This is a genomic window from Martinezella lusitana, assembly GCF_900094565.1.
GTDB classification, from domain to species: Bacteria; Pseudomonadota; Alphaproteobacteria; order Rhizobiales; family Rhizobiaceae; genus Rhizobium; species Rhizobium lusitanum.
The window spans coordinates 444,951-502,621 of record NZ_FMAF01000005.1; the positions used below are offsets into that span (position 1 = coordinate 444,951).

Annotated in this window: 47 protein-coding genes and 1 pseudogene (2 of these 48 cut by a window edge); 16 read left to right on the plus strand and 32 right to left on the minus strand. The window is 60.0% G+C overall.

Annotated features, from left to right (window positions below; translation table 11 throughout):
• A protein-coding gene (cckA, locus tag GA0061101_RS14400) for a cell cycle histidine kinase CckA (RefSeq protein ID WP_092573803.1) crosses the window boundary here: on the minus strand, positions 1–2,535 show its 5' portion. It extends 81 nt beyond the left edge of the window; the window shows 2,535 of its 2,616 coding nt (coding positions 1–2,535); the start codon lies at positions 2,533–2,535; its stop codon lies beyond the left edge, outside the window.
• Positions 2,536–2,825: 290 nt separating this feature from the next.
• Between cckA and GA0061101_RS14405 the strand changes: the two genes are divergently transcribed.
• On the plus strand, positions 2,826–3,758 hold the full coding sequence (locus GA0061101_RS14405; RefSeq protein ID WP_092573804.1) for a flagellar biosynthetic protein FliO: 933 nt from the start codon (positions 2,826–2,828) through the stop codon (positions 3,756–3,758).
• Between the two features lie 98 nt (positions 3,759–3,856).
• Here the strand turns inward: GA0061101_RS14405 and dksA are convergent, their stop codons facing one another.
• Positions 3,857–4,276, minus strand: a complete 420-nt coding sequence (gene dksA / locus GA0061101_RS14410) for an RNA polymerase-binding protein DksA (protein WP_034504792.1) — start codon at positions 4,274–4,276, stop codon at positions 3,857–3,859.
• A 289-nt stretch (positions 4,277–4,565) separates the two neighbouring features.
• Here dksA and GA0061101_RS14415 point away from each other — a divergent pair, with 289 nt between their 5' ends.
• The 4 genes from GA0061101_RS14415 (at position 4,566) to GA0061101_RS14430 (ending at position 8,408) form a co-directional block, all read left to right on the plus strand.
• Positions 4,566–5,057 (plus strand): SixA phosphatase family protein, encoded by a 492-nt coding sequence (locus tag GA0061101_RS14415; protein ID WP_047556586.1) that lies wholly within the window; start codon positions 4,566–4,568, stop codon positions 5,055–5,057.
• Positions 5,058–5,182: 125 nt separating this feature from the next.
• Entirely contained in the window at positions 5,183–6,658 is a 1,476-nt protein-coding gene (locus GA0061101_RS14420) for a YcjX family GTP-binding protein (protein ID WP_092573805.1), read from the plus strand.
• A complete protein-coding gene (locus tag GA0061101_RS14425; protein WP_092573806.1) occupies positions 6,655–7,752 on the plus strand; it encodes a YcjF family protein in 1,098 nt (365 codons plus the stop codon). The genes GA0061101_RS14420 and GA0061101_RS14425 overlap by 4 nt, the downstream gene beginning before the upstream one ends.
• 104 nt (positions 7,753–7,856) lie before the next feature.
• Positions 7,857–8,408 (plus strand): hypothetical protein, encoded by a 552-nt coding sequence (locus tag GA0061101_RS14430; RefSeq protein WP_037202395.1) that lies wholly within the window; start codon positions 7,857–7,859, stop codon positions 8,406–8,408.
• A gap of 63 nt (positions 8,409–8,471) precedes the next feature.
• On the opposite strand, the gene folK is transcribed toward GA0061101_RS14430, so the two are convergent.
• The 3 genes from folK to folP form a co-directional block, all read right to left on the minus strand.
• Positions 8,472–8,990 (minus strand): 2-amino-4-hydroxy-6-hydroxymethyldihydropteridine diphosphokinase, encoded by a 519-nt coding sequence (folK, locus tag GA0061101_RS14435; RefSeq protein ID WP_037202396.1) that lies wholly within the window; start codon positions 8,988–8,990, stop codon positions 8,472–8,474.
• On the minus strand, positions 8,983–9,354 hold the full coding sequence (gene folB, locus GA0061101_RS14440) for a dihydroneopterin aldolase (protein ID WP_034504785.1): 372 nt from the start codon (positions 9,352–9,354) through the stop codon (positions 8,983–8,985). Before folB ends, folK begins: the two co-directional genes overlap by 8 nt.
• A 61-nt stretch (positions 9,355–9,415) precedes the next feature.
• Positions 9,416–10,273 (minus strand): dihydropteroate synthase, encoded by an 858-nt coding sequence (gene folP / locus GA0061101_RS14445; protein WP_245297476.1) that lies wholly within the window; start codon positions 10,271–10,273, stop codon positions 9,416–9,418.
• 103 nt (positions 10,274–10,376) lie between these two features.
• On the opposite strand from folP, the gene GA0061101_RS14450 reads away from it, so the two are divergent.
• On the plus strand, positions 10,377–10,997 hold the full coding sequence (locus GA0061101_RS14450; RefSeq protein ID WP_092573808.1) for a DUF922 domain-containing Zn-dependent protease: 621 nt from the start codon (positions 10,377–10,379) through the stop codon (positions 10,995–10,997).
• 457 nt (positions 10,998–11,454) lie between these two features.
• Here GA0061101_RS14450 and GA0061101_RS14455 read toward each other — a convergent pair whose 3' ends face one another.
• Both GA0061101_RS14455 and GA0061101_RS14460 read right to left on the minus strand, forming a co-directional pair.
• Positions 11,455–11,775: a 2Fe-2S iron-sulfur cluster-binding protein gene (locus GA0061101_RS14455; protein WP_037202401.1), complete on the minus strand. Its 321-nt coding sequence runs from the start codon at positions 11,773–11,775 to the stop codon at positions 11,455–11,457.
• A gap of 148 nt (positions 11,776–11,923) precedes the next feature.
• Positions 11,924–12,292: an Hpt domain-containing protein gene (locus GA0061101_RS14460; RefSeq protein ID WP_034504779.1), complete on the minus strand. Its 369-nt coding sequence runs from the start codon at positions 12,290–12,292 to the stop codon at positions 11,924–11,926.
• Positions 12,293–12,784: 492 nt separating this feature from the next.
• On the opposite strand from GA0061101_RS14460, the gene GA0061101_RS14465 reads away from it, so the two are divergent.
• Positions 12,785–19,645, plus strand: coding sequence for an apolipoprotein A-IV repeat region-like domain-containing protein (locus GA0061101_RS14465; RefSeq protein WP_092573809.1), 6,861 nt, complete (start codon positions 12,785–12,787; stop codon positions 19,643–19,645).
• A 134-nt stretch (positions 19,646–19,779) separates the two neighbouring features.
• Here GA0061101_RS14465 and GA0061101_RS14470 read toward each other — a convergent pair whose 3' ends face one another.
• From GA0061101_RS14470 to GA0061101_RS14515, 10 genes are all read right to left on the minus strand, one after another.
• Positions 19,780–20,106 (minus strand): RcnB family protein, encoded by a 327-nt coding sequence (locus tag GA0061101_RS14470; protein ID WP_092573810.1) that lies wholly within the window; start codon positions 20,104–20,106, stop codon positions 19,780–19,782.
• Between the two features lie 143 nt (positions 20,107–20,249).
• Positions 20,250–21,860: a glycoside hydrolase family 43 protein gene (locus GA0061101_RS14475; RefSeq protein ID WP_092573811.1), complete on the minus strand. Its 1,611-nt coding sequence runs from the start codon at positions 21,858–21,860 to the stop codon at positions 20,250–20,252.
• Between the two features lie 135 nt (positions 21,861–21,995).
• Entirely contained in the window at positions 21,996–23,027 is a 1,032-nt protein-coding gene (mgrA, locus tag GA0061101_RS14480; RefSeq protein ID WP_037202408.1) for an L-glyceraldehyde 3-phosphate reductase, read from the minus strand.
• Between the two features lie 66 nt (positions 23,028–23,093).
• Complete coding sequence (locus GA0061101_RS14485; protein ID WP_037202409.1) at positions 23,094–24,227, minus strand: Gfo/Idh/MocA family protein; 1,134 nt, start codon at positions 24,225–24,227, stop codon at positions 23,094–23,096.
• 11 nt (positions 24,228–24,238) lie between these two features.
• Entirely contained in the window at positions 24,239–25,000 is a 762-nt protein-coding gene (locus tag GA0061101_RS14490) for a sugar phosphate isomerase/epimerase family protein (RefSeq protein ID WP_037202411.1), read from the minus strand.
• Positions 25,001–25,076: 76 nt separating this feature from the next.
• On the minus strand, positions 25,077–27,539 hold the full coding sequence (locus GA0061101_RS14495) for a beta-mannosidase (protein WP_037202412.1): 2,463 nt from the start codon (positions 27,537–27,539) through the stop codon (positions 25,077–25,079).
• Positions 27,540–27,596: 57 nt separating this feature from the next.
• The gene (locus tag GA0061101_RS14500; RefSeq protein ID WP_037202413.1) at positions 27,597–28,688 is read right to left on the minus strand and encodes an ABC transporter ATP-binding protein; all 1,092 of its coding nucleotides are present in this window, start codon (positions 28,686–28,688) and stop codon (positions 27,597–27,599) included.
• A 3-nt stretch (positions 28,689–28,691) separates the two neighbouring features.
• On the minus strand, positions 28,692–29,633 hold the full coding sequence (locus tag GA0061101_RS14505) for a carbohydrate ABC transporter permease (protein ID WP_037202415.1): 942 nt from the start codon (positions 29,631–29,633) through the stop codon (positions 28,692–28,694).
• Positions 29,626–30,531: a carbohydrate ABC transporter permease gene (locus GA0061101_RS14510; protein ID WP_037202416.1), complete on the minus strand. Its 906-nt coding sequence runs from the start codon at positions 30,529–30,531 to the stop codon at positions 29,626–29,628. Before GA0061101_RS14510 ends, GA0061101_RS14505 begins: the two co-directional genes overlap by 8 nt.
• Before the next feature lie 211 nt (positions 30,532–30,742).
• A complete protein-coding gene (locus GA0061101_RS14515) occupies positions 30,743–31,978 on the minus strand; it encodes an ABC transporter substrate-binding protein (RefSeq protein WP_037202417.1) in 1,236 nt (411 codons plus the stop codon).
• A 461-nt stretch (positions 31,979–32,439) separates the two neighbouring features.
• Between GA0061101_RS14515 and GA0061101_RS14520 the strand changes: the two genes are divergently transcribed.
• A complete protein-coding gene (locus GA0061101_RS14520; RefSeq protein ID WP_037202418.1) occupies positions 32,440–33,471 on the plus strand; it encodes a LacI family transcriptional regulator in 1,032 nt (343 codons plus the stop codon).
• 60 nt (positions 33,472–33,531) lie between these two features.
• On the opposite strand, the gene gndA is transcribed toward GA0061101_RS14520, so the two are convergent.
• On the minus strand, positions 33,532–34,959 hold the full coding sequence (gene gndA / locus GA0061101_RS14525; RefSeq protein WP_037202419.1) for an NADP-dependent phosphogluconate dehydrogenase: 1,428 nt from the start codon (positions 34,957–34,959) through the stop codon (positions 33,532–33,534).
• A gap of 297 nt (positions 34,960–35,256) precedes the next feature.
• On the opposite strand from gndA, the gene GA0061101_RS14530 reads away from it, so the two are divergent.
• A complete protein-coding gene (locus GA0061101_RS14530) occupies positions 35,257–35,655 on the plus strand; it encodes an SRPBCC family protein (protein ID WP_092573812.1) in 399 nt (132 codons plus the stop codon).
• A gap of 6 nt (positions 35,656–35,661) precedes the next feature.
• Here GA0061101_RS14530 and GA0061101_RS14535 read toward each other — a convergent pair whose 3' ends face one another.
• The 7 genes from GA0061101_RS14535 to GA0061101_RS14565 all read right to left on the minus strand — a co-directional run bounded on the left by GA0061101_RS14535 (position 35,662) and on the right by GA0061101_RS14565 (position 42,954).
• Positions 35,662–36,276: an ABC-type transport auxiliary lipoprotein family protein gene (locus GA0061101_RS14535; protein ID WP_051964402.1), complete on the minus strand. Its 615-nt coding sequence runs from the start codon at positions 36,274–36,276 to the stop codon at positions 35,662–35,664.
• Positions 36,277–36,314: 38 nt separating this feature from the next.
• On the minus strand, positions 36,315–37,685 hold the full coding sequence (locus GA0061101_RS14540) for an MlaD family protein (protein WP_092573813.1): 1,371 nt from the start codon (positions 37,683–37,685) through the stop codon (positions 36,315–36,317).
• Between the two features lie 9 nt (positions 37,686–37,694).
• Positions 37,695–38,558, minus strand: a complete 864-nt coding sequence (locus GA0061101_RS14545) for an ABC transporter ATP-binding protein (RefSeq protein ID WP_037202422.1) — start codon at positions 38,556–38,558, stop codon at positions 37,695–37,697.
• A gap of 12 nt (positions 38,559–38,570) precedes the next feature.
• Positions 38,571–39,731 (minus strand): ABC transporter permease, encoded by a 1,161-nt coding sequence (locus tag GA0061101_RS14550; RefSeq protein WP_037202423.1) that lies wholly within the window; start codon positions 39,729–39,731, stop codon positions 38,571–38,573.
• A gap of 153 nt (positions 39,732–39,884) precedes the next feature.
• Positions 39,885–41,105 (minus strand): MFS transporter, encoded by a 1,221-nt coding sequence (locus GA0061101_RS14555; protein WP_092573814.1) that lies wholly within the window; start codon positions 41,103–41,105, stop codon positions 39,885–39,887.
• A 167-nt stretch (positions 41,106–41,272) separates the two neighbouring features.
• Complete coding sequence (locus GA0061101_RS14560; RefSeq protein WP_037202425.1) at positions 41,273–42,085, minus strand: UDP-2,3-diacylglucosamine diphosphatase; 813 nt, start codon at positions 42,083–42,085, stop codon at positions 41,273–41,275.
• Between the two features lie 113 nt (positions 42,086–42,198).
• On the minus strand, positions 42,199–42,954 hold the full coding sequence (locus GA0061101_RS14565; RefSeq protein WP_167669548.1) for a glycerophosphodiester phosphodiesterase family protein: 756 nt from the start codon (positions 42,952–42,954) through the stop codon (positions 42,199–42,201).
• A gap of 221 nt (positions 42,955–43,175) precedes the next feature.
• On the opposite strand from GA0061101_RS14565, the gene GA0061101_RS14570 reads away from it, so the two are divergent.
• Both GA0061101_RS14570 and GA0061101_RS14575 read left to right on the plus strand, forming a co-directional pair.
• Entirely contained in the window at positions 43,176–45,488 is a 2,313-nt protein-coding gene (locus GA0061101_RS14570; protein ID WP_037202428.1) for an NADP-dependent malic enzyme, read from the plus strand.
• A gap of 149 nt (positions 45,489–45,637) precedes the next feature.
• The gene (locus tag GA0061101_RS14575; RefSeq protein WP_092573817.1) at positions 45,638–46,375 is read left to right on the plus strand and encodes a hypothetical protein; all 738 of its coding nucleotides are present in this window, start codon (positions 45,638–45,640) and stop codon (positions 46,373–46,375) included.
• A 60-nt stretch (positions 46,376–46,435) separates the two neighbouring features.
• Here the strand turns inward: GA0061101_RS14575 and GA0061101_RS14580 are convergent, their stop codons facing one another.
• Both GA0061101_RS14580 and GA0061101_RS14585 read right to left on the minus strand, forming a co-directional pair.
• Positions 46,436–47,263, minus strand: a complete 828-nt coding sequence (locus tag GA0061101_RS14580; protein WP_092573818.1) for a TolB family protein — start codon at positions 47,261–47,263, stop codon at positions 46,436–46,438.
• 28 nt (positions 47,264–47,291) lie between these two features.
• On the minus strand, positions 47,292–48,971 hold the full coding sequence (locus GA0061101_RS14585; RefSeq protein WP_037202848.1) for an NAD+ synthase: 1,680 nt from the start codon (positions 48,969–48,971) through the stop codon (positions 47,292–47,294).
• A 189-nt stretch (positions 48,972–49,160) separates the two neighbouring features.
• Here GA0061101_RS14585 and GA0061101_RS14590 point away from each other — a divergent pair, with 189 nt between their 5' ends.
• The 4 genes from GA0061101_RS14590 to GA0061101_RS40075 all read left to right on the plus strand — a co-directional run bounded on the left by GA0061101_RS14590 (position 49,161) and on the right by GA0061101_RS40075 (position 52,446).
• Positions 49,161–51,089, plus strand: a complete 1,929-nt coding sequence (locus tag GA0061101_RS14590) for an LTA synthase family protein (RefSeq protein ID WP_092573819.1) — start codon at positions 49,161–49,163, stop codon at positions 51,087–51,089.
• A gap of 137 nt (positions 51,090–51,226) precedes the next feature.
• Entirely contained in the window at positions 51,227–51,769 is a 543-nt protein-coding gene (locus tag GA0061101_RS14595; RefSeq protein WP_047556560.1) for a DUF1003 domain-containing protein, read from the plus strand.
• 74 nt (positions 51,770–51,843) lie between these two features.
• Positions 51,844–52,107, plus strand: coding sequence for a CopG family ribbon-helix-helix protein (locus GA0061101_RS14600; protein WP_092573820.1), 264 nt, complete (start codon positions 51,844–51,846; stop codon positions 52,105–52,107).
• A 192-nt stretch (positions 52,108–52,299) separates the two neighbouring features.
• Positions 52,300–52,446, plus strand: coding sequence for a hypothetical protein (locus tag GA0061101_RS40075; protein ID WP_245297477.1), 147 nt, complete (start codon positions 52,300–52,302; stop codon positions 52,444–52,446).
• A gap of 15 nt (positions 52,447–52,461) precedes the next feature.
• Here GA0061101_RS40075 and GA0061101_RS14610 read toward each other — a convergent pair.
• From GA0061101_RS14610 to rpiA, 5 genes and pseudogenes are all read right to left on the minus strand, one after another.
• A pseudogene (locus GA0061101_RS14610) lies at positions 52,462–52,886 on the minus strand (GFA family protein).
• Between the two features lie 156 nt (positions 52,887–53,042).
• A complete protein-coding gene (locus tag GA0061101_RS14620) occupies positions 53,043–54,416 on the minus strand; it encodes a class II 3-deoxy-7-phosphoheptulonate synthase (RefSeq protein ID WP_037202438.1) in 1,374 nt (457 codons plus the stop codon).
• 150 nt (positions 54,417–54,566) lie between these two features.
• Positions 54,567–55,952 carry a glutathione-disulfide reductase gene (gene gor / locus GA0061101_RS14625; RefSeq protein WP_092573821.1) on the minus strand — a complete coding sequence of 462 codons (1,386 nt, stop codon included), beginning with the start codon at positions 55,950–55,952 and terminating at the stop codon, positions 54,567–54,569.
• 183 nt (positions 55,953–56,135) lie between these two features.
• Positions 56,136–56,690 (minus strand): DUF2059 domain-containing protein, encoded by a 555-nt coding sequence (locus tag GA0061101_RS14630; RefSeq protein ID WP_037202441.1) that lies wholly within the window; start codon positions 56,688–56,690, stop codon positions 56,136–56,138.
• Between the two features lie 13 nt (positions 56,691–56,703).
• Positions 56,704–57,405 carry a ribose-5-phosphate isomerase RpiA gene (gene rpiA, locus GA0061101_RS14635; protein ID WP_037202443.1) on the minus strand — a complete coding sequence of 234 codons (702 nt, stop codon included), beginning with the start codon at positions 57,403–57,405 and terminating at the stop codon, positions 56,704–56,706.
• A 197-nt stretch (positions 57,406–57,602) separates the two neighbouring features.
• On the opposite strand from rpiA, the gene GA0061101_RS14640 reads away from it, so the two are divergent.
• Positions 57,603–57,671: the 5' portion of an HAD family hydrolase gene (locus GA0061101_RS14640; protein WP_037202444.1), read on the plus strand. It continues 606 nt past the right edge of the window; only the first 69 of its 675 coding nucleotides appear in the window; the start codon lies at positions 57,603–57,605; its stop codon lies off the right edge, out of view.

Genomic DNA, 57,671 nt, shown 5'->3' on the forward strand with positions numbered 1-57,671 from the left:
GGCCGGCAAATTGCGGGCGAAGGCATCCTCTGCATAGCCCGAGACGAAGATGAACTTCATATCCGGATATTTTTTGCGCAACTCGCGCAGCAGCGTCGGACCGTCCATCTCAGGCATGACGACATCGGACACGACAACATCCACCTGACCATCGAGCTCGTCCAGGATCTCCATTGCTTCGACGCCGGAGCCCGCCTCGTAGACGGTGTAGCCGCGTGTCTCCAGCATGCGCTTGCCGCCACGGCGTACTGCCTCTTCGTCCTCGACCAGCAACACGACGGCAGACTTGCCGGTAAGATCCGCCGGCTCTTCGCTCTGCCCCATCGCCGCAACGCTCTGATCCATTGCCGTGACGCCCCGGCTTTCCGACGCCTTTTCTTCCGTCACGACCGACGGGTCGACCATATGACGCGGCAGGAAGATGCGGAAGGTCGTTCCCTTGCCGACTTCCGATTCCGGATGGATGTAACCGCCGGACTGCTTGATGATGCCATAGACCATCGCAAGACCGAGACCCGTGCCTTTGCCGACTTCCTTCGTTGTGAAGAAGGGCTCGAAAATCTTGTCCATGATTTCCGGCGCAATACCCGTGCCGGTATCGTTGACCTCGACGAGAACCATGTCCTCATGCGGCAGATAGGCGTAATTGAAGGCGCTTACATCCGCCGCCAAAAGATTGCGGGTGCGCAGGGTCAGCGTACCGCCGCCCGGCATGGCGTCGCGCGCATTGACGCAGAGGTTGATGAGCACCTGCTCGAACTGCGACAGATCGGTTTTGACAGGCCAGAGGTCGCGGCCGTAATCGACATCCAGCTTGACATGCGTGCCCGACAAGAGCCTGTCCACCAGCATGCGCAGGTCGCCGATCACATCGGTCAGGTTGAGGATGGTCGGCCGCATGGTCTGTTTGCGGGAGAAGGCAAGCAGCTGCCGGACCAGCACTGCCGCGCGATTGGCGTTGCGCTTGATTTCCATCAGATCCGCAAAGCTGGCGTCGGAAGGCCGCGCCTGCAGCAGCAGATGGTCGGAAGACAGCAGGATCGCCGTCAGCACGTTGTTGAAATCATGCGCGATGCCGCCGGCAAGCGTTCCCACGGCGTTGAGCTTCTGCGTCTGCGCCATTTGCGTTTCGAGCGCCTTCTGCTCGGTCACTTCGACGGCATAGACGATGGCGGCCTCTTCCGGGGCTTCGTCGGTCTGGTCGATCACGGCGTTGATATAGAAGCGGAAATGCCGCGTGTCGTCCTTCGGATTGCGGGAATCGATCGGCGGAATGTCGCCCTGTCGGTCCTTGGCGGCCGCCAGCGCCCGGCGCAGCTGAGCCCGGTCGTTGTCGTTGACGACAGTCTCAAGTGCCGCGCCGCGCTCGATATCGTCGCGCGATACGAGATCCGAGAAGAGCTTCAGGAAGGGCGCGTTGGTGCGCAGAATGCGACCCTCGCCATCGACCGAAGCGATTGCCATCGGGGTATTGTTGAAGAAGCGGCTGAAGCGCATCGCCGCCGCCGAAGCCGATTGCTCTGTGCCGCCGCCGTTCTGTCGCGTCAGCACGATCGTCCGGCTTTCGCCGGGGGCGCCATCGCGCATGGACGTGACGCTGTGGACGATCTGCACCGGCAGGCTCTGGCCGTTGGCACGGCGCAGATCGAGATCGAGCGTCACCGTCTTCTTCAGTCCCGGCTCCGCCTGCACGGATTGGATCAGCGCCAGCCCCTCGCCGGCAACGAGATCGCCTATCGTCGTCGAGCCCGGCACGAATTTCGTGAGGTCCAGACCCAGCCATTCGGCAAGCGTCGCATTGAGATAGAAGATCTCGCCCTTGCGTCCGGCCGAGAAGAAGCCGGCCGGCGCGTGGTCGAGATAGTCGATCGCGTTCTGCAGCTCCTTGAAGAAACGTTCCTGATCGTCGCGTTCGGAGGTGATGTCGGTGATCTGCCAGATATGCAGGGCCTTGCCGCGCCCCGGTTCCGGCGGCAGCACGCGCGCTTTCAGACGATACCAATGAGCATCATTGCCGCTTCCATCCCCTGGGCCGAGAGGCTTCATCAGACGGAATTCTTCCGATCCCTCCTTCGCTTCGCGCAGACCGTTTGCGAGGCGATACAGTGCCTCGTTGGATTCGCGGTTGCGCGACAGCAGCGTCTCGAGCGACTGCACCTCCGTCGCCTTGGCGGCGCCCGTCAGGCGTCCATAGGCCGCATTGGCATAGATGATGCGGCCTTTTTCGTCGGTGATCAGCGTGCCGTCGGGCTGGCTGTTGAGGAATGAGCGCGCCAGACTATCGGACTGGGGCTGCGGCATGACCTCGACGAAACCGATGATCGACGACACCAGGAAGAAGATGCCGACCATGGCGAGGATGCCGAGGCCGCCGAGCACGGCCTCATTGTCGAGCTGGCTCTTGAAGACGACAAAGGCGGCCGCGGCCGCGACGAGGACGAGCGCAAGCAGGATGATGCGCAGCGCGGTGCCCGAACGAACCCCACGATCCACCAGCGGCACGCTATACTCGTCGGACGGACGATGCTTCGTCATAGACCCCTCGTCTTCGCCTTCCCCTTGCGACATGTCGTGAACGTTACGGATCGCAGGAGTCGGACCTTTCGAATCCTTCTTTATCAACTTGCGTCACCCGCAAAAAGCTTTGCAGGCTCAGAAAGGCTTGAATTCACAGGCAAGAGCACGGAACATCAGGCAATGCCATCTTGTCTCCGGCACAATCCTGTTCATATGATCACCTCATATGAAGGCCAATGTCACGGCGGCGGCCCTGCGGTTGCTGCGCAAAGGCCGCGCTATCGGGGATAAATACGGAGTATCTCGACATGTTGGACGAAATCGCCGGAGCCTATGGCAGCCGCTTCTTCCTTGCAGTCGGCGGAGTTGGCATCGCTCTTCTCCTGCTGATCGGCATTCTCTGGATTCTGCGCCACCGAGCGCCCTCGCCTTTCGTGCGTGGTGGCAAGAACCGCCAACCGCGCCTGCAGGTGCTGGATGCGGCCGCTGTTGATGCCCGCCGCCGACTCGTTCTTGTCCGTCGCGACGGCATTGAACACCTTATCATGATCGGCGGGCCGACCGATATCGTCATCGAATCCGGGATCTCAGATCCAACGCGGACAGCAACACCGACATCGATACCAACGCCCACGCCGGTCGAAATCCCCTTCGCGTACGAAAACCGACCGGAACCGTCACAGAAAGCCGCCGAACTCGATACCCTCCCCGCCGCATTTTCGCAGCTCCCTCGATCGACCGGGGACAAGACCGACGCCTATCTGCGCACTGAACCGGCTGTCGCCGCTGCGCCGGAGCCCGCACCGCGTCAGGTCGAACGGCCTCAGCCTATCGTCACGCCGCCGCAGCGCGCATCCCAGCCTGTGACCGCGCTGACCGAGACGGAAGCCGCCGACATCTTGGAGGCCGCTCGCCATATGGTCCTGCCGCAACAACCGGCACGCGCGGCGGCCGTCGAGCCGACGGTCGCAGCACCGTCTCCCGCCGAACCTGCCAATGAATTTCAACGCGTGCTGGAAGCGGAAATGTCAAAGAATTTGACTGCCGAGCGGATCATTCCGAACGTGCAGCAGCCCCGCCAGGTTCGGCAACAGCCGGCCGCCGCATCCGCCCCGGTACAGGCTCCTGGTCCCGCACAGCGCATCGATCCCGAACTCGCCCCGATAACCGGAGGAGACAGCGCCCTGCAAAAGGAGGTTGCACGCATTTTCGGCGAGATGAGCGTCAGCCGCGACAAGTAAGACGCAGTCGCGCGACTGCGTCGCCAAATGAAAAAGGCACGACGGAAATATTCGTCGTGCCTTCAGTTTTTCAATATCGGCCGAAACCGGCTGTGCAATTACTCGTCGCGATAGACCTTCTCGCGGCGCTCGTGACGCTCCTGCGCTTCGATCGACAGTGTGGCAATCGGACGGGCATCCAACCGCTTGAGGCCGATCGGTTCGCCGGTCTCTTCACAGTAGCCGTAAGTGCCGTCTTCGATGCGCTGCAATGCAGCGTCGATTTTGGAAATAAGCTTACGCTGGCGATCACGAGCCCGGAGTTCGATGGCTCTATCTGTTTCCGAGGAAGCCCGGTCGGCCAGATCGGGATGGTTTGCGCTTTCTTCTGCCAGGTGATCCAGCGTCTCGCGCGCTTCTCTCAGGATATCATTTTTCCAGGCTACCAGCTTCGCTCTAAAATAGGCCCGCTGATTTACATTCATGAACTCCTCGTCCTCCGAGGGCACATAACTGCTAAGATCGATCTTCTCACTCAACGCGATTCTCCTGAAGAACATCTCATATTGCCGGGTGTATATCCCAACCAATAGTATCGATTCAAGCCAAATAGATGCTGTCAACTGATTTTTAAATTTGTCATAAAATTCAGCTAAGGGTCTATTTTTTCATCATATATTTGCAACGGACCGAATCCGGCCCAACCGTAACCTTCGCGTGAATAAGCGCCAAACGCGGATCTGGCGGAGCTGGCGGATCTGGGAGCAGTTGACTGTATGTGGGATCAGACGTTACCTCGTTGATGAAATCGAGCTCCGGAATTTCGCCATGACCAACATCTCGCCACCGCCTTCCCGGATCTATCTCTTGCGTCATGCGGCGGCTCAACAAGCCGCGCCGGGTCAGCGGGATTTCGATCGCCCTCTTACCGACGACGGCTTTGCCGCGGCCGAGATTGTCGCGGACAAGGCGGCTGACAAACACTACGAGCCGGACCTGATCATTTCCTCGACCGCCCTGCGGTGTCGGCAGACTGCTGACGCCATGCGCCGCGTCGTCAGCCCATCCACCGAATTCCGCTTTGTCGATGCTCTCTACAACGGCACGTTGGAAATCTACCTCTCGCTCATAGCATCGCAAACCGACCAGGAATCCGTGATGCTGGTGGCGCACAATCCGACCATCGAGCAGACGCTGGAATCCCTGATCGGTCATGAAGCATTGGTTGGCGCACTTCCTCGCGGCTTTCCAACCGCCGGCCTGGCGGTTGTCGACTCGACATCGACGGGCTGGGTGCTTGCGGACTTTGTCACCGAGTAGCGATATCTGCTGATGCCAGCAAACGCTCCAGCCTTGGCCGGAACGCCCGCCGATATAACGTTGCCTTTTCGGCTTGAGTTTCGCTTCCTATATTCACGGTCACGCTGTCATTCAGGGATCCCGCCTTGCCGCCAAGCCTGACCTCCTTCACCGACGACGCCCTGATCGCCTTTGATAATCTTGCTGATCGCGCGGCCGGCCTCGTCAACCCGACAATTCGCCTCGGTGTCACCGGCCTGTCCCGTTCGGGCAAGACCGTGTTCATCTCCTCCCTGGTACACAATCTGTTGAATGGCGGCCGCCTGCCGCTGTTCGAGGCGGTGCAATCGGGTCGCGTCTCCGCAGTGCGCCTCGAACCGCAACCTGATGATGCCGTGCCGCGTTTTCAATACGAGGACCACATTCGCGCGCTGGTGAAAGAGCGGATTTGGCCCGATTCGACACGCGCGATCTCGGAGCTGCGCATTACCCTGGACTATCAAAGCGCCAGCGGCTGGAATCGGCTGTTCTCTCCCGGGCGCCTTTCCATCGACATCGTCGACTACCCCGGCGAATGGCTGCTCGACCTACCGCTGCTCGGCAAGGATTTCCGCACCTTCAGCGGGGACACGCTGGCTTTGGCCGCGACCGGCATCCGCGCCGAGCTGTCACGCGCCTGGCTGGCGATAACAGAAAATGCCGATATTGCGGCGCCTGCGGACGAAATGAAGGCGCGCGACCTTGCAGCGGCTTTTGCCGATTACCTCAAGGCCTGCAAATCCGACGAGCGTTCGCTGTCGACGCTGCCGCCAGGCCGCTTTCTGCTGCCTGGCGATCTGGACGGTTCGCCGGCGCTCACCTTCGCGCCGTTGAAGCTGCCGGCTGAGGGCAACGCCCCAAAAGGCTCGCTCTGGGCGATGATGGAGCGCCGCTACGAGGCCTACAAATCCGTGGTGGTCAAACCCTTCTTTCGCGAGCATTTTGCCCGTCTAGACCGCCAGATCGTTCTCGTCGATGCCTTGCAGGCCATCAATCGCGGTCCAGAAGCGGTGCAGGATCTCGAGCGCGCGCTGACGGATGTGCTGGCCTGCTTCCGTCCCGGCGCCAATTCCTTCTTTTCCGCGCTCATCGGCCGCCGCATCGATCGCGTGCTGGTCGCCGCCACCAAGGCCGACCATCTCCATCACGAAAGCCATGACCGGCTGGAGGCACTGACCCGCCGCCTCGTGGAGCGTGCCGTCGAACGCATCGGCATGGCCGGTGCCGGCATCGAGGTCATGGCCATCGCCTCCGTGCGCGCCACCCGCGAGGCGACCGTGACGCGCGACGGACAGACGCTTCCCGTCATCGTCGGCACGCCGATGGACAAGGAAACGATCGCCGGCGAAATCTTTGACGGCAATCGCAAGACGGCAGTATTCCCGGGCGATCTGCCGGAAAATCCCCGCTGGCTGTTCGAAGCCCTTGAATCGGATGGGGCAAAGGTCCATCTGCCCGAGGTGAACGTCGTGCGCTTCCGCCCGCCGGAGCTTGATGAAACCGGCAGCGGCATCAAGCTTTCGGTGCCGCATATCCGCCTCGATCGCGCCATGCAGTTCCTGTTCGGAGACCGTCTAGCATGACGAAACCGACCGCAAACGAACCAAGCGGCCCCGCCCGCCGTCCGGCCGCCTTTTCGCTGGAGCCGGACATTTCCAGAAGCGATGCGAATGCCGCAGCCGGTTCGGAATCGCTGCGTCGCAAGCCGCAAAGCTTCGACACCGAAATCGTCCTGACACCGGACGAGGAAGACCCTTTCATCAACCCTGCCCTCGACTCGGCACTGACCGAAAGCGCCGTTGCCAGGCCGCGCCGCCGTGGGTTTTCCTTCGGCAAGGTGGCGCTGAGCGCACTCGGCATTCTGGTGTCGCTCGCCTTCGGCCTCTGGACGGATCAGCTCATCCGCGACCTGTTCAGCCGCGCCGACTGGCTCGGCTATACGGCGCTCGCAACGGTCGCCGTCGGCATTCTCGCCGTCCTTGCCATCGTTGTCAGGGAAACCGCCGGCATGATGCGGCTCGCGGCCGTGCAGACCATCAAGGCGGAAGCGGAAGCCGCGATCGTCGAAACACGCCCGGCGCGTGCCAAGGCGCTGGTAAAGCGTCTTTGCACTCTTCTCGAAGCCAATCCGGAAACAGCACGAGGCCGCGCCACGCTGAAAGCCGCCGAGGACGACATCATCGATGCGCCGCACTTGATCGACCTCGCGGAGCGCGAGCTGCTCGGACCGCTCGACCGTCGCGCCCGAGCGCTGATTCTCGGCGCCTCGAAGCGGGTCTCGGTCGTGACAGCCGTCAGCCCGCGCGCTCTCGTCGACATTCTCTTCGTTCTCTACGAGGCGGCAAAGCTGGTGCGGGCCATGGCCGAGCTCTATGGCGGTAGGCCCGGTACGCTCGGCATGCTCAGGTTGATGCGCGATGTGCTTGCCCATCTCGCCGTCACCGGCTCGATCGCAGTCGGCGACGGCATCGTCCAGCAGCTGATCGGCCACGGCCTGGCATCGAAGCTTTCGGCGCGGTTAGGCGAAGGCGTCGTCAACGGCATGATGACGGCGCGGATCGGAATTGCAGCCATGGATCTCTGCCGGCCATTGTCCTTCAAGGCGCTCAAGCGGCCTGGCATTGCCGACTTCGCCGGCGATCTCACGCCGAGTGTGACGGGCCGCAAGACGACATGAATGCCCGTAAATCCGGCTTTGCAAGGCGCAGGAAACCAAGCATTAACCATTCTCGGGCAAAAGTGGGAACCAGATTTACGGTCCCGCCTCGCTAAGGAATGTCCATGTTTTCGCGTCAATTTCTTCTTGTAAGCGGCCTTGCCGCCGCGACCCTCTCCACAGGTGCTTGGGTTCATTCGGCTGACGCGGCTCCCCGCGACAAGGCCTTTTTCCAATCGGTCGCCGGCTCCTGGAGCGGTCCGGGCGAAATCGTCGCCGGTAAATACAAGGGAACGAAATTCACCTGCGCCCTCACGGGCAAGGCGCTCGACAGTAGCAATGCCGGCGTCAAGCTCGATGGCACCTGCCGCGTCGGCGTCTTCCAGCAGCCGATGTCGGCCGAGATCACCCAGAGTGGCGGTAGTTACACCGGAAAATTTCTGGACGGAGCCGCCGGCAAGGGTCTGGATGTGACGTCCGGTACGGTCAATGACGGTACGGTCGTGCTCGGTCTGAACCGCCAGAAGCTCAATGGCGCCATGATCGCCCGCGTGACGAACGACAAGTTGATGAACGTCACGATTTCGGTGAAGGTTGGCGAACAGATGGTTCCGGTCATCGGCGTCACGCTGAAGCGCGCCGACATCGACCAGATGGCGGTCGGATCGATCCAGTAGTTCCAGGCATCAAGCCATATTGATGGCGGCCGGCATCCTTCGCCGGCCGTTTTGCATTCCCTGTCAGGCCGATTGCCACCAATCGCGGCTTTCGTCCGCGACCTCGATCCCCTCGACATCGACCTCACGCAGCCAGTCCTTGATCGCGCGTCCTTTGACCGTCAGATCGGCGGCGAAATCGGCAAGCGGCATGAGGACGAAACCGCGCTCGGTCATGCGGGGATGAGGAATGCTGAGCAGCGGCTCGGCACGCTCCAGCTCGCCATAGGTCAGGATATCGATATCGATCGTTCGCGGCCCCCAGCGTTCGATCCGAACCCTTTTCATGTCGCGCTCTATACCCAGGCAAACCTCTAGCAGCGCTTCCGGCGCAAGCGTCGTATCGACGGCGGCGCAGGAATTATAGAAGAAGGATTGATCCGTCTTGCCCCAAGGCGGCGTCCTATAGAGCCGCGAGACCGAAACCACCTGGCAATCGGCCCGCGAATCAAGCGTCCGCAAGGCAAGCGCCATCGCGTGCTTGGGATTATCCAGGTTGCCACCCAGGCCGAGCGTTGCGCGCACGGCTCCGTTCTCAGGCAAAATGCTCAACGCTCACCTGTACGTAATCGAGAACGCCCGGAACCGGAGCATTGGGTTTGCGCACCGTGATCTTCGCCCTGCGGATGCTCGGAAAACGCCGGCACAGCTCCTTCGCCACATCGAGCGCCAGCGCCTCGATCAGATAGCGCCGGCGTCCCGTGACGATTTCCTCGATGACGCTGAATGCGATGCCGTAGTTGACGGTATCGTTGATCGAATCTCGCTCCAGCGCGTCGCCGGCTTCGACGTCGAGTTCGGCGTCGACAAAGAAACGCTGACCGAGGAATTCCTCCTCGTCATGCACGCCGTGGCGGGCAAAGAACGCACAATTCTGAAGAGTGATGGTGTAGGTGATAACGCTCATGACGTCCCTCCGTTTCGAACAGACACGACGGCGTCCGAAAACCGCTCCCTATGGTCCGGGATCATGCTTTAAGTCTCGCGCGCGTCCCGAGGATAGCATCCGCGACCGCCAACGCGTCCCTGTTGATTGCGACATTATGTACGCGGAATAGGGCCGCTCCCTGCAAGCGCAATATCGCATTCGCCGCAGCCGTCCCGACATCCCGATCCGGTGCGTCGCGCCCGGTAATAGCGCCGACAAATCGCTTGCGCGAGGTGCCCACCAAAAGAGGCAGCTCGAATCGAAGCAATGCATTGAAACGCGCCATCAATTCCAGATTCTCCTCCGTGTGCTCCTTGGCAAAGCCAAAGCCGGGATCCAGCACGATACTCTGCCGGCTCACGCCGGCTGCAGCGGCGATGTCGAGCGAGCGACTGAGGAACAACATCTGATCGTCGATCACGTCGGGCAGCTTCTGCCGGTCGCGACCGGTATGCATGATGCAAAGCCCGGCGCCTGTCTGCGCCGCCAGAGCCGCGATCTCCGGCTCGCGTTGCAGGCCGAAAACATCGTTGACGATATGCGCGCCGGCTCCAACCGCCAGTCGCGCCGTGTCGGCCCGATAGGTATCGACCGATATCAACGCATCCGTCTTGCCGCGGAGCGCCTCGATGACGGGCAGCACCCGCCCCTGCTCTGCGCTGGCGCTGACGGCATCACCGCCGGGCTTCGTCGATTCGCCGCCGATGTCGATAATCGCGGCGCCATCCTCGACGCAGGCAAGCGCATGCGCAACCGCGGTATCGACGGCCTCATAGTGCCCGCCATCGGAGAAGGAATCCGGCGTCACATTGACGATAGCCATAATGACGCTCTGTTTGCCGACATCGAGGCTGCGCCCATGCGCGACATGCCAGCTTTGACTGCGAAGCTCTGCCACCAACCATCCCATCCCATTGAAATGAAAAAACCTTGCGCTTGATATTGCGCTCACAGTGGCTATGCCGCAAGGTTCGCCGAAGTTCAACATGGTAGCAACATGAATGCCGTTTGCGTCCCAGAAGATCCGTGTTTCGCTTGCGCTGTTGCTTGCGTGCTGCGTGCCCGGCATGGCCGACGCGGAGGTGATCGCCCGCAAATCCGTCTCCTATTTCGATATCAAGGGAAAGAGCGCGGACGAGCTCGACGCGGCGTTGAACGAGCGCGGACCGCTCGCGATGGGCTCCAGCAGCCATCATCCCGGCGCGACAAGGATTCGCTTCGGTGGCAGCGCGACCTACAGCGAGACGAATGGCCGCTGTTATATTTCCGGCGTGAAAGTTACTGTCGATACTGAAATCATCCTGCCCCGCTGGCGTGACCGGCGCCGTGCAAGCAAGCAGCTTTCCATGATCTGGGATACTCTGCAGGCCGATATTCGCCGTCATGAGGATCGGCATGTCGAAATCGCACGCGAGCACGCGCGCCAGATGGAGAGGGCGATCCTTTCCCTGCCGTCGGCAGGCAGCTGCGACGCGCTTCAGGAAAAGGCAAACGAGGTGACGTCGCGAGAAACCGACCGACACGACGCCGATCAGGCGCGATTCGACCGCATCGAAGCGATCAATTTCCAGAATCGCATACAAAGACTGTTGTATTATCGCGGCCGGCAAAGCGGCCAGTGACTGGACGCAACAATGTTCATTTCGGACAAACAGCGGCCGGATCGCAGCCTACTGTGTGAAAAGAGCCACTATATCTGTGAATCGTCCGCCCGCGCCGCTCTTTGAACTTTACGAGAATCTGAAATAGGTTTTTCCTGTGGAACATAGAGATGATCGCACCGGATGATTCGAAAATTCTGGGCGGGATCTCTGATGGATCGATTGGATTGCCTGCGCTGGCGGGTTCGTTCGCTCTCCTGCGCAGTCTGGGTTTGCCTTTTAAAGCATGCGCTACGTGTTCTCCTGGCGCGTCCTCAAGCCGCAGGTGTTTCCTCCCTTGCCTGTCGGTGATGCGCCCGCCTCGCCTCGCTCGCTGAAACTAGCAGAGCGGGGCTTCTTTTTGGAGCGAACCTTTGGATTTTACATCCGACAGTCCGGCATGATCACTGCAGCCAAAAAAAACCGGCTGCAGGACGTTCTAGGCTTGCCGCTCGGGAACGTGGACGACAAGCCCGTCAAGGGCGCCCTTCATCTTGATCTGACAGGAGAGGCGCGAATTGGGACGGACGTCGAAAGCGAAATCCAGCATGTCTTCTTCCATCGCCTCGGGACTGCCGACCCTTTCGGTCCATTCCTCGTCGACATAGACATGACAGGTGGCACAGGCACACGCACCGCCGCATTCCGCCTCGATGCCGGGCACCGAGTTGCGAACGGCATTTTCCATCACGGTGGAGCCCTCGTCGACATTGAGGTCAAAGCGCGTGCCGTCGAAGGCGACGATGGTCAATTTTGTCATTTAAGTGAATTCCGAAATCGTGAGTGAAGGATCGTTCGGAATTTTACTTCCAACAAATCGTTGGGGCAGTCAACATTTGCGCCGCCGAAACGGTTTCACCCGTTTGGCGGCGCAATGCTTGAATTTGCCGATTTTCCAGCGGGTCAGCTCAACGCGACAGCTTCAGAATGAAATTCTCGGCGTCGACGACACAGGTGGTAACCGCCGCCATGCGGGCAGCATCGCCTGCATCGCTCTCGAGCGCCGCCGCCGCATCCGCCACGCGGAAGGCACCGACGGCACTGGCTGCACCCTTCAATTTGTGCGATGCAGCCTGGACACGCTTGGCGTCGCCGCTGCCGATCTCCTGGAGACAGGAGCGCGCCTGCCTGGCGAACATCTGCAGCACCTCGACCTCGAGGGCCTTGTCGCCCATCGTCTGCTTTGCAAGGTGAACCAGATCGATCGATCGCTCCCGCGACGGGGCCGGACCCCGCGAATTGTCCGGAGATTCAAACGCGATATTCAGTGCTGCCATGTGCCAATGCTCCCGTCTTATACTGTGACTGTTTGTGGGACGTGCCGCATGCTTGCGGCCTGGGGATGGCCATCGAGTTAAATTTTGGCACATTCAGGGCGCAAATCTCCAGACATGGTTAACGTGCGTTAAACATGCTCAAAATATTGGCTTTTCATGATGTTGCACCAGCGAAGAAGGTTAATGGTCTCTTAATGATCCACTGCCTTTACCGTGGAGTTAATTGTCATGACTGGGGGAATGTGTCACTACGATACTGATAAATTGGGTCTTTGGCGCGTGCCTTTGCCCAAGGGGTGGATAGTGGTAATGTTTTCATAACATTCGTTTGAAAAAGCAGTTATCCACTCTGAATGTAATAGGAAATCCATCATCGATAGAGATCGATGACGGAAGACCTCACGGGAGGCAGGGTTCGTCTTTTCTGGACACGGCGGAATTTCCGGAAACGACACGGCAAGCCCGATTTGAGTTGTAACGAGGCGTAACCGCATGGCGAACAAAAAGTACATCGAGTCGGTCGAGGACAAGGCCTTCCAGGCATTGGACGAAGCTTTGCAGATCGATTTCAGTGACGAGGACTTGGAGTCTCGCAGCAGCCCTACACCCGATGCCCCGGAGCGAAAATTGTCTGAGCCGACCAAGCAGACTAGGAGCGACGCAGCCCCTAAGACAGGCCCCGCACGCAACTCGACCACAACGGCTGCCACGCCACGCCCGGCTGAAGCGCCCAAGAGCCCGAACCTCGCAGCCGCCAACGATGCCAACCGGGCAAGCCCGGCCAGCATATTGAAAGCACTGGACGGCGGCTCCCAGAGCCATGCGGTGCGCAACGCCACGATCTTTTCGTTGTTCTGGATCATCGGCGGCGTCGGCCTCGCCATGCTTCTTTACGGCACTCAGATCCGGAACATCCAATCCGTCGCCGATCTCGCCGCCCTCCCCGGCGTCATTGCCTGCATCGTCGGCATCGTCGTTCCCGTACTCCTGTTCTATGCTTTCGGCATGATGATTTCCCGTGCGCATGACATGCGCAATGCGGCCCGCTCCATGGCGGAAGTGGCCTTGCGCCTCGTCGAGCCTGAGACCGTCGCCTCCGACCGCATCATGACGGTCGGCCAGGCCGTGCGTCGCGAAGTCTCCGCTATGAACGAAGGCATCGAGCGCACCATTGCGCGCGCCACCGAACTGGAGACCCTCGTTCACACCGAGGTCAATGCGCTGGAGCGCAGCTACGCAGACAATGAACTGCGCGTACGCGGCCTCGTCCACGAACTCGGCGCCGAGCGCGACGCGATCGTCAACCACGCGGAGCGGATCCGCTCGTCCATCGTCGGCGTGCATGACCAGATCAAGGAAGATCTGTCGCTGGCGACGGAAGAGATCGCCGTGCGTCTTTCGACCTCGGGCGAAGCCTTCGCCTCGATGATCGACACACGCGCCGCTGCGCTGATGGAAAAGTCGGATTCTGCGGTCAACGCGATCGGCACCCTGCTCGCCGCCAAGACCGACAGCCTGCTGCAGAACCTCAACGCTTCCGGCTTCGCGCTCAGCCAGGAATTCGACACACGCCTGGAATCTCTGTCGTCGACGCTTTCCGAACGCGGCAAGGAATTGCTCGGCCAGTTCGAAACCCGCGCATCGACGCTCGACGCGAACACCGAAAAGCTCAACACCGCGCTCAATGAGCGCGCCCGCCAACTGAATGAGACGTTGGTGGCCCGGACCAGGGAGATCAGCGAGAGCCTCACAGGCGGCGAGCGTTCAATCACGGGCACGCTCGACGATGTGCTGGCCAAGCTCAACACCGCGCTTGATGAAAAGGGCTCAAGCTTTCGCCAGAGCCTGCAGTCGACGGCTGACGATGCCATCATGGACATCGATCTTCGCTCCGGTTTCTTCGATGAGCGCTTCCAGTCGACGATCGCGCAGCTTTCGACGGCCTTCGACGAGCGCGTATCCCAATTCACCTCCGCCTTCGACAAGCGCGCCGGTACGCTGGACAGCAAGCTGTCGGAAAGCCTTGCTCGCATCAATGAGACCTTGGGCGGCAACTCCGACGCTCTGGAAGGCATACTGACCTCCAGCATCGAACGCCTGGGTTCCACCCTTACCGACCAGTCCTTCGCGCTGGCCACGACGCTGGCTACCGGCCAGGAAGTGCTGGAAAGCGCGATCGGCTCCAAGGCAGGCGAGATTACGTCCGCGCTCCAGAATGCCACCAGCGGCATTTCGTCGGCACTCACCTCGGGCACGGGCGAATTGAACACGACCCTCGCCTCGCATGCCGGTGCGTTCACGTCGGCCGTCCAGGGCGTCACAAGCGATGTCACGACCGCGCTGCAAAGCGGCACGGAAGCACTCACCACAGCCTTTGCCGGCGGCGCCAACAACATCAACAATACGCTCTCAGCTCGCACCAGCGAGATCACGCAGGCGCTCGGCTCGGCTCACGAGCGCATCGACACCGTCATGGCGGCCCGCAGCGGCGCCCTGTTCGGCGCTCTCGCCGACAATCAGTCGCGTTTCGAGCAAACGCTTTCCGAACGTTCGGAAGGCATCATCAACGCCGTCACCGGCTCCCACGAACATCTGACTGCGGCCCTCGACGAGCGCACGTCGATGCTGGCGATTTCGCTTGCCGAGAACCAGCTTCGTCTCGAAAACACGCTGGCGAGCCGCGCCGATGCCATCACCGGTATCATTGCCGACACGCACGGCAAGATCGCCGACACGCTTGACGACAAGACGATGGCCCTCGCCATCGCTCTCTCGGAAAGCCAGGCACGCCTTGAAGATACCGTCTCCGGACATGCCGAACATGTCGCAGGCACTTTGGACGAGAAGACAAAAGCACTTGCGCGCGCGCTTGCAGAGAGCCAGGCTCGCCTGGAAAGCACCGTTTCCGGCCACGCGGAAAGCGTCACCAACGCGCTTGACGACAGGACGATGGCCCTCGCCATCGCTCTCTCGGAAAGCCAGTCACGTATTGAAGATGCCGTCTCCGGACACGCCGAACATGTCGCGGGCACTTTGGATGAAAAGACAAAGGCACTCGCGCGCGCGCTTGCAGAGAGCCAGGCGCGGCTGGAAGATACCGTTTCCGGTCACGCCGAGCGCGTCGCCGATACCCTGGATGGCAAGACCAGTGCGCTCGCCTCCGCGCTGACGAGCGGACAGGCTCATCTCGAGGAGACGCTCGCCAATCGCGCCGAAGCGATCATCAAGGCGTTTGCGGGCAATCATGCCGCATTGGCTGACGCGCTTGATGACAGGACGATGGCGCTGGCCATCGCGCTTTCAGAAAGCCAGGCTCGCCTCGAAAGCACCGTCTCCGGCCATGTGGAAAGTGTCGCCAGCACATTGGACGACAAGACGATGGCACTCGCCATCGCCCTTTCTGAAAGCCAGGCGCGACTGGAAGATACCGTTTCCGGTCACGCCGAGCGCGTCGCAGATACGCTTGATGGTAAGACAAAAACACTTTCCGACGTTCTGACGGGCGGTCAATCCCGTCTCGAAGCAACGCTCGCCAATCGCGCGGAAGCGATCACCAACGCATTCACCGGCAATCACGCTGCGCTGGCCGATGCCCTGGACGAAAAGGCTATGGCCTTGGCCATTTCGCTTTCCGACACCCAGTCTCGCCTCGAGAACGCCCTTTCCGGCCGCCTGGATGCCCTTTCCGACACGGTAGCCGGCACCCACGACAAGATCGTCAACAGCCTCGACGACCGGACGATGGCACTGGCGATCGCCCTTTCGGAGAACCAGGCAAAGCTTGAGGAAACACTGGCAAACAGCGCCCAGGCTATCGCCCACACTGTCACCAGCGGCCACGAAGCACTGACCAATACGCTCGATGACAAGAGCATGGCCTTTGCGATTTCTCTTGCCGAGAACCAGAGCCGCTTCGAAAACACCCTGGAATCGCGCGCCAATGCACTGCTCGACAGCGTCTCCGGCGCCGAGTCTCGCGTGACCGATGCCTTTGGCGACAAGGCGGATGCCATTCGCGCCGCCTATACCGAAAATCAGGCTCGCCTCGACCGATCGCTTGCCGCCCATGCCGAATCCCTGTCGGGACTGCTCGGCAGCAGCAGCGACCGGGTCGAGAATGTTCTCGGCACCACGACGCGCCAGCTCGAAAATACCCTCGGCGCCGGCCTGTCACAGATGGACCAGAGCCTGGCCTCGGCCTATGAGCGCATGCGCACGACGCTGGAGGATCGCAGCAACGAGATCAGCCTGACGCTCCGCGACGCACATGAGCAACTCGATAACACGCTGCTCGAACAGACGACCGCGATCGGCACGTCCATCGCCACCAGCGCCAGCATGCTGGAAATGTCGCTCGAGGATCGCGAGGCCTCGCTGCGCCAGAGCATCGATGCCAGCGCGAGGGCTTTGGAAGAACGCCTGAACAGCGGCGCCGGCGATATCGCCGGCCGCATACAGCAGGCCGCTGGCGACATTGCTCGCTCGGCCGAGACCTTCTCGTCCAACCTCAATCAGTCGATAGACGGCATGACCAGCCGCTTCGCCGAAACCGGCTCCCGTGTCGAGGAAAGCCTGTCGACTCTCGAGAATCGCATCCACGAAGGCGTCGGCGGCGTTGCTGCCCAGGTCGACGCAGCCGGCAACCGTCTTTCCGAAACGCTGGCGAGCGGTGCAACTCAGATAGATCGGAGCGGCAGCGAGGCCGCAGCACGCATCGAAGAACGTCTGTCGACGATGGATCGCGCGCTCAATGTCGGCCTTGAAGCCGTCAACCGCACGATCGAGGGCAAGGCCGCAAATCTCGCCACGACACTGCGCACCGCCGTTGCCGATGCCGCTCAGGGCATGGACAGCGAAGCAACGCGCACTGCCGATCTGCTTGCTAGTACCGGTCAGCAGTTTGCCGACAATCTCGGCAGCCACAGCGATGCTTTCACCCGCGCCATGACCGAGCGCTCCGACGATCTCGTCAACCGCGTCTCCGAAACGCAGAACCGGCTGGCAAGCCAGGCCGCAGCCGTTGCCCAGACCTTCTCGGAGGCTGGCAACGCGATCGTCGCCAAGGTTGCCGAAGCCGAAGGTCTCGTCAGCAGTCAGGTGGATACGATCTCTCAGGCCCTGTCATCAGCCGAACAGTCGCTGGAAGCCCGTGGCGCGTCCATCCGCAATACGCTGACCGGCGGCAGCGAGCAGATCGCTTCCACCATGGCGCAGGTCGAGCGTGCCCTTGATGAGCGCGGAAACGCCATCCGCACCTCGCTGGAAGACCGCGCCCGCCAGATCGACGCCACGCTGACCGATGTCGACAAGGCACTGGAAGCGCGCGGCGCATCGATCCGCAATTCGCTCGATGAACGCACCCGCGAGCTGAACTCCATGCTGGCAGGGCGCTCCACAGAACTGTCGCGCCTCATCGACGAAAAGGCCCGCCCGATCGTCGACCGCTATGCGGCAACGGGCCAGGAAGCAGCCGCCCTCATCTCGGCGGCGGCTCAGGAAAGCAGCGATCGCCTGCGCGCCGAAAACGCCGCTCTGATCAATGCCATTGCATCGCGCACCGAACACGCGGTCAACACCGTCAGCACGCTCGAAAACAATCTGCTGGCAAGCGTCAACGGCATCATCGCCCGCCTGGCGGAAAACAACTCGACGATCGCCGGTCTGTTGACCAATGCCGCCACTGAGTTCGCGACCGTGGACGATCGCCTCAGCGCGACCTCGGTGCGCTTCGCCGAATCCGCCACGAAGGCCGGCGAGATGGTTTCGGCCTCCTCGCGCCTCCTCGAAGGCAAGGTCGACAAGCTCTCGGAAATCACCGGCCAGACCCTGTCGCAGGTCGGCAACATCGTCGGACGCTTCGACGAGCATTCCAAGGTGCTGTCGCAGGCATCCCAGCTTCTGGGTGCTGCGCAGTCCAATCTCGTGTCGACGCTCGAAGAACGCGAAACGGCATTGCAGAACCTGGCCGTCGGCCTCGTCCAGCGTTCGGAAGAGATCGAGAACACCATGCGCGCCCTCGGCTCGATGGTGGAAACCGCCTTTGACCGCGCCGAACAGCGCTCCAATCAGGTCACCGGCAATCTGCGCCAGAGCGTGCAGTCTTCCTTTGCAGATATCGGCCGCGTACTCTCAGATACGGAGAAGCGGGCCGAGGAAGCAGCAGAGAGCATGCGCGGCGTACTTCACAAGGCCAGCGAAGACGCAAGCCAGGCAGTGGAAAGCACCTTCGCCAGTGCAGAGCGTCGCTCCAACGACCTGAGCAACCGTCTTCGCGGCGGCCTCACGGCTTCCTTGTCCGAAGTCGAGCAGATGTTTGCCGAAGCCGGCAAGACGTCCGATGGCGCGGCTCAGCAGCTGCGCGAGACCCTGCGTGTTGCTGTCGACGACGCTGTCGGCCGCTTCGCCGGGGCAACCGACGAGATCCGCCGTTCGGCCGGCGATATCCGCAGGGAACTCGACCTGACCCGCAGCGAATTGAAGCGCGGCGCTTTCGATCTTCCCGAAGAGGCCAAGGAAAGCGCTGCCGCCATGCGCCGCGCCGTGGCCGAACAGATCAAGGCCCTGCAGGACATCTCGCAGATCGTCGGCCGCTCGACGCAGCAGCTGGAGATCTCAGAGCCCTCAGCTCGCGCGCTGGCAGACGTACAGCCGGCCCAGCGCCCGCGGCCGGCGGCACCTGCCCCGACCGCCGCCGCCGCTCCCAGGCCGCAACAGCCTGCTCCGCAACAACCTGCGCCCCAGCAGCCCGCTCCCCAGCAGAGCCTACAGCAGCCGTCGCAGCCTTCGATCGAATCCTTGGGCCTGCGCGGCTCCATCCCGGCTGCTCAGCCGCAGCGACCGGCAGAGACGCCCGCTCCGGTTCGTCAGGAAACGGCAGGTGGCGGCTGGATCAGCGATCTGCTGCGCGGCGCTTCTCGCGACGAGAACGCCGACCTGCCGCCACCCCGCCAGACCGCACCGCGTCAACCGACAGAAACGGCAGCGGCTCCCGTGGCCCGCAATCCGCGTCACGTCGTCGAGTCGCTGAACTCCCTATCGGTGGATATTGCCCGTGCCATCGATCATGATGCTTCGGTTGATCTGTGGCGCCGCTACCAGCGCGGCGAACGGGATGTCTTCACCCGCCGTCTCTACACGCTCAAGGGCCAGCAGACGTTCGACGAGATCAAGCGCAAGTATGATCGCGAGCCGGAATTCCGCACCGCGGTCGATCGCTACATTGCCGATTTCGAAAAGCTGCTTGCCGACGTCGCCCGCACCGATCGCGACCGCACCGTCACGCAATCCTATCTGACCTCCGACACCGGCAAGGTCTATACCATGCTGGCACATGCCGCGGGCCGCCTGAGCTGAGATTGAAGCAAGACAAAGTGCATAAAATCCCCGGTTAAATGCCGGGGATTTTGATTCAAGCCGATATCAATCATTGATACGAAAAAGGCGACCTCGAAGGTCGCCTTTTCTCGTCGCCAAGGTCCAGTCGAAACCTATCGGGCGTCATGCACCTTCGAAATCAGCCCGCTCGTAATCCCGACAAGCAGGATGCTGTTATTGATGCGAACCCAATGATAACCGCGCGGCGGCGACGTCAGACGAAGAGCACGATAGTCGATCTCAGTCGCACGACGTCGATCGGAAGCGGACAGACGACGACCTTTGACCCAGCCGCCCTTGCGGACGATCACCTTCTTCTTCACCACTTCCTTCTGAACGACGACCTGTTTGCCGGTCGGCGCTGGCTTGACTTGCGCTGTCGCAGCCAGCGGCATCGCCAGGACCGACGCCGCAAGAAGGACGGTGAAGATTTTTCTCATTGGTTGTTTCCTCGTTTCAGAATCTGCGCACGAACCTATCCCGCCGGACATGAAGCAAATCTGACGGTTGGATTACAATTTCGTAATGAAAATGATTAGCTTGTGTGAATTTCCTCAAACACCGTCACAAGCCGCTAACGACTTCATAGCTCATCATAATTGAACCAGTCGAAATCCGCCGTCTTCGCCCGGCCCGACGTGTCGAAGGCGAACATGCCGGCAAACGCGCCGGTGAACGAGCCATGTTCACCGCGACCGCCCTCATCCGAAATAACACCGGCATCGAGGACGGGACCGATGGCCTGCCACGCCCCCATGCCTTCCGCCTGCCAGAAGAACTGAAGGTCGTTGTCGCGCACCTCCATGGCAAGCTGGATCCGCCCGTCGGGCACGGCGACGCCGGCATCGATCGGAAAGCTCAAACGGCCGTTCGGATAGTCGCCGGGGCAGGTCATGATGGTGACGCAGCGCCCGAGCTTTTCATGCAGGGTCACGGCAATCGCATGCAGCTTGAAGCGATTGTAGTAATGCGTCAGACCGGCGACCTGCTGATAGGTATCCGGCTCGAATTCGACGACCGTCTCGGCGCGGAAGCTGTGATGTTCCTGCCGGCGGGCGACGAGAGCCTGCTCGAACCAGGAGCCGATGCTCTCGCGGGCGAAAAGCCTGAGATGGCCTGATCGCTCCGTCAGACTGAAGATCCGCTCCGGCTTTGGGGTGCGAAGCCACTGGAAATCCATGGGCAATGTGCGCTCGTCAAAATTATAGCCGCTGCGGCGGGGCTTCTCGATGCGCTCGGCGCCATTCAGGCCAGGCACCTCGACATCTGGCACGCTGGTGCCGTTTTCCAGGTAAAGCCAGCCGTCGTCCTTCCAAACGCATTTCTGCAGGCCGGTTTCGCGGCCGAGCGTGCAACGGCGATGCGGCGGCAATGGCCGGCCGCATAGATGCGTGTGGTAGAACCGACCGTCATGCGTCTCGACATACTGGCCATGTCCCGCCCGCTGCAGCGCAGCCTCCGGATGATCCTTGGACGTGATCAGATATTTGTTCGGATGCAGTTCATAGGGGCCCTCGAGATTGCGCGAACGCGCCATGGTCACGGCGTGATCATAGCCGGTGCCGCCTTCGGCAGTGGTCAGATAATACCAGCCATCGCGCTTGAAGAGATGCGGTCCTTCGACCAGGCCAAGATCGGTGCCCGAGAAGATATTCCTGATCGGCCCCTTGAGGCACTTCGCCGCCGCATCCCACTCCTGCAGGAGAATGCCGTCGAAGGCCGGCGTCTTCGGCGAGCCGCCGTAGCTCTCCGTTCGGTGGTTCCACTGCATGTTGACGAACCACTTGCGTCCGTCGTCATCATGAAACAGCGATGGGTCGAAGCCGGAGGAATTGACGTAGGACGGCTCGGACCATTCGCCTTCGATGGTCGGCGCGGTCACGATATAATTATGCGCGTCCTTGAAGTTGCCGTCGTAGCGCTTGACGTCGGTATAGACGAGCCAGAACAAGCCATCCGCATAGGAAAGGCACGGCGCCCAAATGCCGCAGCTATCGGGCTCGCCGCGCATGTCGAGCTGTGATGCACGCTCGAGTGGCCGGCGCACCAAGGTCCAGTTCACCAGATCGCGCGAATGATGGATCTGCACGCCCGGATACCATTCGAATGTCGATGTGGCGATATAGTAGTCCTCACCGACGCGGCAGATGGACGGATCGGGATTGAAGCCCGGCAGGATCGGGTTGCGGATCATGGAACATCTCCTCCAGAGAACACCTTAATATGCGCCGTTCGGACGGCAATGGATACAATGACCGACCACCTGCATGTCCGCTCCACCCGGACAAAGCAAAACGCCCGGAATCTGGTTCCGGGCGTCTCAAGCTTATCAGTCGCGCTCGGCCGACTTGGCCCAGAGATTGACGTCGGCCTCACGGGCGTAGACATCGATCTCCTTCAGCTCTTCGGCCGTGAAGTCGAGATTGTCGAGTGCCTTGACGCAATCGACGATTTGCGACGAACGGCTGGCGCCGATCAATGCCGAGGTGATACGGCCGCCGCGCAGAACCCAGGCAATCGCCATCTGCGCCAGCGTCTGGCCGCGCTTCTCGGCGATCTCGTTGAGTTTGCGGATATTGTCGATGATCGACGGACGAATGAAATCCCGCTTCAGGAAGTGGTTCTGCGCGGCGCGGCTGTCCTCCGGAATGCCGCCCAGATATTTCGTCGTCAGCATGCCCTGGGCAAGCGGCGAAAAGACGATGGAGCCGATGCCGAGCTCATCAAGCGTATCCACCAGACCGTCATCCTCGACCCAGCGATTGAGCATGGAGTAGCTCGGCTGGTGGATCAGACATGGCGTGCCGAGTTCCTTAAGGATAGCGGCAGCCTCGCGCGTACGCTGCGAGTTGTAAGAGGAAATGCCGACATAGAGCGCCCTGCCCGAACGGACGATATGATCGAGCGCGGCGCAGGTTTCTTCGAGCGGCGTATCAGGGTCGAAGCGGTGTGAATAGAAGATGTCGACATAGTCGAGCCCCATGCGCTTCAGGCTCTGGTCGCAAGAGGCGATCAGGTATTTGCGGCTGCCCCATTCTCCGTAAGGACCCGGCCACATGTCGTAGCCTGCCTTGGACGATATAATGAGCTCATCACGCAAGCCGGCGAATTCGGAGCGCAGGATCTCGCCGAAGGCAGTCTCGGCACTGCCGGGAGGCGGACCGTAATTGTTGGCGAGATCGAAATGGGTGATGCCGAGATCGAAAGCCGTGCGGCACATATCGATCTTGCGGTCATGTGGCGTGTCACCACCGAAATTGTGCCAGAGTCCCAGCGAAATCGCCGGCAGCTTCAGACCGGAGCGGCCAACCCTGTTGTATTTCATTTTCGCATAGCGGTCGGATGCCGGTTGCCAAGCCATGATAACTATTCCTTTGAGATGAAAAGCGCGCGGGTTGCCCCGCGCGCAAACTAGCTTTTCCTATGCTTACTTCAAGAGCGCTTGCGCCTCTTCGATGCCGAGTGCCGCCGGCTGCGTGCAGGTCGTGGTCAGATCGATGAAGCGGTTTTCCGCACCCGACTTCAGGATCGACGTCATGACGTCGACGCCATGCAACGTGCGGTCGAGCGAGCAACGCGCATCGCGCCCGTCGATCAGCGATGCCGCCATGTCGGCAAGACCGGCCGTGCGGTAGTTGGCGCGCGGGCCGCTCGGGCTTTCCTGGTTGGCTATGCCGAAGGGATGCGCCCAGTTCTCGAGCGGCTTGATGTCCTTGTCGCGGCCGCTGGCTTCCACCGTACCACCGAAGAAGTTCGGGTCGGGCACGTAGAGCGAACCCTCGGTGCCGTAGAGTTCCATATTGGCATGGCGATGCGACCAGACATCCCAACTCGCCGTCAGCGTGATCGTCGCACCGCTGACGAATTCCAGAAGCGCCTGGATCGTCGTCGGCGTCTTCACCGGAATGATTTCGCCGTTGCGCGGCTCGCTGGTGATTGTGCGGGTCGGCGATGCCATGGACGTCATGGCACCGACACGCTTCACCGGTCCGATCAGGTTGATCAGATTGGCGATATAATAGGGACCAAGGTCGAGGATCGGGCCGCCCCCCGGCAGGAAGAAGAAGTCCGGGTTCGGATGCCACATTTCCATGCCTGGGCTCATGACATGGCAGGAGCCCGAGGTGATGCGGCCGACGCCGCCGTCATCGATGAATTTGCGCGCCAGCTGATGTGCACCGCCAAGGAAAGTGTCGGGGGCGCAGCCGACGGCCAGCCCCTTCTCCTTGGCGATACGCCGCAGTTCTTCGCCCTGCTCCAGAGTCAGCACCAGCGGCTTTTCGGAGTAGACATGCTTTCCCGCCTCGAGAATGCGCTTCGAAACCGAAAAATGCGCGTCCGGGATGGTCAGGTTGACGATGACGTCGAGCTCGTCATTGGCGAGCAGTTCGTCGATGGTCTGGGCCTTGACCTTGTATTCCTCGGCGCGCAAGCGCGCCGCGTCCATGTTGATATCGGCGCAAGCCAGCACATTGAGCCCCTTGAAGAGCGGCGCGAGCTTGAAATAAGTCGTTGAGATGTTGCCGCATCCGATGATGCCGACGCCAAGTTCCTTAGCCATGTGGAAATGCCTCAAAAGCTCTTGAAGGATGCGATGGAGCGCGTGATCAGGCGATCGACGTCGCTCGGATTGTCATGTTCGATAACGTAATGCTTGGTCTTGGTGCCGGCCAGCGTCTTGATCAGCTTGGCCCAGGGAACCGTACCATATCCAAGGTCGGCCCAGCCGTCTTCATTCTTGTTTTCGCCTGCCGGCGCGATGTCCTTGACGTGGACGGCCGTGATGCGCGAACCGAGCTTTTCGATCCAGGCGAAGGGATCGCCGCCGCCGCGGATGACCCAGGCGATATCGGCTTCCCAGGAAATATCCGGAGCGCCTTCGAAGATCTGCTCGATCGGTAGAGAGCCGTCGGCCTGCTTGACGAACTCGAAATCATGATTGTGCCAGCCGAATTCGAAGCCTGCATCCTTGTAAGGCTTGCTCATCTCTTGCAGGCGCTTGCCGAAAGCAAGCCAGCCGGCTGCGTTCGTCGGGCGTTGATCGGCGGCCAGATGCGGGGCATAGATCGAGTCCATGCCAAGGATCTTGCCGATCGTCAGCGACTTCTGGACCTGGCCATCAAGGAAATCCGGGCTGAAATGGCCGCTTGCCATCGTCAGGCCGTTCTTGTCGAGTTCGGCGCGCAGGCTCTTCAGGCCCGCCTCGTCGAGGTCGGCATAGATGCCGCCGAAGCCCTCGACCTCCGCATAGCCGGCCTTGCCGAGCTTTACTAAAATCTCGGAATAGGGCTGGAAATTGCGGGCGCTATAAAGCTGAAATCCAAGTTTCGTCATCGCTAGTCCTCCATGGCCTCGTGGCCGTCCGTCATGAGCTTGTAGCCCGAAATCGCCGCCGCTGCGGCGGAATAGCTCAATCCACCGATTGGCTGGATTGCAGATCGTAGATACGGAATGCAGGCTCGCCGCCTGCCAATGGCTTGGCTGGCGTAAAGACGATGCGGCGGCTTTCGCCGGCGGCAAGATCGAAGGCGTTGTCAGAGTAGCGCCCCTCAGTCTCGCTCTCGATCATCACGAACAGCGCAAGTCCCTTTGCGGTGACGGTGAGCTCCACCGTACCGTTTTCCTCCTTCTCCTCCCTCAGCACCGTCAGGCCCGCGGGCTGAAGCTCCAGAGCCTTATAGGTGCCGTGGACATAGTGCCCCTCACCGCCCATGCCGTTCGATGCGGTGAAACGCCACGCCAGCAGGCAATCGGCAGGAACCTGATCCGCATCGATCGACAGCGCGACCACCGCCGCATCCGGCGTGCAGACCGCATGCGCCGTCGTCAACGGCACACGCTCGCCATCAAGCCTGAGCAGCGAAACCGAAATATCCGCGGTCACATCCGCATTGGTATCGTTGACCAGCGAGAAGCGGATCGTCTTGTTATCCTCCGACGGGATCGCCGCGACCGATACCGGCTGGAAGAAGCGTCGCACCAGATAGTGCATCACCTTCCATCGGCCGCCGTAATCCAGGCTCGACCACGAAGCCACTGGCCAGGTGTCGTTGAGCTGCCAGTAGATCGTGCCCATGCAATGCGGCTTCAGCGATCGCCAATATTCCACCGCCGTCTTGATCGCGAGGCCCTGCTGGACCTGGCTCAGATAGACGAAGTTCGGAAAATCCTTCGGGAAGCGGAAATAGCGGAACATCGTGCCGGCGATGCGCTCGTTGCCGCCGGCATTCTTCTGGTGCAGCTCCATCACCGGGGATGCGATGTTCATATCCTTCGCCTCGGCATAGGTCTTAATGACAGGCATCGAGGTGTAGGACTGGAAGCCGAATTCCGAGCAGAAGCGCGGACGAACGGTGCGATAATTGTCGAACGACTTGTTCTCGTGCCAGACCGACCAGTAATGCATGTCGCCGGAGCCATCGGCATGCCAGGCATCGCCGAAGTTCAGATAGCCGGACGCCGGGCTCGACGGCCACCAGATCGCATCCGGCGCGGCCTTCTTCATCGCCCGCTCGATCGTCCGGTTCAGGCGATCATAGGAAACGAGGTAGCGATCGCGATCCTTACGAGATTCCTCGAACCAGGTAAGTGCGCCCACCAGTTCGTTGTCGCCGCACCAGAGGACGATCGAGGGATGCGTCGCCAACCGACGAACCTGATAATCCACTTCGGCTTCGACGTTCTCCAGGAAATCGCCGGTCGAGGGATAGAGATTGCAGGCGAACATGAAGTCCTGCCACACCATCAACCCGAGCCGGTCGCAAATATCGTAGAACCAGTCGTGCTCGTAGAAGCCGCCGCCCCAGACGCGGATGATGTTCATGTTGGCCGCAGCGGCCGATTGCAGCAGATCCTCGGTCAGCTCCGGCTTGGAGCGCGAAAACAGCGCGTCGGCCGGAATCCAGTTGGCCCCGCGAGCAAAGATCTCGCGGCCGTTCACCTTCAGCGCAAAACGGCTGCCGGCCTCGTCCTCGTCGGTGATGAGCTCGACCGTCCGCAGGCCGATCTGCCGCGTGACGGTCTCGAAATTCGTCTCTACCGACAGAGCATAAAGCGTCTGCTCACCATTGCCGGCTGGCCACCAAAGCTTCGGCTTGTCGACATGGAAGAGATGGGTGATCGAGGTTTCCCCGGCATTGACGCCGACATCGAGGCGCACCCACTCGTCATCCAGTTCGAAATAAAGCTGCGCAACGCCCGTTCCCTTGGCAAACAGCGCCACCGTCACCTTCAGATCGACGGAACCGTCGTCATTGTGGATCTGTTGGGTGACGACGTTCTCGATGCGGGCGATTTCGAGCTTCTTCAGCGCGATCGTGCCGTAAAGGCCGAGCGGCGCAATCGCGATGTTCCAGTCCCAGCCGAAATGGCATTGCGGCTTGCGCAGCATGTTGCCGTTCGGGATCGGCGAATTGTTTGTGCTGTATGGGATGTAGAAGGGCTGCTTCGCCTGCAGCTCCGCCCCCTCTTTGATGCTCGAATGCAGGACGATGCGAATGTTGTTCTCGCCCGCCTTCAATACCTTCGAGACATCGGGGCGATAGCGCTGGAAGCAATTATCGGCTTCGAGCACCAACGCGTCATTGACATAGACACTTGCGACGGTGTCGAGATAGTCGATATCGAGATACCAGTCGCCACCAGTGTCATCGAGAGTGAAGCTGCGTCTCAGTTCCCAATCCTGCTTGGCGACCCACTGCACGACCTCCTCGTTCCGGCCGAAATAGGGATCGGGGATGAGGCCTTCCGCATTGAGCGCGGCATGGACATCACCGGGCAGAGACATGAAAAGAGAATGATCGCTGCCGGGAGACGTGAGCTTCCACGAGCCAGCCAGATCGATGGCAAAATTATCGTTGATCGAAGATGACATCGGACCTCCCCGGACCGCTGTAAAAAGGAGGCGGCAAGGCCGCCCCCATGCATATGATCATATTCTGAGTTCTGTCTGCGCATCAAAGAGCGATGCGACAGACATGTCAAAGCCAAGCTTCACGCCCGTACCGGGGCTAAAACGCCTGGCACCGTTGACGCGCACCGACATGGTATGGCCGGCATGCTTCAGCCAAAGCAGATTGTCAGCCCCCATCGGCTCTTCGATATCGACGGTGGCATTGTGCGCCTCCGCGCCCGGCGCCAATTCCTCGTTGACCTTGATGTGCTCGGGACGTACGCCGAGTACGACCTTGCGCCCGGCCTGCAATGCCTCACCGGCCCTGTAGCCATCGAGCGAGAATAGCACGTCGTTGGTGGCAAACACGACCTTGCCTTCGCGGTTCACCAATTCGCCCTTCAGGAAGTTCATCGAAGGCGATCCGATGAAGCCGGCGACGAAGAGATTGCGTGGCTCGTTATAGATCGTTGTGGGATCGTCGAGCTGCATGATGACGCCGTTCTTCATGATGGCGATGCGGTCGGCGAGCGTCAGTGCCTCGATCTGGTCGTGCGTGACGTAGATCATCGTGTTCTTCAGCGACTGGTGCAGCCGCTTGATTTCCACACGCAGCTCAGAACGTAGCTTCGCATCGAGGTTCGACAAGGGCTCGTCGAAGAGGAAGACGTCGACATCGCGCACCAGTGCGCGGCCGATCGCCACGCGCTGGCGCTGGCCGCCCGAAAGCTCTGCCGGCTTGCGCTTCAAGAGCGGCTCGATCTGCAGGATCTCGGCCGCACGCGCGATGCGCTTCTTGATCTCGTCGTTCGGCACCTTGGCCACACGCAGACCGAAGGACAGGTTCTTTTCGACCGACATCTGCGGATAGAGCGCGTAGGACTGGAACACCATGCCGATGCCGCGGTCCTTGGGCTCTTCCCAGGTGACGTTCTTGCCCTTGATGAAGATCTGGCCTTCGCTGATATCCAGCAGACCGGCAATGCAATTGAGCAAAGTCGACTTGCCACAGCCCGACGAGCCGAGGAGCACCAGGAATTCGCCGTCATTGATCTCGAGGTTGAGAGTTTTCAGGACGTTGACGGCGCCAAAATTCAGCGAAAGGTCTTTGATGGAAACGCTGCTGGTCATGGATCACCCCTTCACTGCGCCGGCGGCGATGCCCCGGACGAAAAGCCGTCCGGAGACGAAATAGACGACCAGCGGAACGAGACCCGTCAGGATCGTTGCCGCCATGTTGACGTTGTATTCCTTCACGCCCTGGACAGAATTGACGATATTGTTGAGCTGCACGGTCATCGGATAATATTCCGGCCGGGTGAAGACGACGCCGAACAGGAAGTCGTTCCAAATTCCCGTGATCTGCAGGATCATTGCGACGACGAAGATCGGCAGCGACATGGGCAGCATGATGCGCAGGAAAATCTGCCAGAAACCCGCGCCGTCGATGCGCGCAGCCTTGAAGAGCTCCACCGGCAGCGATGCGAAATAATTACGGAACAGAAGCGTCAGGATCGGCATACCGAAGATGCTGTGCACCAGGATAAGTCCGCTGAGCGTGCCATAGATACCGATTTCGCGCAGCACGATGACGATCGGATAGATCATCACCTGATAGGGAATGAACGCGCCGACGACGAGGATGGAGAAAAAGAGATCCGCCCCCTTGAAGCGCCAGTTGGCAAGCGCATAACCGTTCACCGAAGCGATCGCGATCGAGAGGATCGTGGACGGTACGGTGATGCGAACCGAATTCCAGAAGCCACGGGAAAGGCCGTCGCAATTGAGACCGGTGCAGGCCGTCGCCCAGGCTTTCACCCATGGTTCGAATGTGATCTCGAGCGGCGGCGAGAAGATATTGCCAAGCCGGATTTCCGGCATTCCTTTCAGCGAGGTGACAATCATCACATAGAGCGGCAGCAGGTAATAGACTGCGGCAACGAAGAGCGTGCCGTAAAGCATGATGTTGCGGCCAGAGAGCGCCGGGCGCGGCTTGCGGCCGTTCGGTCCGGAGAAGGTCTTGCCGCTCGCGGCCTCGCTGCCATTCGCATTCTTGAGAGTAACAGAATCAGCCACGCTTGCGCCCTCCGCCGAATTCCAGGTAGGCCCAGGGGATAATGATGATCGCAACGGTCACCAGCATCATGGTGGAGGCTGCAAATCCCTGACCGAGGTTCTGCGCCTGGAACATGTAGTCATAGACATATTTGGCCGGGACTTCGGACGAGATGCCAGGGCCGCCGCTGGTTTGCGCGACGACGAGGTCGTAGACCTTGACAATGCCGCTGGCGATAATGACCAGCGTCGTAATGAAAACGGGCCGCATCATCGGAATGACAACGAACAGATAGGTCCTCCACATAGGAATCCCATCTACGCGGGAGGCTTTCCATATGTCCTCATCGATGCCGCGCAGGCCGGCGAGCATGAGGCACATTACAAGACCCGTTCCCTGCCAGAGTGCGGCGATCAGCACGCCATAGATAACGATGCTCGGCGTATAGAGCGGATCGAAGGTGAAACTCGTCCAGCCGAGCGAACGCACCACCGACTGGATGCCGAATTCAGGATTGAGAAGCCACTGCCAGACCAGACCGGTGACGATGAAAGAGAGGGCGAAAGGATAGAGGAAAATCGTGCGGAAGGTGTTTTCGAACCTGATCTTCTGGTCCATCAACGCCGCCAGCACGAAGCCGATGACGAGACTGAAGATCATGGACAGCACACCATAAATCGCAAGATTCTCGATGGACATAATCCACCGTGGCGCCGCCCACAGGCGATGATACTGATCCAGCCCCACAAAGCTGAGGCGAGGCAGCAGCTTTGAACTGGTGAAAGAATAAACCACTGTCCAGATTGAGCCGCCAAGGAAGATGACGACAGCCGTCAGGATCATAGGAATGGATGCAATCTTCGAGTTCAGATTGCGCAGATATTGATTTGGCCGGCCGGCTTTCGCTTGACCCGTCATTGTAGCTCCTTCTGCATCGCAACTGCTTCGACGATCAGAAACTGGGTTTGACCACGGTTCCTGCGCTTCCCCTCACTCTCGGCAACCGCCACATAGATGCGGATCCGTCGTCCGTGAGGGCCGCTGTGGCAAACCGGATCACGCTATGTGTCCCGGCCGTGATACCGGCCCGCTACGCGAAGCCGGTATCACTACAGCGAGAAGGTAGAGGTCAATCGGCCGCGGCGATGATGTCTACGAAGCGCTTCTGTGCTGCTTCCGGCGTCATCGCAGGATTTGCGAAGAACTCGGAGAACAGGTCCTCCTTCTGCTTCTGGGTATCGGCGGAAAGAAGCTGGTCCGTACCCTCGATCACGTTACCCTTCTTCAGGATCTCGAGGCCCTTCTTCATGCAGTCGTTGGCTTGCGCGAGATCCACGTCACCACGAACGGGCAACGAGCCCTTCTTCAGGTTGAAGGCGACCTGCGTCTTCGGATCGAGCAGTGTCTTGGCCAGCACTTCCTGAGCCTTGGATTTGGCATCGTCCTTCAGCAGCGGGAAGTAGAATGCATCGCCCCCTGTCGAGATGACTTCATTGACGCCGAGGCCAGGAAGGCAAGTATAATCCGTGCCGGCCTTCTGGCCCGCCAGCGCGAACTCGCCCTGCGCCCAGTCGCCCATGATCTGACCGCCGGCCTTGCCGGTGATCACGAGGTTCGTGGCCTGGTTCCAATCCTGGACGTTGGAGCCCTTGGAGAGCTTGCGGGCATCGTCGGCAGCCTTGAAGACCTTTGCGATTTCCGGTCCGGCAGCGACTTCCTTATCCTTGTCTCCGAATACCTTCTGGAAGGTATCCTTGCCGGCGATGGCGACCATCAACACGTCGAAGGCACCCGCGGCCTGCCACGGCTGACCACCCAAGGCGAGCGGAACGATACCGGCCTTCTCCAGTGCCGGACCAGCGGCAACGAACTCATCCCAGTTCTTCGGAACCTCGACGCCGGCCTTCTTGAAGGCTGCGTTCGAGAGCCAGAGCCATTGCCAGGAGTGGATATTGACCGGGGCGCAATAGATCTTGCCGTCGATCGTGCAGGAATCGAGCAGGCTGGACGGGCGTATGACATCCTTCCAGTGCTCCTTGGTGGCGACATCGGTCAGGTCGCGCATGAGGCCGGCCTGCACAAGCTCCTCGGCCTGGCGGCCGTGGTTGAACTGGGTGGCGCCCATCGGATCGCCACCTGTGATGCGGCTGACCATGATCGGACGCGCAGTACCGCCGGAGCCGGCAATCGCACCATCAACCCAATGATTGCCGGTGGCGTCGAACGCCTTTGCCAGCTCGGCCACCGCGGCAGCTTCGCCGCCGGACGTCCACCAATGGGTTACTTCCAAATCTGTCGCGTTGGCTACCCCCAGCGGCAACACGACCGACGCAGCAAGCGCAGTCGCCATCAAACGGATATTCATGAGTTCTCCTCCCTCACTGAAACGTTGCCGGAAAAACCTAGTCGAATCATTTTCGCCGCGCAACCGCCAACTCGTGATTTTTTTGAAGATAGTTGAATATACAACCTATGAGTAAGTATTTCCTGTTGAATACGCGATCTGTACAGGGTTCATTCAACTGAAATCTCTTCAAGGGTTTTTCCATAAATAACTGTTTTTGTTTCATATTTTTAGAAACTATCTCCGCAATTCTCCAGATGCAGCTCCGCGGCTGCAAAGCTTTCGATGGGTAAGCAGCGATGCAACCTTTAGGAATTTAGACAAAAGATGCATCGAAAATAAAGCTCGACATTCGTACTGTATCGTTACAGTTTTGATCATTGGCGGAGGAACAGTCGCATTGCGTCTATGCTTGCGATACTGGCGTGAGCAATATAAGCGGATTGGTCGCGGGAGGCGGCCGGGAGGCGAGCTTGTACGAAATGGACAATAAGAAAACGTCAGGGGGCGGCACTCAGCCCGCACCGGAGCGGCCGACACTGAAGACGATCGCCTTCATGACGGGGCTTGGAATTACCACCGTTTCGCGCGCATTGAAGGATGCCCCCGATATCGGCGCCGAGACCAAGGAGCGGGTGCGCATGGTTGCCCGGCAATTGGGCTATCAGCCGAATCGCGCCGGCGTGCGCCTGAGGACCGGCAAGACCAATGTCATCGCGCTGGTGCTGAGCATCGACGAGGAGATCATGGGCTTCACCAGCCAGATGGTCTTCGGAATTTCAGAGGTTCTGGCCGGCACGCAATACCACCTGGTCATCACGCCGCACTCGCACAGCAAGGACCCCTTGGTTCCCGTGCGCTATATCCTCGACACCGGCTCTGCGGATGGCGTCATCATATCGCGTACGGAGCCGGATGATCCGCGTGTTCGGTTGATGCACGAACGCGGCCTGCCCTTCGCCACGCACGGGCGGACGGACATGGGCATCGTTCACCCCTTCCACGACTTCGACAACGAGGCCTTCGCCCACGAGGCCGTTCGTGCACTGGTCGCCAAGGGGCGGCGTCGCCTGGCGCTGCTGCAGCCCGCCAGCAAGCTGACCTACTACTCGCATATCCGCATCGGCTTCCAGATCGGCCTGCACGAATACGGCGCCGAGGAGATCCCGCTGAGGGTAACGACCGATGCGCCGCTGGCCGATATCAGGGACAGCGTAGAGGCGCTGATGCGCGCTCCTCATCCGCCTGATGGAATCGTCTGTTCCAGCGGCGGCGGCGCCATCGCCGTCAATGCCGGCATCGAGGCGGCTGGTTTCCGCCTCGGCCGTGATATCGATATGGTCGCCAAGCAATCGACCGACGTGCTGAACTGGATCCGCCCGGAAATCATCACGATTTATGAGGATGTTCGTCATGGCGGCCGAGAGCTGGCCAAATCCGTCATCGCCCGCATCGACGGGATAGAACCGGAATTGCTGCAAAGCATCAGCTCGCCTGTCTGGCCGAAGAGCTGACGGTAAAAGGCCCGCCGGATTTCGCCGGCGGGCCTTTTCAGTTTAGATTCTGCAGCTCACTCAGCCGTTTGCGCCACTGCCCCATGGGCCGTGATGGATGTCCTTGCCGTCGATACGGTCGAAGCCGTGCGCGCCGAAGAAGTCGCGCTGGGCCTGGATCAGGTTGGCGGTGCCGCGAGCCTGACGATAGGCGTCGAAATAGGTCAGGGCCGAAGCGAGCGCCGGAACCGGCAGGCCGGATGCCGTGGCGGCCGAAACGATGCGCCGCAGCGACGGGATCGATTCTTTGACCATCTCACCGAAGGCCGGTGTAACGATCAGGTTTGCCGCATCAGGCGCCTTGGTGAAGGCGCTGGTGATCTCGTCGAGGAACTGCGAACGAATGATGCAGCCGGCACGCCAGATCTTAGCGATGACAGGCATCGGCAGCGACCAGTTGAACTCCTTCGATGCTTCGGCCATGACAGCAAAGCCCTGCGCGTAAGCGCCGATCTTGGCGGCGAACAGCGCCAGTTCCAGATCCTTCAACAGGTCGGGACCGAAGGCGATCGGGAACTTGTAGTCCGGCGTGCCGAAGATCTTTTCGGCGGCCTCGCGCTGGCTCTTGAGAGCCGAAAGGCTACGGGCTGCAACGGCGGCTTCGATAGCGGTCGCCGGAATGCCCATGTTCTGCGCTTCGATCGCAGACCACTTGCCGGTGCCCTTCTGGCCGGCCTTGTCGAGGATGACGTCCGGCATGGCGCTACCGGTCGCCGGGTCCTTGGCGGCCAGAACCTTCTCGGTGATCTCGATCAGGTAGGAATTCAGCCGGCCCTTGTTCCAGTCGCCGAAGATACCGCTGATTTCGGCGGCACTCTTGCCGAGGCCATCTCGCAGGATGCCGTAGATTTCGGCGATCATCTGCATGTCGGCATATTCGATGCCGTTGTGGATGGTCTTGACGAAATGACCGGCGCCGTCATTGCCGAGCCAGGCAACGCAGGGATCGTCGTTGTATTTTGCAGCGATCGACGTCAGGACTTTTTCGACGCGCTTATAGGAATCCTCGGTGCCGCCGACCATGATGGACGGGCCATGACGCGCCCCTTCCTCGCCGCCGGACACGCCCATACCGATGAATGTCAGGCCGGTATCCTTCAGGCGATCGAAGCGGGCCATGGTGTCGCGGAAATTGGCGTTGCCGGCATCGATCATGATGTCGCCCTTGTCGAGATGTGGCTGCAGCGCCGCCATCTGCTGATCCACCGGCTCGCCGGCCTTGATCATGATGATGATCGGCCGCGGCGGGCGGATCGCCTCGACGAACTCCTCGATCGTCTTGCAAGGAATGATCTTGTCCTTAAGCGCGCCCGCATTCGCATAGAATTCGTCCGTCACTTGCGGCGTCCGGTTGAACACCGCGATCTTGTTGCCTTTTTCGGCAATGTTGAGCGCCAGATTCGATCCCATCACAGCAAGACCGATCAGCCCGATTTCTGCCTTTTCCACGACAATCCTCCAATGAGTCGTTGACCACATCCGGCGCCGCGCCGGTGGCGCAGAGGACGCGGCAACATCCGATAGGACGCAATGCCTCCGTCAATCGATGCGAGTTGCGACGGCCTGCGTTGGGCGTTGTTGTTGCATTCCGAGCGTGAAACGGCAAGCCTTCGACAGCCCCGAATCGCCCGCTTTGCAGGACTGTGCAAAAATGTTGCGGGATTCGCGGCCCATCCATTTTCCATGCGCGCGAGCCCGCAGCCGATCGCCAGTCCGCCGAGAGAAAATATAGAGGAGGAGACCATTATGTCGACCATGATCGCGAAGATCGTGCATATCTCCATCGATCGTCACTGGACGGAGGTCTACGGTTTTGCCAGCCGTCCGGAAAACATGCCGCTATGGGCTTCCGGCCTGGCATCGGGATTGAAGCAGGATGGAGAGGACTGGATCGCGCAGGGCATTCTTGGCACCGCCCGCGTACGCTTCGCCGCCCGCAACGACTTCGGCGTCCTCGACCACAGGGTGACCTTGGATTCCGGTCTTCAGGTTCACAACGCGCTGCGGATCGTGCCGAATGGCGACGGTTGCGAGGTCATGTTCACCTTGCTTCAGCTCCCCGGCATGACCGAAGAGCAGTTCGCGGCCGATGCCGCGCATGTGTTGAAAGATCTCGGGACTCTCAAAGAACTGATGGAGCGATAATGGCCCTTAAAGCGAGCGCAACGTCCAATCGACAAGCTCGCTGGTCACGCCCGCAAACGCGGCATCCAGCGCCCGCACGAAATCGGGATTGCTGCCGCCGCTGACGGGCACGACCTTCCGGAAGATATTCTGCGCCTTTACCGTACCCGTGCGGTCGTTCAGAATCTTTTCCGAGATTTCGACCGTCGCGGTTTTCTGGCCGCCTACGGTATTGATCTCGAAGGAACGAATGTCGGTGACGACCTGATAGTCGATCGCCAGGCCCTGCCCCGGCACGCCGACGCCACCGAGCTTGCCGGTATTCTCGAAAGCCTCGACCAGCTTCGACTGCACCATCCTGCTCAGCTTGTCGCTCCATTGCGACTTGCCGAGATACTGGATTTCCGAAGATGAAACGCGGATGACGATCTGGTTGCTGTCCAGCGCCTGCAGCGCGGTCGGCGGCGGGATGAGGATCTGTCGGTTCTTGACCGAAGGTCCGTTCGCCTTCACCGACGCGGAAAGATCGTAGGTGTCGTTGTTGGAGGAACTTCCGCAGCCCGCCAGCAAGGCTCCTAGCAATGGCAATGCGATCACAGCTTTCCACACCTGATGACGCTCACTCGACACGCAACCGACCATATTCCGCTTATCCCCTGGAGCCCAGATATCGCTATTCATCAGTGCCGCGCTCGGCCATCATATGTCTTGACCGTATCCCCACCGAAGATCAGTCGCTGTGGATTGCGGTCGAAATTAGTGATTGTAGTATTCAGATTGTCAACCGTGCCCCGCATGTCATTAATGAGAGTTTGGACATCGCGCAGGCCGCCACTCGAAAACTTCTGCAGATTATCGGCGATCGGGCCGATACGGGAATTGAGATTGTCAGCCATCTTCTTGAAGGATTCCAGCGTATCCTTGGCTTCGGCGAACAGCGATTGCGTGCTGTCGTTGCCGAGCAGGGAATCGACCTTCGTGAGAATGCCGTCGACCTTGCCGGACGCCGAGTTCAGCTTGGTGGAGATGTCCCGCGCATTGGCGATCGTCTGGTCGATATCCTGCTGATGCGCCGCAACGGTATTGGCCACATCGCGAATAGACGCGACAGCGGTGCGAGCCTGCTTCGTCACGTCGGCAATGTCATCCATCGATCCCTTGATCTTCGCCGGATCGATCTGCGCGACGATGGCGTCGACACGATCCAGCGTCTGCTGCGCCTTCTGGCCGAAGGTGGTGTAGGTGTCGGCCGTCTGCTTGAAGCTTGCGATGGTCGCCTTCAGATCGGTCGTGGCATCCGCCACGTTGGCGGTAATCCTGTCGGCATTGGCGATGACGTCGTTGACCTTCTGGGCATCGACTGCGCGCACCAGTTTCTCAATTGCATCCAGCGTCGAGTCGATGCGCGTCGAAACGGTCTTGAACGTATCGCCAAGCTGTCCGACGCTCGCCAAGAACTTGTCGATATTATCGGAATTGTCAGCGATCGCCTTGGAGAATTTCTGCGCGTTGCGCACCGTATCGGTCAGCGGCCCGCGCGAATCCGAGACGAAGCCCTGAATGTCGCCGATTGTATCATTGGCACGGTTGAGAATCTTGTCCGCCGTGGTCAACAGGTTCGTGACGCTGGACTGATCGGCAAGCAGCACGGCGCGTTTGCCGGTATCGATCGAACGTTTCAGGATATTCTCGTCGCCGTTGCGGCCGCCGGAAAGCTCGATATAGGCAGCACCTGTCAGGCCCTGAATTTCAAGAATAGCCTTGGTGGACGTATAGACCGGCGCATCGGCACGCACCTGCGTAAATGCCAGCGAGTAGTTCGGATCGTCGGCATCGATCGAAAGGCTCTGCACCGAACCGACCTGAATGCCGTTGAAGCGAACCGGTGAACCGACGCTCAAACCGTTCGCAGAACCGGGGATGCGCACCACGAGTTCGACCATCGGACCGCCGCGGCCATATTCCGCCATCCAGTAGACGAAGCCGAAAGCGGCCGCGATAACGAGCAGCGTGAAGAACCCGACGATCGTATAATTGGCTTTGGTTTCCATTGTCTCCAGTCACTTCTCGCGGCTGTGGGGGCCTGCGCCGTTGTCGTCGTTGTGCTCCCTGATGTCTTCCCGCGGCACGATCGACCGTGCGCGCTTGCCCCTGAAATAGGCTTGTACCCAAGGGTCATCGCAGGCGAGCATGTCCTCAACTGTGCCTTCCACCAATACCCGCTTCTGTCCAAGAACAGCAATACGGTCGCAGACGGAAAACAGGCTGTCGAGGTCGTGAGTCACCATATAAACGGTCAGGCCGAGTGTGTCGCGTAGCCTGGCGATCAGCTCGTCGAACTCCGCCGCGCCGATCGGATCGAGGCCGGACGTCGGTTCATCGAGGAAGACTAGGTCAGGATCGAGCGCCAGGGCTCTGGCAAGTGCTGCGCGCTTGATCATGCCGCCGGAAAGCTCGGACGGATATTTGTCGGCGGCGTCGGCAGCGAGACCCACCATGCGGATCTTCATCAGCGCCAGCTCGTCCATCATCTCTTGCGGCAGGTCCAGATATTCCCGCATCGGCACCTGAATATTTTCCTTCACCGTCAGCGAGGAAAACAAGGCGCCCTGCTGGAAGAGGACGCCGAGGCGCATATCGAGCTGGTTGCGCTCTGGCTCCGAGAGCGTGTCATAGTCTTCACCGAGGATCTCGATCTTGCCCGAGCGGCGCGGTAGCAACCGCAGTACCGTGCGCAGCAGCACCGACTTGCCCGCGCCGGAAGCGCCCACGAAACCGAGGATTTCGCCGCGATAGATATTGAGGTTCAGTTTATCGAGCACGACTTTCGATCCGAAAGCGACGGTGACATCCCGTGCCGACAGCACGATATCCCTGCCGTGCTCATCTCTTTCCAACGGGATTTCCGAGTGAAGTGCGCTCATCGTCGTCATCCCTCAGAAGTCGATCGCTGCGTAGAACATGGCAAAAAGCCCGTCCATCAGGATCACGACGAAGATCGACTTCACGACCGACGAAGTCACATGCTGCCCCAGCGACTCGGCACTGCCGCCGACCTTCAATCCCTCGACCGCCGCGACGATGCCGATGACCAACGCCATGAACGGAGCCTTGATCATGCCTGAAATGACCGTGGAAAGGCTGATCGCCTCATGCAGGCGGGAGATGAAGGTCGCAATGGTGATACCGGAATAGCCCCAGGCGACCATCGCCGCGCCAAACAGCGAAGCGAAATTGGCAATGATCGTCAGCAGGGGCAAAGCGACGGTCAGCGCCACCAGCCGTGGGAAAATCAGCACGCCGATGGGGTTTAGACCCATGACCTTCAGCGCGTCCACTTCCTCGCGCATCTTCATCGAGCCGATCTCGGCGGTGATCGCGCTGCCGGAACGACCGGCGATCATGATCGCCGTCAGAAGCACGCCGATTTCGCGCAATTGAAGGATGCCGACGAGATCGACGACAAAGACTTCCGCACCGAAATAGCGCAGCTGGAACGCGCCTTGCTGCGCGATGATCGCTCCAATCAGCGACGACATCAGCAGGATGATCGGAACGGCCCTCACGGCCATGTGGTCGATCTGATTGACGATCGAAGCCGGCGAGACGCCGCTGCCGCGTCCGAACTTGAGCTGCGCACCGCGTACTGCGGAGCCCAATATGTACATGGCAGCAATGAGATTGCCCCAAAGTTCGTAGACATTTCTGCCGATCGGCGCAAACAGCCGCTCAGGCAATGATATCTTCGCCTTCGGCTCGCCCTTCTCCGCGTCCGGATCCTCGTCGAAGGCGGTCAGCAGCTCGTCGATATGCGAATTGGAGCCCTCGATCGTCACGGTGGCGCCATGCGCCTCCTGGCTCACCTTCAATCGCCGGATCAGCAGCGCACCGGCCGTGTCGACATCGGAGAGATCGGAAAGATCGATCACAACCTCGCCGCCGGCGCTCCGTTTCGAGAGCTGCTCGATCTGCCGCAGCACGCCGTGCACATTGGCGCTACGCCAATTGCCTTCAAGCCGATAGCGATGCCCATTGCCATCGGGCTCTTCATCGATCCTCGGTGCATCGGATTTCTGTTCGGCTGCTTTCAAGCTCATGCGTCTTTCAAATGTGGCATCACCAACGTCGACTCACGGAGCCCGCACGACGCCGATGTTTAATACACCGACTGCACGGGAGATTGCTATGCTGCGCCGCGGCCAACATATGTCACGGCTTTTTGATATCCAAATGAATTTGTTGCATCCGCGTTATGAGACGCCGTGTGCGCCCCCGCCGATCGCCGAACTCCTGGGCTGGAGGTTGCGCGCGAAGATGACCATACCCAGGCCGAACGCAGCCACCGCTGCCATCACATAGTAGCTGGAAAGGTCTAGCCAGGCATAGAGATAACCGGACGCGAGCGTCATCAGGCCGAGGAACATGCCGTTATAGAAATAATAGGCGCCCTGGGCGGACGCTTCCTGCGTTTCCTGAACGGATCCGACGATGCGGCGCTGGATGCCGGTATGCACACAGGCATAGGTGCAGGAATGGAAGCACTGCAGCAGGAAATAGCCGGCGAAACCGAGATTGATGGGGAACAGGATCCAACGCAGGACGCACATGCTCGAGCCGAAGAAAATCAGCGTCCACGCACTGAAACGGCGACTTAGCATTCTCGAGAGGAAGAAGACCATCACCTCCGCCGCCACGCCGATGCTCCAGAGAACGGCGATCTGTGTTCCGGAAAAGCCGAGCTTGTGCCAATAGATCGACGCGAATGTGTAGAGCATCGCATGGCTCGATTGCTGCACCGAGACCCCGATCATCGTGATCAGCAATTGCGGAGAGCGCAGCGAGCTTCCAGTGGGCGACTGCAGATTGATCGGCTGGTTGCGCCGCCGCGTCGGCCCGATACGCGGCGTGATCAGCGCCGTGAGCATGGTCAGCACGAAGCCGGCGACCATGACGGGCAGTACCATGGTGCCTCCCCACATCCCAATCATCTGGCCGCCGAAAAGCGTCGAAACGATGAAGATGATCGATCCCCAGACACGCATGGAGCCATAGTCGAACCCCCAGCGGCGCACCCCCGACATAGCGATCGATTCGACCACCGGCACATAGGGCGCGTAGGTCGCGCCCTGGACGCCATAAACGAGCAGCACGGGCCAGAATTCGCTCGTCCAGTAAAGCGCGATCGCCGTCAGCAATGACAGTCCACCGGACCACAACAGCACATCGGCGCGTTCCTTCATGTGATCGGCAAACACCGCGATGACGGGCGTCACCAGAACGCGCACGACCATCGGCACGGCGATCACGAGACCGATTTCATGATCATTGAAATTCAATCCCGCCAGCCAGACGGGGAAAAACGGCAAAGCGATCCCGTTGACGAACAACGGCGCGCAGTAGGACAAGGCGGTGCGCAGACGGAAATACGAAGGCGCGCCCTCGCCCTGCAAGGATTTTTTCGCGGGAATCATGACAGACCTGAAGGGAACTGAATTTGTCCCTATCACGCTATCGAGAGTACGACTATGGCGAGAAATAGCCAAATCGTAACGTTTCGGAAAAAACCCGAATTACAGGCGCCTCATGACGATCAATAATTATGACAGCCTGTTATTGCGTCCGTGAAGCGGCGCTAAAATTAGGCTGCCTGGGCGCCGACGCCGAGTGCCTTCGGCAACTCTTCGACAGATATACCGGCCGGCTCCGTCTCGAGGATCGACCGCCAGGTAAGCAGCTCGAAAGTGCCGTCCTCATGCTCGGCGATCGCCGTGCAGCTTTCCACCCAGTCACCGGTATTGATATAGCGGATGCCGTCGAGATCCTCGATGACAGCGTGATGGATATGGCCGCAGATCACGCCATCGGCATCGTTGCGCTTGGCTTCCTCGGCGACGACACGCTGGAACTCGCCTATGAAGTTGACGGCATGCTTCACCTGCAGCTTTGCCCAGGCCGAGAACGACCAATAGGGCATGTTCAGGCGACGGCGCACGGCCGCAAGGCCGATATTGATCAGAATGGCCATGTCGTAGGCCCAATCGCCGAGATAAGCGAGCAGGCGGGCGTTACGAACGACGACATCGAATTCGTCGCCATGCAGGACGAGATACTTCTTCCCGTCGGCAGTCTCGTGCATGGCGCGTTGCGCGACCTCGATGCCGCCAAAGTGCGTGCCGGGGAAATCGCGCAGGAATTCGTCGTGATTGCCGGGGATATAAACGATCCGTGTGCCTTTGCGCGCCTTGCGCAGAACCTTCTGCACCACGTCATTGCAATCCTGCGGCCAGTACCAGTTTCGCTTGAGGCGCCACCCATCGATGATATCGCCGACGAGGAAAATGGTATCGGCATCGTGGTAGCGCAGAAAATCGAGAAGGAAGTCCGCCTTGGCGGCCTTCGAACCGAGATGTACGTCAGAGATGAACAGTGTACGGAATCGCCGGGTGTCCATGTTTTCATTCACGAACTATAAGTCCGTGCCCTATCCAAACTTGGCTATTCCAAAACCAGACTCGTGTTTCAGGAAGATGACAAACCCTGTGTCTGCTGGCCTATCGGGCTGGATCAGCCACGTTTGGCCGCGATGGCGAGATCCGGACGATCGGTTGTAAAACTGGCGACACCGAGGCGAAACATCGCTCTTGCCGCTTCGCTCGTATGCGCGGCCCAGCCGTGCACCGTCATGCCGCTCCTGCGTACGATGCCCATGACTTCGGCGTCCACGGCGTCGGCACGCACCGCTATCTCGCGCACACCGCAGCTGCGGAGCGCGGCGATGATCCCATTCCAGCCAAGCTGCGCAGTCATTTGCGGCGAACAAAGAAAAATGAAGCCGAGCAACTCGCCGACGTTCAAACCGCGGTCACCAAGTGCTTTGCCAAAGGCTTCGAGACGCGGCAGGGCGAAACTGGTGATCATCGTCCGTGATACCATGCCGGTCGCCATCAACTCATCGACGATGCGGGCCTCCATCCCCTCATAGGGCGTGCCGTCCGCTTTCGTCTTGATCTCCAGTCGGAGATCGACCGGGGACGGGCCGAAGATATCGATGGTCTCAGCAAGGGTCGGAATAGTCTCGCCGTCGCTTCCGATCACGACATGGCGCATCAGCTCTTCATGGCTGAGATCGACAATAGCCCCCTTGCCGTCGGTCATCCGGTCGATCAGGGCATCGTGATGCACAACCAGCTTGCCGTCCCGCGTCTGGTGAACGTCGAATTCAACGAGATCGACATCAAGCTTGGCCGTCTTTGAAAAGGCAAGCCTGGTGTTTTCTGGCCATAGATGCGCGCCGCCGCGATGAGAAGCGATCAATGTCATGGAGTATCCTCCGTCTGCCGTTCTCATAAGCCCACGCGATGAACCCCTTATGACCGTCCGAGCGGCGGAGCGGGGAAGCATAGCCCTCACCGGCGCCAAGACGGACACCGGCGAATCCGCGATGACAAAAAAGCGGTCGGCGACGTCAATTGCATACTGTGAACGCGAAGCGATTGATGTATTCAGGGGACTCAAAGCATAGGCAGGAATGGAGAAGTGTGGTGGATACGCACGATACATCGAAGGCAGCCAAGAACATGGCGAGTGGCGATCTCGACGAACAGGCTCTCTACTTTCATCGTTATCCCCGCCCCGGCAAGCTTGAAATCCAGGCCACCAAGCCGCTCGGCAACCAGCGCGATCTGGCGCTGGCCTATTCTCCAGGCGTGGCCGCACCCTGCCTCGCCATCCGCGACAATCCCGAGACGGCAGCGTACTACACGTCCCGCGCCAATCTCGTTGCCGTAATTTCCAATGGTTCGGCCGTCCTCGGCCTCGGCAATATCGGCCCGCTCGCGTCCAAGCCTGTCATGGAAGGCAAGGCGGTTCTGTTCAAGAAATTCGCCGGCATCGACGTGTTCGACATCGAAGTGGCAGCGCCCACCGTCGACGAGATGGTCAACACCATTTCGGCGCTGGAGCCGACCTTCGGCGGCATCAATCTGGAAGACATCAAGGCGCCTGAATGCTTCGACGTCGAACGGCGCCTGCGCGAAAAGATGGAAATCCCGGTTTTCCATGACGATCAGCACGGCACCGCCATCATCGTCGCCGCCGCCATCCTCAATGGACTGGAACTGGCCGGCAAGAAGATCGAGAACGTCAAGATCGTCGCCTCCGGCGCCGGTGCCGCGGCGCTTGCCTGCCTCAATCTGCTCGTCATACTCGGTGCCAAGCGCGAAAACATCTGGGTCCACGACATCGAGGGCCTTGTCTACAAGGACCGCAACGTGCTGATGGACGAATGGAAGTCCGTCTATGCCCAGGATAGCGACAAGCGCGAGCTCGCCGAGTCGATCCCAGGCGCCGACGTCTTCCTCGGCCTCTCGGCCGCAGGCGTGCTGAAGCCCGAGCTCCTCGAGAAAATGGCGGAAAAGCCGCTGATCATGGCGCTGGCCAACCCGACGCCGGAAATCATGCCCGACCTCGCCCGCGCCGCTCGTCCCGATGCGATGATCTGCACCGGCCGTTCGGATTTCCCGAACCAGGTGAACAATGTTCTCTGCTTCCCCTATATCTTCCGTGGCGCGCTCGACTGCGGCGCCAAGACGATCAACGAGGAAATGAAGATGGCCGCGGTGCGCGCCATAGCCTCGCTCGCCCGCGAAGAGCCGTCCGACGTTGCCGCCCGCGCCTATACCGGCGAGACCCCGGTCTTCGGCCCGAACTATCTGATCCCCTCGCCCTTCGATCCGCGCCTGATCCTGCGCATCGCTCCGGCTGTGGCGAAAGCGGCCGCCGAAAGCGGTGTGGCGCTGCGCCCCATCACCGATTTCGATGCCTACATGGACGAACTCAACCGCTTCGTCTTCCGTTCCGGCTTCATCATGAAGCCGATCTTCGCCGCTGCGAAGATTGCCGAGCGCAAGCGCGTCGTCTTCTCCGAAGGCGAAGATGAGCGCGTGCTGCGCGCCGCACAGGTTCTGCTTGAGGAAGGCACAGCCACCCCGATCCTCATCGGTCGTCCCTCCGTCATCGAGACCCGCCTGAAGCGCTACGGCCTCAAGATCCGCCCGCATACCGATTTCGCAGTCATCAATCCGGACGACGATCCGCGCTTCCGCGAGTATGTCGAGCTCTATTTTTCGCTCGTCGGCCGCAGCGGCGTCATCCCCGAGGCCGCCCGGACAATCGTGCGCACCAACACGACCGTTATCGGCGCGCTTGCCCTGAAGCGCGGCGAAGCCGATGCGCTGATCTGCGGCCTCGAAGGCCGCTACGAGCGCCACCTGCGCATCGTCCGCCAGATCATCGGCAAGCGCCCGGATGTTCGGGATTTTTCGGCGCTGAGCCTGCTCATCTCGCAGCGCGGCGCAACCTTCTACACCGATACCTACGTGTCGTTTAATCCCGGCGCCGAGGAAATCGCAGAGTCGACGGTGCTGGCGGCGGAGGAAATCAAGCGCTTCGGCATCACGCCGCGTGCCGCCCTCGTCTCGCACTCCAACTTCGGCTCGCGGGAATCGGAAAGCGCGACCAAGATGCGCAATGCCCTGGCGCTCGTTCGCGAAGCCGCGCCGGAGCTGGAAGTCGATGGCGAGATGCACGGCGACAGCGCCATTTCCGAAAGCCTGCGCCGCCACGTCATGCCGGACAGCACGCTTTCCGGCGAAGCAAACCTGCTCGTCTTCCCCAATCTCGATGCCGCCAACATCACGCTTGGCGTGGTCAAGACCATGACCGACGGGCTGCATGTCGGGCCGATCCTGCTGGGTACGGCCCTTCCGGCCCACATTCTTTCGCCTTCGGTCACTTCACGCGGTGTCGTCAACATGGCAGCCCTGGCCGTGGTCGAGGCATCGCAACTGGCCTGACGAAGCATTTTTTTGCGGCCGCCCGAGCATGGTGGCCGCAAATCACAATTCGCTAAAATCCTCTCGAAATCCGTGTGTTTTGATGGATACGTTGTTAAGCTCCAAAGTGTAGTTTCCAACGAAATCAACCCGCCTTCGAGAACAGAATCGTGAACCGCGGCACAAACCTAGTTTCCATTGCCCTGCTGTCCCTGTTGACGGCCACACCGAGCTTCGCGCAGGCCAATCTGTGCGACGAATTGCGCGGCCGCTACGCCGATACCGCTGAAGTGGTCGGCGCGAGCCAGGAGACGCGCCAGCTTTCGCGCGCCATAGTCCAGCAAAACACGATGATCCGCCGCTTGATGAGTGATCTGCGCAATCAGGGCTGCGTCGAAGACAGCAGCATTGTGATCATCGGCTCAAACAACGAAGGCGTCTGCGACGACATGCGAACGTCGCTCGATGAAATGCGGCACGATCTCGGCATGTTGGTAGATCAGCGCGATGAGAGCGTCGGCCGCATCGACGCGGCCGGCCTTAAGCGCCGGCAACTGCTGGATACCATGCAGAGGAACGGTTGCAGCGCGCCGGCCTCGGCCACGCCGGATATCGTCATCGATACCCGCACCAAGCTCGACGCCTATGCGCCGCAGCAGCAGTCCCTTGCGCAGCCGGAAAGCTCGATTACCATAATCGAAACGCCAAAACCCCAGAAGAATTCCGGTCTGCCGCAAAAGCAGGCTCCGGCGGTGACGCAGGCCGAACCGCAGCAATTCCCGCCGGACAGACCCTACGATCCGTCAGCCAACAAAGTCCGCCAGGTCGGGCCGCAATTCCTTGCGACCGACCAAGGCGGCATCGACCTCAAGCATCCGAAAGAGGCCGGGCCGCAGCCGACGCAATAGGGAAATGATGACTTCGTCGCCTGCTTCCTGCGCGAGGTTGCGGTAAGAGCGTCCAGAGCGTCAGGCCGGCTCGTAACGGACATAGGCGAACTCGTCGCCATCGGGCGACCAGTTCGGCACGTTGATGCTTCCTTGTCCGCCGAAGAGTTCGAACAGCGTCGCGAGATCGCCGCCATCCATATCCATCAACCGCATCCGCACATTCAGATCGCGCGGGTGGTCGAAGACTTCAGGATCGTAGGAGATCAGCACGACCTTATCGTTCCTGGGAGATGGGTGGGCAAACCAATTGCCATAATTATCATCGGTCAGTTGCTGCAACCCCGTGCCGTCGGGATGAATGCGCCAGATCTGCATGAGACCGGTGCGGCTGGAGTTGAAATAGATCCATTGCCCATCGGCCGAAAAATCCGGGCCATCGTTGCGGCCCTCGCCATGCGTCAGCCGCGTCTCTTCACCGCCGTCGATCGAGATCGTGTAGATATCGAAGACGTTGTCGCGGATGCCGCAATAGGAGAAGCGCTGCCCGTCGGGTGACCAGCCGTGCCAATAGGACGGCAGGTTGGTCGTGACCTGCCTGGGTGTGCCGCCTTCGGCCGGCAGCACATAGATGCAGGATTTGCCATGCTCCGTCTTGTCGGAAATCGCGATCAGCGATCCGTCGGGAGAAATCCCGTGATCGTTGTTGCACGTCTTGGCGAAGCCGGTATCGACGCGAACGATCTTGCCACCGCCACCCAACGGCAGCCGGTAAAGCAGACCGTCGCCGTTCAGCAGCAAATAGCGTCCGTCAGGCGAATAGTTCGGCGCCTCGATCAGCTGGTCCGTCTGGAAGACCACCCGGTTCGCACCCGTGCGGATATTGTAGATCTCGACCGAGCTGCGCATACTTTCTCCTTTACCGCCGGCGTTGCGATCAGCGATCGCGGAACCGGTTGGTGATCGGATAGCGGCGATCACGACCAAAATTCTTCTTGGTGATCTTCACGCCCGGAGCCGACTGGCGGCGCTTGTACTCGGCGAGATAAAGCAGATGCTCGATACGATGCACTGTCGCGACATCATGTCCGCGCGCCACGATCTCTTCGACCGACATTTCCTTTTCCACCAGGCATTCGAGGATATCGTCGAGCACCGGATAGGGCGGAAGCGAATCCTGGTCTGTCTGGTTCGGCCTCAGTTCAGCCGAAGGCGCCTTGTCGATAATGTTGTAGGGGATCACCTCGCCTGAAGGGCCGAGCGCGCCCGGCGGCACATGCAGGTTGCGCCAGCGCGACAACGCATAGACCTGCATCTTGTAGAGATCCTTGATGGGATTGAAGCCACCGTTCATGTCGCCATAGAGCGTGGCATATCCAACGGACATTTCCGACTTGTTGCCCGTCGTCACCACCATCGAGCCAAATTTGTTGGAGATCGCCATCAGGATAGTGCCGCGAGCACGGCTCTGCAGATTTTCCTCGGTGATGCCGCTTTCCGTACCTTCGAACAGATCGGACAAGGCCGTCGTGAAGCCGGTGACAGGATCCTCGATCGGCACGATATCGTAGCGGCAGCCGAGCGCCTTGGCGCAATCCGCCGCATCCTTCAAAGAATCCTCTGAGGTATAGCGATAGGGCAGCATGACGGTGCGTACGCGCTCCTCTCCGAGCGCATCCACCGCAATCGCCGCGCAGATCGCCGAGTCGATACCGCCGGACAGGCCGAGCACGACCGACTTGAAGCCGTTCTTGTTCACGTAGTCGCGGAAGCCCAGCAGGCAGGCGCGGTAATCGGCCTCCTCGCCTTCCGGAATATGCGCCATCGGTCCTTCGGCGCAATGCCAGACGTCGCCATTCTTCTTCCAGGTGGTGACTGCCAGCGCGGTCTCGAACTGGCTCATCTGGAACGCCAGGGTCTTGTCGGCATTGAAGCCGAAGCTCGCGCCATCGAAAACAAGTTCGTCCTGGCCGCCAACCTGGGCGGCGAAGATGAGCGGCAAACCTGACTCGATCACCTGCCGCAATGCGACCTGGTGACGGACATCGACCTTGCCACGATAGTAAGGCGAACCATTCGGAACCAGCAGGATTTCCGCACCGCTCTCGGCCAGCGTTTCGCAGATGCCGAGATCGTTCCAGATCTCCTCGCAAATCGGTATGCCAAGGCGGACGCCGCGAAAATTGACAGGCCCCGCGATGGTCCCTTCGTCAAAAACCCGCTTCTCGTCGAACTCGCCGTAGTTCGGCAAATCGACCTTGTCCCTGATGAAGATGACTTTACCGCCATCGAGCACGGCCACGGAATTGTAGCGGCCGGTGTCGTCCTGCCGTGGGACACCGACGACGACGCCTGGCCCGCCATCGGCGGTATCGGCGGCGAGACTTTCAACGGCTTTCCAGCAAGCGCGGATGAAGGCCGGCTTCAGCACCAGATCCTCCGGCGGATAGCCGGAAATGAACAATTCAGTCAACATCAGGAGCTGCGCGCCTTCGCGCGCCGCCTCGGCCCGCGCTTCGCGCGCCTTGGCCAGATTGCCGGAAACGTCGCCGACCGTCGGATTGAGCTGCGCGACGGCGATACGGATGGTCTGAGTGATCGGGCTTTGCTCTGTCATGCCATACATTTAGCGATGGCATTCTTCTTCCGCAACCGCCTTCGTTCACCTGCAGGTATCAAAGATCGCACTACACGCATAGGCGGTATTTTTACCCGGAAAACTACCAGGTCAGCCTTGCGGTTCATCCAGAATTCATGACAGAAACGTGACAATTATATGAATACCCTATAGCATTCGGAGAAACCCTTGGTCGATCTGGTCATTGGTTCCGCTTTGGCGGGCAGGCTCGTTCTTTTCCAGAAAATCGGCGCAGCGAGGCAGAAATCAGCCGTCCTGCGCCAAGTTCTGAGCCTTACTCTGACCTTGCTGCTCGCACTGTCGATCGTCATTGCCGTCGAATGGATTGTGCGCGGTGAGTTTTCGACCGTCCCGTCCTATCTCTTTTCTCCGTCTCGCCCCGGCTTCACCACCATCGGCATCGTCATGCTGACTATGCTCATTTTGGATGCGGCTCTCGGCCGAGCGCATCTATCGGTCTTGATCGTCGCACCGCTGCTGTTGGTTCCGGCGTTCATCTCCAGCCAGAAGCAGAACTATCTCTCCGATCCGCTCTATCCGTCTGATTTCCTGTTTGCACGGCAGATCATGGAATTGATGCCTGTGATGGTGCGCGATCGGCCGTGGACCGCCGCGGCACTCGCCATCGGCGTCATTGCGTCCCTCGCCGCCCTCGCCTTTCTGTGGCGCCATGCCTGGCAACACGCCGCCGCGCTATCGCAAAAGGCGCGCATGATCAGGCTGTCGGTATGCCTGCCGCTTGCGGCGCTGTTCGTTTCGCAGATGGACCCGACGCAATATTCCTCCATCCGTGAGAAACTGCGCATCATCCCGATCGTCTGGGATCAGAAGGAAAACTACAGCTACAACGGCTTCGTCATCGCCTTCTCGCTCAACCTGCCGATGGCCGATGTCAAATCCCCGGCGGGCTACGGACCGGATGCGATCGATGCCATTCCGGCGAGAAACTACGGCTATCTCTCCGGTCCGCGCGAGAAGCCTGACATCATGATGCTGATGAGCGAATCCCTCTGGGATCCGACCCGGCTGTCCAATGTCGCCTTTACGCCCGATCCGATGCCGACGATCCGCTCCAGGCAATCCGGTTACGTCTTTTCGCCTGAGTTCGGCGGCATGACCGCCAATGTCGAATTCGAGGCGCTGACAGGCTTTTCCAATGCCTTCCTGCCCTATGGCAGCATCCCCTATCAGCAATATGTGCGCCGGCCCATGCCGTCGCTTGCCACCTTCTTCCGCGGCGAAGGCTATGCGGCACGCGCGCTCCACCCCTTCAGCGGCTGGTTCTGGAATCGCAACGAAGTCTACAAGGCTTTCGGCTTCGAGGAGTTCCACACCGATGAAACCCTGCCGCCGATGGAGAGGCGCGGCATGTTCGCCGCCGACGATTCCCTGATGAAGGAAATCATGCGCGAGGGAGACGAAGCCGATCAGCCATTCTTCTTCTTCGCTGTCACTCTCCAGGGACATGGCCCTTACGAACCCAATCGCTTTGCACAGAATACCGTCGATATCACCGGCAACCTGAACGACGACGATCGTGCAACGCTCGCCACCTATGCGCAGGGCGTTCGGGAATCCGATGACAGTCTGAAGATGCTGATGGACTGGGCTGAAAAGCGTGACCGTGAAACCATCATCGTCCTCTGGGGCGATCACCTGCCGCCGCTCGGCAGCGCCTATCCGAATACCGGCTACATGCCCCAGCAGGTGGCGACGCGAAAGGCACCGCTCGACGTCATGAAACAGGAGCACGAAACGCCGCTGGTCATCTGGTCGAGCAAGAATGGCGTACGCAAGGATATCGGCACGATCAGCCCGTCGCAACTGCCCTATCACGTGCTGAAAACAGCCGGATATGAGCATCCCTTCTACACCGGCTTCCTCGGCCGCGTGCAGAAGAAATACACCATCGTCGACCGTTATCAGCTCGCGACGCGCGACAACGAGGCTTTCCCGGACTGGGCGCGCAACGAGCAGCACCTCGATCCGACGGTGCGCGACTATCGCCATCTGCAGCACGACATCATGTTCGGACGGGAATACGGATTGGACCGCTTCTTCCCGTCGCATAGCTGGCTGGTCAGCCAAGGGAGTTAGCGGATCGAACACAATGGTCGAGCCGAACACGCAATGTTGGATTCGATCCACCATGCTGCAACCCTTTTCGCGTTGCATTTTCGTTGGGCAGTCGAATACTTGGCGCTCAAAGACGATCAAGCCCCCGGAGTACCCTCATGTACAATCTGCCAAATTTCGTCCACCAGCATTTCGACAAGACGGCCGAAGAGCTGGGCGAGACAGAAAAGCGCGTGCTCAAGAAAGCGCATGAGCGCAAGATCGTCTCGACCGATATCAACGCGGCCTTCTCCGCCAATGCGTCCTATGGCGAACGCCTCGCCGACGGCATCGCCCGTGTCGGAGGCTCTTGGGCCTTCATCGTCTGCTTCCTGCTGTTCCTGGTCTTCTGGTGCGTCGTCAACACCATCGTACTCCTCACCCGCGCCTTCGATCCCTACCCTTTCATCTTCCTCAACCTCGTCCTCTCCATGATCGCCGCCATCCAGGCGCCGATCATCATGATGTCCCAGAACCGCCAGACCGAACGGGATCGCTTCGAAGCAGCCAAGGACTATGAGGTCAATCTCAAGGCTGAACTCGAAGTCCTCTCGCTGCACCAGAAAATCGACATGCAGGTGCTGACGGAGCTTTCTGTGGTCAAGGAGGAAATCGCCAAGCTGAGCAAACTGGTGACGGAGAAGAACGGGGCTAGTGGGTGAGCCGTCACCCCACGCTCGGAAATTGACTTTTAGCATGCCTCCTATATTTTGTAATACAAATTAAGATAAATCCGATGAAAAATCAAAGGCAACTTTCGAATCCTATTACGCTTCGGGTTCCTGCCGACATCCTCGCTGAAATCGAAGAGATCGCGGATGTCTGCAAGCGGACGCGCAGCTGGGTCTTTGTACGAGCGCTCAAATCTTATCTGGCGACCGAAGGTCGCGAAGTATTGGAGATCGCAAAGGCTCGCCGGGAAATGGCAAACGGCGAAGCATACGATCTTGACGATCTCATCAGCGAAGTGGCGACGGCCATCAAAGGGGCTGCTGCTTGAAAGAGTTCGCCTTTCGGCAGGCGCCAGAGCATATATCAAGTCGGAAGCGCAATACCTGAAAGATAGAAGTCCCACAGCGGCTCTCCGCTTCCTCGACGATCTGAACCGGGCTCAGAACAAGCCTGCTTCGTTTCCCCCAAGATGGGTTTTCGGAGCGATGAACTGCCAATTCCCGGCGTTTTACGATTTACGATGGGAGATTATCTCGTCGATTACGAAATTGCGGGTGACCTCATAGAGATCAGAGCTATTCGCCACGGTCACCAAAGACCTCCGGGTCTCCCGATCGATGATGATTTCGACTATGAAGACAATAACTTCGAGCAGCCCAAGACTTGATGGCACCATGCTTTATCAGTCTGATGGCCCTGCCGTGAGCGCCCCGGCCGCCCCTGCCTGTATTGCGGCAACCCATCGGTGATATCGTAGTAATCGCCCTTGTCGGCGCAGTAGATATGATAGGCGATCTCAAGACCGCTCGGCGGGTCGAAAAGCCCGGCCATGATCGAGATTTCCTCGGCCCCGTCAGCCACCCAGAACAGCGCCGAACCGCAGGTCTTGCAGAAGCCGCGACGGGCAAATGTGCTGGCGCGATACCAAGTGATCGCCTCTTCCCCCTCGATGAGGAGGTTGCCGATCGGAACGTTGGTGGCGGCATAATAGAGCCCGGTCTGCTTGCGGCACTGCGAACAATGGCAGGCGACGACCTCCCGTAGCTTGCCACGTGTCTTGAAACGTACGCTGCCGCAAAGGCACGCGCCGGTATGTTCGTCGCTCATAGTCGCTCCCCTTTTTCAGGGAACCTTCCCGAGAACGATATGCCGGTCAATCTCAAAGAAATGAAACGCATCTTCAGCCGGATTGATCTATCCGGCACAAATGCAAACGGGCCGGCTTTCGCCGGCCCGTTTGATAAATCAGAGATCCGTTTTCCCTCAGCCGTGGGCGCGCAGACGCTTCTCGTCGCGGCCGCCCTTCATCCGCTCGGCAAGCAGGAAGGCTAGCTCGAGTGCCTGGTCGGCATTGAGACGCGGGTCGCAATGGGTGTGGTAACGATCCTGCAGATCTTCGGCGCCGACAGCGCGGGCGCCGCCGGTGCATTCGGTCACGTCCTTGCCGGTCATCTCGATGTGGATGCCGCCCGGATGCGTGCCTTCGGCGCGGTGAATCTGGAAGAAGCTTTCGACTTCCGACAAAATGCGCTCGAAGGGACGCGTCTTGTAGTTGTTGAGGGTGATCGTATTGCCGTGCATCGGGTCGCAGGACCAGACGACCTTGCGGCCTTCCTTCTCGACGGCGCGGATGAGCCGCGGCAGGTTGTCGGCAACCTTGTCGTGGCCGAAACGGCAGATCAGCGTCAGACGGCCGGCCTCGTTCTGCGGGTTGAGGATATCGATCAGGTTGAGCAGATCGTCAGCCTGCAACGAAGGGCCGCACTTCAGGCCTATCGGGTTCTTGATGCCGCGGAAATATTCGACATGCGCATGGTCGGCCTGGCGCGTACGGTCGCCGATCCAGAGCATGTGGCCTGAGGTGGCGTACCAATCGCCAGAAGTGGAATCGACGCGGGTGAACGCCTCTTCATAGCCGAGCAGCAGCGCCTCATGGCTGGTGAAGAAATCGGTCTCGCGCAGGCTCGCATTGCTATCGGACGTAATGCCGATCGCCTTCATGAAATCCATGGTCTCGCTGATACGATCGGCAAGCTTGCGGTAGCGCTCGCCCTGCGGGCTGTCCTTGACGAAGCCGAGCATCCATTTGTGGACGTTTTCGAGGTTGGCGTAGCCGCCCATGGCGAAGGCGCGCAGCAGGTTGAGCGTCGCGGCAGACTGGCGGTAAGCCATCATCTGACGTTCCGGATTGGGAATGCGCGCTTCCTCGGTGAATTCGATGCCGTTGACGATGTCACCGCGGTAGCTCGGCAGAGATACGCCGGCCTGTGTCTCGATGCCCGAGGAACGCGGCTTGGCGAACTGACCGGCGATGCGACCGACCTTCACGACAGGCAGCTGAGCGCCGAACGTCAGCACGACGGCCATCTGCAGGAAAGCGCGGAAGAAGTCGCGGATCGTGTCGGCGCCATGCTCGGCGAAGCTTTCGGCGCAGTCGCCGCCTTGCAGCAGAAAACCGTTGCCTTCGGCGACATTGGCAAGATGCGCTTTCAGACGGCGGGCTTCACCGGCAAAAACGAGCGGCGGATAGCTTGCAAGCTGCGCTTCCGTTGCCGCCAGTGCCGCCGGGTCCGGATATTCCGGCACCTGCTGGATCGGTTTCTGCCGCCAACTGCTGGGTGTCCAATTCTGTGCCATCTCACTCACCTGCTTGTGCACCCGGTCTTTGCCGGGCGTCCCGTCGTAAATAACGCGCGCTTATAAACCTTTGCCGGTCGCTTGCAAAGGCGGGCGAACTACTGTGCGAATCTTTTATGGCGCTGGCGACGACTGCGCCGATCCAATCCGTTACACGCGCTCGCCATTGCTAATGCGATAGCTCGGCGAATACATCGTCACCAGTTCTTCCGACGCGGTCGGATGAACTGCCATGGTGCGGTCGAAATCGTCCTTGGTGCAGCCCGCCTTGATGGGTATGCCGAGCAGCTGCGCCATCTCGCCGGCATCATGGCCGAGAATATGCGCGCCGATCACCTTGCGGTCGGCGGCATTGACGATCAGCTTCATGATCATCTTCTCATTGCGGCCCGAAAGCGTCGCCTTCATCGGCCGAAACTGCGCGCGATAGACCTCGAGCTCCGGATAACGCTTGGCCGCGTCCTCTTCGGTCAGGCCGACCGTGCCGATCTCCGGCCGCGAGAAGACGGCCGTCGGGATCAGCTCATGATCCGGCCGCGTCGGATTGTTTTTGTAGACGGTTTCGATGAAGCACATCGCCTCGTGGATGGCCACCGGCGTCAGCTGGACCCGATCGGTGACGTCGCCGAGGGCATAGATGTTCGGCACGGAAGTGCGCGAATATTCGTCGACGACGATGGCGCCCTGCTCGTTGATGGCGACGCCGGCTGCTTCCAGTCCGAGATTTGCGGTATTCGGCGTGCGACCGAGTGCAAGCATGACCGTATCGACCGTCAAGGCCTTGTCGTTCTTCGTCCGGACGCTGAGCCCATTCTCCGTCTTCTCCACGCTCGTGATGATGTCGTGGCAAAGAACGCGGATGCCCTTTTCCTCCATCGCCTCATGCAGGCCCTTGCGCAGATCGTGGTCGAAGCGTGACAGGATCTCGGCGCCGCGGTAGATCAGCGTCGTCTCGACGCCGAGTCCATGGAAGATATTGGCGAATTCGACGGCGATATAGCCGCCGCCGGCGATCAGGATCGACTTTGGCAGCTCTGCCAGATGGAAAGCTTCGTTCGAGGAAATGCAAAGCTCATAACCGGGCAAGGACGTATGCAGGTTCGGCCGACCGCCGGTCGCGATGACGATGGTTTCCGCAGTCACCGTCTGCCCGGTCTTCAACAGGCGGACTGTATGAGCGTCCACGAGTTCGGCGCGCGTGTCGAATATGTCAGCCTTGGCATTGTCGAGCCCCTTGCGATAGAGCCCTTCAAGCCGTGCGATTTCCTTATCTTTCGCCTCGATCAACTTCGTCCAGTCGAAGCTGCTTTCGCCGACCGTCCAGCCGAAACCGGCCGCATCCTCGAAATGCTCGCTGTACTGCGAAGCATAGACAAAAAGCTTCTTCGGCACGCAGCCGCGAATGACGCAGGTGCCGCCGTAGCGATACTCCTCGGCAATGCCGACCTTCTTGCCGAGCGATGCCGCCACGCGCGCGCCGCGCACGCCGCCGGAGCCGCCGCCAATCACGAAAAGGTCGAAATCAAACGAAGGCATCGGTGGCTCCTGTAGACATGACAAGGCGCGCAAAGCGCTGATGGGGGTCGGCATTCATATAGGAAGCCGGAGCATAAAAAGAAAAGCCCGGAATGATCCGGGCTTTGAATTTGCAACCGCCTGCCGATTATCCCGAAAACGTGAAACACAGTTTCGAGAACGATCGCAGCAAAGAATTGCGGTTTACTGCTTCGGCGCAGGCTGTGCGGCAGCGCCTGCATTCGGCGCGACAACCGGCTGCTTGACAACCTTCTGCAAAGCATCATTGCTCTGGTTGGCTAGATCACGCGAAATACCCTGGCTCCAGATATCGGCGGCCTTGTAAAGCTCGCGCGTCGCCAGCGGACCATCCTTCAGAAGCTTCTTGCCGGCCTCCGAATTGTAGAAATCGGCGATTGCCTTGAGCTCTTCCGCCGAGAAGGCTTTGGCGTAGGTGACGGCGGCTTCGTGCTCGAGATCGGCGCGGCGCGGCGCGAGCGCCAGAGCAGTGGCGTCAACCGTCGAATTGATCGCGTCGCCAAAGTTCGGATTGGCTTGGATCATCGTGCTCTTCAGCTGCTCGGCGAGGTTCGGCAGGATGTTGTCGAACTGATTGGTGATGCCGAGCGCGTTGATCGCGGCGCGGGCAGCCTTGATCTGGTCCTCGGATACTTCCTGAGCGCTGACAGAGCCGAACGCGATGCCCGAAAGAAGGATGGTTGCAGCGGCAAAACGGCCAAGACCCGCAAATTTGATCATGAGATGAGTGCTCCTATGTATTGTTCGCCTGCAACGTGCGCGCACCGGCAGGGCCGGCAATGATCGCCAATGTCGCCATATTGATAAAGAGCCCGTGTTCGACAACGCCGGGAATCGAATTGAGCGCATTCGACAGCGCCTCTGCATCAGGAATGCGGCCGAAAGATGCATCAATAATAAAATGTCCGCCATCGGTGACGAAGGTATGGTCACCCGAGCCGCGCAGGTTGAGCGCGCCCGACAGGCCGAGACGCGACGCAGCCTTCTCGATGAGGATGCGCGTCGAAGCAAGGCCGAAAGGATTGACTTCGATCGGCAGCGGAAACGCGCCAAGCGTCTGAACGAGCTTGCTTTCGTCGGCAATCACGATCATGCGGGCCGACGAGGCTGCGACGATCTTTTCACGCAGCAGCGCGCCACCACCGCCCTTGATCAGAGTGAGCGCACCGTCCAGTTCGTCGGCACCGTCAATGGTGAGGTCGAGTGCAGGAAGCTCGTCGAGCGACTTTAGCGGCACGCCCAACTCATTGCAAAGCTTTGCCGTCCGTTCCGAGGTCGGAACACCCTCGATCGAGAGCCCGGACGCGACTTTCTCGGCGAGCAGCCGAACGAACTCCTCCGCCGTGCTGCCCGTGCCGATCCCCAGCCGCATGCCGCTCTCGACATAGGTCAGGGCCGCCCTCGCAGCCTCAATCTTCATCTGGCGGGCGTCCATGCGCCACCTGCTCCCATTGTTACGTTGGTCTGCTGTTTACACGGCTCTCCAGCCAAACGAAAGCCAAAATAACGGCACAAGATAGAAATCCCCGCGCCTCTTTGCCGAGGCTTCCCGGGCCTTCTGTTGCAATTGCCCGCGCGATCTTCTAACTCCGAAAGACGCTCTATTTCTTCTTATACAAAGGCCGATTCCTCGTGACATCTCCTCTTGTCGTATTCGATCTCGATGGCACGCTGCTGGACACGCACGCAGATCTCATCATC

What these genes read in the sequence shown, in the direction of transcription:
- GA0061101_RS14405 (WP_092573804.1), top strand. Translation starts at nt 2,826, where the DNA reads ATGTTGGACGAAATCGCCGGAGCCTATGGCAGCCGCTTCTTCCTTGCA.
- GA0061101_RS14415 (WP_047556586.1), top strand. Translation starts at nt 4,566, where the DNA reads ATGACCAACATCTCGCCACCGCCTTCCCGGATCTATCTCTTGCGTCAT.
- GA0061101_RS14425 (WP_092573806.1), top strand. Translation starts at nt 6,655, where the DNA reads ATGACGAAACCGACCGCAAACGAACCAAGCGGCCCCGCCCGCCGTCCG.
- GA0061101_RS14430 (WP_037202395.1), top strand. Translation starts at nt 7,857, where the DNA reads ATGTTTTCGCGTCAATTTCTTCTTGTAAGCGGCCTTGCCGCCGCGACC.
- folB (WP_034504785.1), bottom strand. Translation starts at nt 9,354, where the DNA reads ATGAGCGTTATCACCTACACCATCACTCTTCAGAATTGTGCGTTCTTT.
- GA0061101_RS14450 (WP_092573808.1), top strand. Translation starts at nt 10,377, where the DNA reads ATGCCGTTTGCGTCCCAGAAGATCCGTGTTTCGCTTGCGCTGTTGCTT.
- GA0061101_RS14455 (WP_037202401.1), bottom strand. Translation starts at nt 11,775, where the DNA reads ATGACAAAATTGACCATCGTCGCCTTCGACGGCACGCGCTTTGACCTC.
- GA0061101_RS14460 (WP_034504779.1), bottom strand. Translation starts at nt 12,292, where the DNA reads ATGGCAGCACTGAATATCGCGTTTGAATCTCCGGACAATTCGCGGGGT.
- GA0061101_RS14465 (WP_092573809.1), top strand. Translation starts at nt 12,785, where the DNA reads ATGGCGAACAAAAAGTACATCGAGTCGGTCGAGGACAAGGCCTTCCAG.
- GA0061101_RS14470 (WP_092573810.1), bottom strand. Translation starts at nt 20,106, where the DNA reads ATGAGAAAAATCTTCACCGTCCTTCTTGCGGCGTCGGTCCTGGCGATG.
- GA0061101_RS14475 (WP_092573811.1), bottom strand. Translation starts at nt 21,860, where the DNA reads ATGATCCGCAACCCGATCCTGCCGGGCTTCAATCCCGATCCGTCCATC.
- mgrA (WP_037202408.1), bottom strand. Translation starts at nt 23,027, where the DNA reads ATGGCTTGGCAACCGGCATCCGACCGCTATGCGAAAATGAAATACAAC.
- GA0061101_RS14485 (WP_037202409.1), bottom strand. Translation starts at nt 24,227, where the DNA reads ATGGCTAAGGAACTTGGCGTCGGCATCATCGGATGCGGCAACATCTCA.
- GA0061101_RS14490 (WP_037202411.1), bottom strand. Translation starts at nt 25,000, where the DNA reads ATGACGAAACTTGGATTTCAGCTTTATAGCGCCCGCAATTTCCAGCCC.
- GA0061101_RS14495 (WP_037202412.1), bottom strand. Translation starts at nt 27,539, where the DNA reads ATGTCATCTTCGATCAACGATAATTTTGCCATCGATCTGGCTGGCTCG.
- GA0061101_RS14500 (WP_037202413.1), bottom strand. Translation starts at nt 28,688, where the DNA reads ATGACCAGCAGCGTTTCCATCAAAGACCTTTCGCTGAATTTTGGCGCC.
- GA0061101_RS14510 (WP_037202416.1), bottom strand. Translation starts at nt 30,531, where the DNA reads ATGACGGGTCAAGCGAAAGCCGGCCGGCCAAATCAATATCTGCGCAAT.
- GA0061101_RS14515 (WP_037202417.1), bottom strand. Translation starts at nt 31,978, where the DNA reads ATGAATATCCGTTTGATGGCGACTGCGCTTGCTGCGTCGGTCGTGTTG.
- GA0061101_RS14520 (WP_037202418.1), top strand. Translation starts at nt 32,440, where the DNA reads ATGGACAATAAGAAAACGTCAGGGGGCGGCACTCAGCCCGCACCGGAG.
- GA0061101_RS14530 (WP_092573812.1), top strand. Translation starts at nt 35,257, where the DNA reads ATGTCGACCATGATCGCGAAGATCGTGCATATCTCCATCGATCGTCAC.
- GA0061101_RS14535 (WP_051964402.1), bottom strand. Translation starts at nt 36,276, where the DNA reads ATGGTCGGTTGCGTGTCGAGTGAGCGTCATCAGGTGTGGAAAGCTGTG.
- GA0061101_RS14540 (WP_092573813.1), bottom strand. Translation starts at nt 37,685, where the DNA reads ATGGAAACCAAAGCCAATTATACGATCGTCGGGTTCTTCACGCTGCTC.
- GA0061101_RS14545 (WP_037202422.1), bottom strand. Translation starts at nt 38,558, where the DNA reads ATGAGCGCACTTCACTCGGAAATCCCGTTGGAAAGAGATGAGCACGGC.
- GA0061101_RS14550 (WP_037202423.1), bottom strand. Translation starts at nt 39,731, where the DNA reads ATGAGCTTGAAAGCAGCCGAACAGAAATCCGATGCACCGAGGATCGAT.
- GA0061101_RS14555 (WP_092573814.1), bottom strand. Translation starts at nt 41,105, where the DNA reads ATGATTCCCGCGAAAAAATCCTTGCAGGGCGAGGGCGCGCCTTCGTAT.
- GA0061101_RS14560 (WP_037202425.1), bottom strand. Translation starts at nt 42,085, where the DNA reads ATGGACACCCGGCGATTCCGTACACTGTTCATCTCTGACGTACATCTC.
- GA0061101_RS14565 (WP_167669548.1), bottom strand. Translation starts at nt 42,954, where the DNA reads ATGACATTGATCGCTTCTCATCGCGGCGGCGCGCATCTATGGCCAGAA.
- GA0061101_RS14580 (WP_092573818.1), bottom strand. Translation starts at nt 47,263, where the DNA reads ATGCGCAGCTCGGTCGAGATCTACAATATCCGCACGGGTGCGAACCGG.
- GA0061101_RS14585 (WP_037202848.1), bottom strand. Translation starts at nt 48,971, where the DNA reads ATGACAGAGCAAAGCCCGATCACTCAGACCATCCGTATCGCCGTCGCG.
- GA0061101_RS14595 (WP_047556560.1), top strand. Translation starts at nt 51,227, where the DNA reads ATGTACAATCTGCCAAATTTCGTCCACCAGCATTTCGACAAGACGGCC.
- GA0061101_RS14600 (WP_092573820.1), top strand. Translation starts at nt 51,844, where the DNA reads ATGAAAAATCAAAGGCAACTTTCGAATCCTATTACGCTTCGGGTTCCT.
- GA0061101_RS40075 (WP_245297477.1), top strand. Translation starts at nt 52,300, where the DNA reads ATGGGAGATTATCTCGTCGATTACGAAATTGCGGGTGACCTCATAGAG.
- GA0061101_RS14620 (WP_037202438.1), bottom strand. Translation starts at nt 54,416, where the DNA reads ATGGCACAGAATTGGACACCCAGCAGTTGGCGGCAGAAACCGATCCAG.
- gor (WP_092573821.1), bottom strand. Translation starts at nt 55,952, where the DNA reads ATGCCTTCGTTTGATTTCGACCTTTTCGTGATTGGCGGCGGCTCCGGC.
- GA0061101_RS14630 (WP_037202441.1), bottom strand. Translation starts at nt 56,690, where the DNA reads ATGATCAAATTTGCGGGTCTTGGCCGTTTTGCCGCTGCAACCATCCTT.
- rpiA (WP_037202443.1), bottom strand. Translation starts at nt 57,405, where the DNA reads ATGGACGCCCGCCAGATGAAGATTGAGGCTGCGAGGGCGGCCCTGACC.